Consider the following 51,625-nt stretch of genomic DNA (forward strand, 5'->3'; position numbering starts at 1 on the left):
TAATCAGCTCTCAGCTGACACTACGTGATTACGATGCACAAGTTGGCGAAGCATTGGCCAACGTGAAAGCAATAAACAAAGTCATAAGACTTGGTATGCCTGTTAGTTACCGAGTTGATTGATGGGGGCAACCCCATTGGGATCAGTGCGTTAGGTGAATGATTTGATCAACAACGCCCGCTCAAAGCGTACCAGAAGGGACTGAGCTCGATGTCCAATATTCATTGGTCAATAACCGCAGCGAATTTGTCAAACCGCTGAGCTATCTCGCGCATTACCTTGGTTACGCATGGGTAGGTGGTAATCACAGTGATTACGTCGGTGAAGATATGAACGTTTGGCGTTCTGGCGACCAATGGTTGATCCGCGGTAACAATGATGGCGGGTGTGATGGCTACCGCTGTGGCGATAAAACCACCATCAAAGTGGATAACTTTGCTTATACCTTAAATGACAGTGATTTCTGGCATGGTGATGTGGTTGAGTCCGATAAACAGTTAGTTAAAACGATTTCTGCTGTCGCCCGCAACAACCTCGACGAGCCTCAACAAGTGGTGGTTGATCTCAAAGTCGATGAGGCCACCAATTGGTCGAAAACCAACACCTATGGATTTGCGCAAAAAGTACAAACAGAAAACGAATTTAAGTGGCCACTGGTCGGTGACACTAAGCTCACTATCTCATTTGAGGCGAATCAAAGCTTTGCTAACAGCAATGGTGGCTCGAGCAGTGAGCAGGTGACGTTACAAGCACGTCCATTTGTCCCGGCGAACTCCGAGATACCTATTCGCGTTGAGCTTTATCGGTCGAGCATTTCTTATCCGTACCGCTTTGGCGCCGATATTAGTTATGACGTGACTTTTGACGGTTTCTTGCGTTGGAGCGGTAACGCGTGGCATTCGCACCCTGAAAATCGTCCTACAGTACGCCACACCTTTACGATGGGACGTAGTAGTGAGCCGTCTGCGGATATCGCATACCAATGGCATCACCGCTACATTCCTGGCGAAGTGAAATGGTGGGACTGGAGCTGGGCAGTTGAAAAATTTGGCCTACAAAGCATGCAGTGGGCAACAGGGAAGAGCTTGCGTCCATTCTATTCCTATGTGTCGGGTGATTTTTATGCGGAATCCCAGTATGCAGGGACCATTGAGCTTGGCCAAGCGAAGCCAATTGGTAAAGCTGCTTCCGCTCGCGTCAAGCGTTCTATTTCGCCAATGACCATGACTGGCGAAGCAAACGGGGTGGAACTGATTTCTAACTTTGACCCTGATGAACTTGCTAGCCTCGGTTTCGACAATGCCGAATTAACCATCAAACCGGTTAAATAACCTCAAACCCGCATCCGAAGATGCGGGTTTTTTTATTCATTCAAGTAATCCCCATGAAGAAGAGGATGATCATGAAAAGCAAATGCAATGTCTGGGAAGGGCTTCGCTCCCAAAGTCGCCGTCGTTTTTTAACCCACTCATCGGCGGCCGTGTTAACCATGGCGGCAGCTACCGTGCTGCCCAAGTCTGTCAAAGCGGCACAGTGGATTGCACCAACTACGTCGGCAGGGCTCAGTGAGCTTGATGCGATCAGTTTTTACACGGATTCATCAGAGCATCGCGGTTTAGGGTTAGACCGAGTGGATTTCGATACGCCCACTGACGAAGCCAATTACCTCGCGCATGTTATGTTTCAGAATATGATGAAACATAACTTTCGGATCCATCACAGTGGGCTAAGTTCCGACATAGGCGGTGCGGTTGAGCCAAATGACGATGTGTTAGGCATGAGTGATAACCAACAGTCAGTGAGTGATGTTTATGCGCGCTATCAAACCTACTTTAATGACTACATGGCTGAATACATCAGTCAATATCTACAGTATGGCTACAAAGGGCAAGAGAATGTGGACGTCAATGATCGCCTTGCCTACAACAGTTGGGACATGATCAAAGCGCATGCCAATATCGACTTGGCAGAGAAAGGGGAAACCTTCAAACAAATCATTGATGAGCTTTACGCCATCGCGACAAACTATTGTCAAAATAATGCACTGGGACAGTACAAGCAAAATGCGTCTTATTGGTTAGATGAGCTGGTCACATACTACCAGCAAGATAGTACGCTTGAGTCGCTGCTTAACGATTGTGCGGTAAACGACAATGCCGATAACCGCTTCAATATTGCGGTTCAAAAAGTGAATGCGACGAGCGCGAAAATACGCACTTTAAATATTGCAGCAGGACGTCCCAAAACGGAGGACGCGCTGCGTGACATCGAACGCGTACTATTCGGCACTGTGATTAACGGCGTCGCGTTTAGTTTGCGCTGGGGGAGTGAGAGCGATCAGTATTCTGTGCTCGCCAATGAGGAGAACTTCTTGGCCGTCGCCGACATTCTGCAGAACAATGACTCGTCGACCCAAAGCCAGTTCTGGCGGCAATTCTTTAGCAATAATGGTGGTGAGCATAGCGTTTGGAATACGTTTAAAGGACTTGGGTTACGCGATGAGACCTTAGGGAATGATGCCACTCAGCAAGCGTTGACGAGACAATACCCTGAATTGGCAACGCCGGTCAGCGGTCAGCGAAGTATGACTGACGTTGTTCTATCCTCGTTGACCTTGTTGCTGGGTGTGGGACATTTCACTTGGGCATCCGCAACAGACAGAGAAGACTGGGATAGTCCCGTTGAACTTATCGGGCTGGGAGCCGCATTTATCGAAACCTCGTTGCAAATTAGCTACGAGATCCTTGCGACTAAAGTGACACACTTCTTATTCGGTAATGGGACACCGATAACCGATGAGCTCGCGAAAGTCATGTCTAAATTTAGTCAGTTTCTAGGTAAACTGACTGGTCGTGTTGCCAAGTTTATGAACGTTGAACGGCGAATTGCGGAGTCATTATTTCTCGGCAAAGTATCGAGTCTAGTGAGTAAATGCTTTGTGGGGCTCGCCTTTATTGCAGTGGGTATTGCCGGCTGGAATCTCGGCCAAGCGATTGCCAGCGGTGATACCGCGGATATTGTGTGGGCTTCAGTTAACTTCCTGATATCGGGTGCTGCATTTGGGCTCGCGGTCGCGGCGCTGATGGGGAGTGTGCTGGCAGGACCGCTAGGTATTGTGGTCGCCATCGTAGGGATAGTGATCGCGATTGCACAATGGATTTTCGATGCTTTACGTCAGCCGGAGCCCGAGCCTTCGCCGATACAGCGTTATACCAATGAAGTAGTGAAACCTGCAGATCTTATTCATGCCGACATTGGACAGTACATTTGTCGTACTAGAACGTACTGGGACGCTAGTACCCTCTTTAGGCCGTTTGATGTGAAGACAATGAATACCGATTGGAGAGAACTGCCATCTATCGAGGATCATGAAACCCGCACGCATTTGGCGGCGATGGTATCTTCTCAAGTCACGGGCCGTACCTATTACTTCGGCCGTGATTTCGATTACCCTGAGTTTGGTCGTACGGACCGGTTTTTCAGCGATGGGTTTAATGATAGTTTGAGCTACGAACAATGGAACCCAGATTGGCATATAAAGCGCTGCACAATAGCAAGTGAATGTGTTAACCGCTATTCCAATAGCCAGGCACTATTCTTGTGCGAAGATAGCAGTTACAGGAAGAATCTTTACTTCACACAAGGTATCGAAGATGCCCCACAAAGTAGTGATATCATTCAGCTTCGCTCGTCACGCCCGCAGGACATTGTTGATATTGTCGCGGTACACCAGCAACAGTCATGTATCTTTATTGTGGTATGCAAAGATAAGCATGTATATCAAATCAAAGATGGACAGGTATCACTCATCACCGAAGATTTTACCGATGGCTACCCGGACGACTACTTCCCATCGTTAACGCTCGTTTGTACTGGCGATATGGTGAGTATCTTCTATACCCTTGATCTAGATGGTGTTGCAGAAGAAGATCGTCGCCTATATCAGACAATTATCGAGCGTGATGAACAACACAACTTTACTCAGGTGCGTTTACTGCAAGATATGCCGCTACCTGAGGGAGCTTATAGTGGGGGGCTTCATATTGTCGGTCATTACACGCCACCAGTAGGGGACAATGATGGTAGACACGAATTTATTCTTGTGTCGCAAAGTCGTTATAAACGTTTTGGTGCCATCGAACCCGAGCAACAGACCCAAGGCGAGGGGAAAGCACTGCGCTTATTCGGTGGGGTCGAATTTTATGTGCCGAACTCGGGCTTCCAAGGATTCTACAAAAATACCTTTATCCCTCGATAATCACTTGTCTACCGCCGTCACGAATGTGGCGGCTTTTTCCATATTCCTTCTTTGTTTAGTTATAACTGACTTCTCGCTCTGGCTATGTGCTTTCTCGATGTCCACTCTTTGACTAGGGTTAATAGCACGAAAGAGCAAAAGACGGAGTGTGAGTATGAAAAACTGGCTACTGATTATAGTGTTCTATGCTGCTTCAGTGGGTCCTTTATGGGCTGCCGATGTCCTCTTGATTGAGAGCTATCACAAAGAATACGGCTGGGATGAAAGCTATATTCGTGGGCTTGAAAGTACGCTTGGCGATGATGTGACCCTACATACCTTTGAGATGGACACTAAACGCTTGCCGAAAGCTGATTACGACAGTCAAGCCGACAAAGCCTTCGCTATGTATCAACAGGTCGCGCCCGATGTGGTGGTACTGGGTGACGATAATGCGTTGGGTTACATGCTACCTCGATTACAAAATGAAGATATCGATATTGTATTTTTAGGTATCAATTCTAACCCACGTCGATTGATGGCCAAATATAGCGGTAAGGCGAGAGTAACCGGTGTGCTTGAGCGCCCGCTATTTGCGCGCAGTATGCGAGAGATTGGACAGATGTTGGGTAAAGATAAGCTCATTGTCAAAATCATGTTTGATGCAGGGACGACCGCGACCATTGCCACTGACCATATCAGTAAACAGTATCAGAGTTTGAAGAACAAACTGGGGATTGATGCCACGATTGAAAACCATGAGACGTTTGACGCGTGGAAAGCCTCGGTCAACAGTAGCGATGGCTACGACATTATTGTTGTGGGACTCTATCAAATTATCCGTGATAACGATGGCAATGTCGTCGATCCGGATAAGGTATTAGCTTGGACCAACCAACACAGTGCGATCCCTTTGTTTGGTTTCTGGGACTTTTCAGTGGGTAAAGGCCAAACCGCAGGTGGGGTGGTGTTATTTGGTGAATCGCAAGGCGTTCAGGCGGGAGAGTACGTCAATCGGATACTGGCTGGTGAAGAGGCGTCCTCTATTTCGGTGATTCATGGCAAACAAGGACGCGCCATTTACAGTGGGGCCGAGTTTACTCGCTGGGGACTTAATGCGCCAAATGGCTGGCGCAATATTGATTAATCGTGATGATTAAGCGACTTTATCAAGCGTGCAGGCGTGCCACCGTAGAGGCTGTCAGGTGGCACGTCGTGCTTCACCACCGCATTGGCGGCAATGACGCTGCGTGCGCCGATGGTGACGCCTTGACAGATCACCACATTACCGCCAATCCATACGTCGTCTTTGACCACAATCGGTTTACACCAGGTCTCCCAAGCGCGCCGGCTTCGATAATCAAGAGAGTGGGTTGCGGTGTAAAATTGGGTATTGGGGCCAATCAGCACATGGTTGCCAATCGTGATCGGGGCCCCATCCAGCATAGTGGCATTCATGTTGATAAAGGTGTTACTACCAATCTGTATGGTTTCGCCAAACTCACAATAAAACGGCGGTTGGATCACCGAACCCTCGCCGATAGTGTGTAATAACGTGTTGAGCAGTTGCTTTCTTGTTGCCGTCTCTACGCTTTGGTTGAATGCTTGCAAGGTTCGTGTGGCGTGGTCCCGTCGGATATCAATGGAGCCATCGCTGTCATCAAACACAAGTCCTTGGCACATCTTTTCCCATTCGGTCATGGTTTCTCCTTATTATTCGTGAATAGCGATAAAGGTTGGTTCTCGCCGCATTGTCTCAATTTGTGTGGGAGAGAAAACAGCAATTATCCCTTGCGTCTTTTTCCTCTTTCTATTCTTTTCCCATTTATATGGCAACCGAACAAAAAAACGCCACTCGGCAGTGGCGCTTGGTAACATTTTTTTAGTGCTTAGTGCTTAGTGCTTAACGAAAATAAACACGCACATCGGTTTGGCTTCGGCTTCCATCACCTACAAGTAGCAAGTGCAGACGCTGCTGGTCACGTAAATCAACTTCGATGTACTGGTTGCTGCCCGGTACGTTAGAGGCTGCTTGGTTTTGTGCTTGCGTGGGCCAGTAATCCTCGGCGGCGAATACGCTCAGATCCCCCGCGTCACCATCCGCCATGACCCACACTTGCGCCTTGGTGGCTCCCGCAGGTACATCGGCATACAGATAGCGACGTTGATAAACGCTAATACTGTTTGGGCTGGCGACGTTAAGTTGCGTTGGGCGCAAGTCATCAGTGCCTGCCGGTGTTTCAGGATCTGGCTCTGGGATTGGCTCGGGTTGCACTTGGCCCTCAGCATTCACTTTGACAGTGACATCGGTAAAGTCACCGCGACCTGTGACACTTAAGGTATACCGACCCGGTTTCACATCATTAAGGGTCACGGTTTCATTACTGGTTTGGTTCCACTCGGTAGCGTCAAAATCGTAATAGTGCGCTTGACGGTCTTTCGCCACGTACAGATCCGCGTTGCCCTGTCCTTCGATACTAAATGTCAGCGCACTGGCAGATTGGGCTAGGTCAATTTGATACAGGTGCTCACTGTATGCTTGCCCACTAATGGTAACGGTTTGACCGAGAGACAGTGTCGTCACCTCTGGCTCTGGCTTGGGCTCGGGATCAGGGTCTGGACGCGGTGGTTCACCGCCATCGGTGTCTTCTAAGGTGGTCAGCCACTGCGCAAACTCTTGGTCATAACGATGGCCATAGTCTTTGACTAAATTTGCCCACTGCTCGAATTTCCCGGTGCGACCCGCATCAAGCAAAGTTTCCACAGCCTCTGGGTGCTTTTCAAACAAGAAGCGTACCGCCAAATAGCCCCAACGATAGATGCGATTAACATCATTCTGATAGCTGGTGGCAAAAACGTCACTGAGCGAGTAGCCGCCTTCTTTGCCCAAGCGTATTGCTTCGGCATAGTCATCACCATGGGCCATATACTCCGCAAAGCCTTCTAGCCACCACACAGTATGGCCGTGGCGAAGCACGTCATTGAAGTCGCCGTACATGTTAAATCGGCCATCCAGATAGTGAACGTACTCGTGCTCAAGGTTCCAAATGGAAAGCGATTGGCCATTATCATTACGGTACGCAATAAAACGGGCTTGGTTGTCTGGGTCGGCAGGGTTTCCTTCTAAGTATTGACCACCATTATCCGTCGAGTTACCAAACAAAAATGAGGAATAGGTTTTGTAGTCGGACGGGTTATCAAACACCACAACTTCAACGCTGTCGTTCAGATCGTCGGCGACCGCTTGATAACCTGAGTTAACGGTTTGGTGGAAGGCAACTTCTTTGTTGTGCAGGCTTTCACATGCCTGTTGCGATTGCGCTTGCGTCATGCTTTGTGAACGAATGATCGCCGGACCGTCACATTGGTGACGATAAGGCATTACTTTGGCTTCCAGCGTGGCTTTGGCGTCAGACAGACCTAATTCGGCCATCTTATCGGGCGCATAAGCATCCACCATTTCTACCATGCCCACCCAAACAGCGTCATTTTTTCCGCCCAGCGGGAAACGGGGTAATAGATCACGATAATGGCTAATCACACGATCTCGCACGCTGGCTTGGGGCGCCATCAATAGTCGTCCCATTTCGCGGACAGTGTTTGATACCAATAACGCCCCGTGGTCGCTGTTGGAGAGCTGAGGATGATTGACGACGAACTGGTAAAGGCGGTCAATCAAGGAAAGATCAGCAGCGAGCACATCGTAAAAGGCTTGACGAGATTGGTGGCCCGCCATGGCGCGGAAAAGGTTATTGAGTGCATCTGCGTAACGGCGTTCGTCTAAGCGGTCTTGTTTCAGATTTTCAAGCAGTTGAATTTGTAGGTCTAGGGTTTGCGGCAAGCGCTTGATGCTGTCGGCCATCAGCGTTAAACCATGTAAAGCATCGGTTTGGGCGCTGCCCTTTGCCGTGGCGTAAGGCGAGCGTAAGAAACTATTGATGGCATCCGCAAGACGATCATCTAGCGAATCAGAATAGTCAGGACTCGCCTTGTCACCATAGAAGCGAACATAGTAGGCTGCACGTACATACTCAGCTAAGTTAGCAATTTGGCGGGCTTGGTCGTCCTCACCCTGATAATTGGCAATGGTCTGCGATAAACGCTGTGCCACTTTGCTTACAAAAGTTTCTTGGTAGAGGTTGCTGTATCGAATAGACGTGGTGTCATACCAGCTGGTAAAGCAACTGCGTTCAGCACTCATAATGGCTTGGAGTGGCGTGTTGCTGGCCGCTAAATCGGCAATGTCACATTGAACATCAGCCCATGCACTGGTGCTGCTGAATGCGGCGAGGGCCATCAGTGCTGATAAAGGTTTAGGTCGGGAAGGGAATAATGTATACATTTCAGGCTCCTAGATATAATTAGGCGGAGCCGTTATAACGATTTTACCGACATGCTTGGGTTATAAAGCCCAAAAGTTAGGGCTTGGTTCCGTTTTCTTTGTCTATTCTGCTATTCATGCATCAATATTGCCCAATCGATAAAGCGCTAAGCTTCTTTTTCGCGCAGATGCAACTTCGCGATCCGTTTAGTGACGGTATAAACACGTTTGAGAGACTCGGTCCACTCCATCTCAATACTAAACAGTTGTAAGCGGTTGGCATCATCCTCCACCAGACGCTCAGCTTGATGGGCGAGAACTTTATCAAGCAGGGCGTTCAGCTCGCGCTTCGCATGCAAGACGTGCTTAGCGCGCTTATCGTCGCCTCTCCGAATCGCATTGACACAATCCAGCAACGCATGGGTCACTTTTTCTTGCATCACATCAAGGGTTGCGCGCATTTTATTGCTGATCGTGATTTCAGCGTTGAGAGATTTTTCCATTATCGGGATTAGCGTATTGGCAATCAGGTCCGCAATACTCTCCAGTTGGTCGGTCATGCTAATTAACGCCATTTGTCGTTGGCTCTGCGCGTGACTGAGTGGTTCTTTACGCAGCCTGCCTAAATAAAACAAGATGTGTCCGTGCAGGGCATCGACCTGATTTTCGATTTCATCAATTTGTTTTAGTGCGGCGATCGCCGCGTCGCGTTGTGGCTGGCTTGCCAGTTTTGAGGTAAGTGGCGGCAAGGTATTCATCATATTACAGACCCGCCGTCCAATACGGCCGATCTCAAGTTGCGCCTGATCCATCGCGATATCCGGCGTCATCAATAACTCTTTCGCCAGATATTTGGGCGTGATAATGGGCTGGTCGCTGCTGAGTGGTTTTTTCGAGCGTGGTACAATCTTTTTCGCTAACCAAACAAAACCACTAGCGAATGGCAGCATGATCAGTGTGTTTAGTACGTTAAACAATGTATTGGCGTTGGCAATTTGCCGCGGCAGTTCAGCACCTAAACGGTCAACTCCTGTCAGCTGTGAGTGACTTGGAGAGAGCGCGACGCTCCAATCACTTAATAGCGAGATCAGTGGCAGCCAAATCATGACGCCGATGATATTAAAAAGAATATGAATGCTGGCGGTTTGTTTGGCTTCTCGGGATTTTCCGATAGAGGCGAGAAGTGCTGTCACACAGGTACCAATATTGGCGCCCATTGCAAGGGCAATACCGCTTTCCAGTGAAATAAAACCTTGTCCTGCAAGGACAATCACGATCCCAGTTGTTGCTGAGGACGACTGAACCAATGCGGTAAACAGCGCCGCAAGTAAGATCGCGAGCAGAGGGTTATCCATGGTTGCCATCGCGTCGATAAAGGGCTGATAATCGCGTAGCGGTGACATGGCATCGCTCATCACATTCATACCCAGAAAAATCAAACCTAGGCCGAACAGCATATTGCCGTAGTGTTTGGTTTGGTCGGCCTTGGCGATAAATTGAGTGAGAAAGCCCGCAGCGACCATCACGTATGCCGCTTTGGTGATCTTAAAGGCAACAATTTGCGCAGTAACCGTGGTACCAATATTGGCACCCATAATGACCCCAGTCGCTTGGGCAAGTGACATCAGGCCTGCTGAGATAAAACCAATTAACAATACCGTGGTAACGGAAGATGATTGAATCGTGGCGGTAATGCCGGCACCGGTGAGCACGCCAGCCACGCGATTGGTGGTCAGTTTGGCGAGTAAAGTTTTCAATCGGCTACCGGCGGCGCTTTTAAGGGCATTAGACATTTTGTCCATGCCATAGAGAAACAGTGCTAGTCCGCCGAGTAGTCCCATGATCATACTAGGATACTGAATGTTCTCAGCATTGCCTTGCATGGCCCAAACGAGTGGGGAACACAATAAGAACAGCAGCGCCACAAGCTTGGCGCGAAATGTGTTAGAAAAAATCGTCAGATGCATTCAATCTGCCCAATTATCTGATTATCACCAATAATCATTAACATAGATGTAAAGAAGCAGTAATGCGAATGTCACTTTCAGGGAGAGGGCAGAATCTTGGCGTGATCACAGTCGTGAGGAAATGGTGTGCGAAACTCTCATAAAAGAGCGGCCAGCCGTGGCTAGCCGCAAATCAACAAAACAGCGATATTAGCCTTGGCAGCTTCCTTGATATTGCCAAACCCATTGATTCGAGAACGGATCAATGCCCCAGTTATCTTGTGCCGCTTGGAACAGATGCCCTTGGTATTGAACGCTGACGCCGGAGTAGTAATAGTTGTAGGTTCCCCAGCTAGGGACGTTGCTACAGCGGTTTTGCTCGATACTACGGTCATCAAGGCGTGCGATTACGTTTGTGGAGTAGTCTACCTTGCTGGTGACAGTGACATACAGATCCATGCCCTGAATTTCACTAAAACCGCAGTATTCCTCGTTACCTGCGTTGGTGGACGCACAGTCATGATCTTCGGCGCTCGCTGGACGGCCAACCGCCGTATATAACTCAACGTCACCCTGACCACGATAAGTTTGTAGCCATACCGTACCGCGTGGCGCATTCTTAATCACAAACTGGTGAGCCGTACCTGCGTAGCCGTGAAGTTCCACTGGCTGATCGAAAGTGAGCGGTACCACTTCAGGCGTCGGCTGCGGCTCTGGATCTGGGGTAGGCGTTTCACCGGTTCCTTGGCAGCTTTGGGTTTGGATGCCAACTTCAGCAAAGGCTTGGCTGACAGCGCCGGCCGAATAGTTTAGCGCCTTCGCGGCTTCACATACGCCATCGGCACCTTGTTGGAAGCTCGAGTTAGGTTGCCAATACAATTGGTTGGCGGTGGCAAACGCGGTAAACGCTTTTTGGATATTCCACTCTGCGCTGGTGGCAAGATGGTAAAACGCTTTGTTGAAGATACCTGAGCTAAAGTGCACGTCGATGCCAGGATAATAACGGTCGACATGACCAATGGAGCGTCCATCTTGGCTTGGATTGATGAAATAGCGCATCGCATCGCTATATTTCATCACGTCTTCACCCATTTTCCAGTTGAAGTCGCCATAAACATACTGACCAAGTGCCGCGGCGGCGATATCAGAGAAAGATTCGTTCATGCCTCCCGACATGCCGCGATATTCGAGCCCTGAATTTTGTTCAGTAAAACCGTGGCTGACCTCATGGGCAATCACATCCCAAGTGGTTAACGGATACATGCTGCCGTTGCCGTCACCAAAGGTCATTTGTTGTCCGTCCCAGAATGCATTGCCGTAGCCTTGACCATAATGGACACGCATGGTGAGCTTTTGACGGATAGGGCGTACGCCGAGCCAATCTTGATACATTTCAAAGACTTTTTGTCCAAAGTACTGCGCATCATTCATGGGTGCATAGGCCCCGTTGACTTGGCGGTAGTTGTTCTGGGGACAACTAAATTGGTGAACACTTCCACCCCATTCCTGATTGTTCATGTTGACTGTGACAACGTTGGGGCTATCCATTTGGCAGTAGCGGTTGACTTCAAAGCCGCCCAGTTGAGTATTAGGGCCGAAGGTATAGCGCCCACTTTTTTGGTTACCGCCGGGGCCGCCAGCTTCTAAGTGTGCGATCCCTTCCCAGCTGTCTAATATATCTCCCGATTTCGCATCGACGATTTTCATCGGACGCGAAGGATGACCGTTATCGCTGGCAAGGTAGTCAACTTTATAGACGAGACGCGCTGTTTGTTGTTCGTCCAACCAGATCAATAATTCCGTGTTTGCATCCGCTTGGTGAAAATGACGATTGCCTTGGCTCGTTTGACCTTGAGCAATCGCAATAGCCTGCTGCTGGTTAATCATGGGGAGAGTGCCACCAATATCTTGTTCGATATCAGTGACAACGTCACCTTTAACGCTTGGCGCAAAGCCTCGTGCGGCGGTGTTTTCAACCACAGAATAGCCGTAAACCGGAATGCCATGGTGCAGTTGCTGCTTACGAACTAGTGATTGATTGCCCACTTGCAGACGCGATTTCTCACGAAAACTGAGTACAGGCGCTGCCGCCGCGGAGCGTGCCGTATTGGCGTCTAGTGCTTGGCTAAGATCCAAATCAGAGGCATCAACGATGGTGGCGGCGTGGGCGGAAAACGCAAAGGGGAGCAAGAGTGCGAGCGGTGTTTTACGCATAAAATCCTCGAGTTAGTGAGACAAATCGCCCGTTACTATCCACATTACTGAATAACTAAAAATGTGATCGCTATCAAATTGAGGATCTGGTTCAAAAAATGTCTAGAAAAGTGGTATCCCTATTCCATGTTCAACAGATATGGTAAGAAAAAACAGACAGCACGCGATTCAACCAGTTGTTTATCAACTGGTGTGCTACGCTAAACAGGCATCGAAAGCGCGGGTTTGAGGTAGTGAACGTTGTTGTTTAAGGGTCGAGTTAGTATCGGGCTTATCGTATGGCTGGTCTCGTTCAGTACGCTTGCTGTTGAGCAACCTTGGCAGCAACCGAGTTATATTCAAGATGCGTTTTATCGCATTGCGCTGAAAAGTGAATATGTAGAAGGTGAACATGGTGTTCGTAAGTGGAGAGAATCCGTGCGCTATACCGTGTCGCATGTCGTCAGCGACAGCGAACTTCACAATAAACTCGTCCGCTACCACCTTGACCATTTGCAAAGCTTGACGGGGATAAACTTTATCCCGGCTTCGCACCCTAAAGCCGCTAATCTGACCATTGTATTTACCAACCACCAACGCTTTTTAGACGATGCGCGGCAATACTTTAAAACCAACGATGTCACCCCATTACGCAAAGCGGTCTGTGCGGCTAATTTTGCCGTTGATAAAAATGGTTGGATACGGCGTGCAGCGGTCGTGATCCCAGTTGATTTGGCGCGATCTAAAGGTAAGTTAGTCGCCTGTGTGGTTGAAGAGCTAACCCAGATCATGGGGCTGCCCAATGACGACGATAACGTGTTTCCTTCCATTTTTAATGATCGCACGCCGGAACAACTATTAACGGGTTTAGACGGCTTGTTACTGCGACTTTTGTACTTGCCAGACATACAAGCCGGACAAAATTGGCGTCAGGTGGAGCCAATCATTGCGCCGGTGATTGAGTCGTGGGCGCGCGATGGGACGATTGAGCATGCCCATCGCGCCGTGAGAACCGGTGAGTTGTATCAGTTATTAGGGTGGTGATGTGGAATGGCTCCGCGTTCATTCTACTCGTCTATGCGGCGTGTTGATCGGAAAGCACGCGCGCTGCGAACTCCCGCCATAATCGACGATAATACATGGCTGCAGCGGTTCCCTTGCCGATATCGGTGACAGGCGCACAGGTCACGCCCATTTTTTCTACATCGCTACTAAAGGGCACATGAGAATCCAACATAGCAGGGTATTGTTTCTGCATCCGATGCATGGTGTCGACGTGTAAGCGCTTTGTTTTCTGCACCATCGAGAAAAAGGGGTGAATACGCGCCACATCAAAATCATGGGCGATAAAATACTGATAAAGCTGTTCAAGCGTGCGTTCAGAAAGCGTCGTCGGGATCACGGGGGTCAGCAGTTCATCACAATGGCGGAATACGGCATCAGACAGTGCGGAAAGAGAGGGCGGACAATCGAGTATCACGATATCGTAGTCATCCTTGACGGCTTTAAATCGACGTTTGAAGAGACTTTTTGACCCGCCTTTCTGTGAAGCTAGAAAAATATCGAAGTCTTTAAAATCATGGTGCGCCGGTACCACATCAAGGTTGGGGTAGTGACTGGGTTGAATGGACTTTTTAAACTTTTTATCTCGGGTAAAGAAGCTGTCTTGTCCTAAATGCTTGGATGGTTTGAGCTTAAAGTAAAACGATGACGCGCCTTGCGGGTCAAGATCGCAAAGCAAGACGCGATAGCCGCTTTCTGCCATCAAATGTGCAATATTCACCGACGTCGCCGTTTTTCCCACACCACCTTTGTTACTGTAAACCGCAATAATTTTCATCGTTTTCTTCCCATCCCCATGCGTGAGTCGCCATCGTTTTTAATATCATCCATTTGTTTTGATACGGTATGAAATCGATGAAACCCTATCTACCTCTGTAGCCGTTTTATTTAACAATTTGTGACAAAACAAAAAGAGAAGGGCGTGCCAGCTTATCTTGTTGCAAGTGAGGCTGAGAGGCGTGTGAAGCTGGTATAAAGCAATCACGCCACATCATTGCTTTGTCCAATCACACAAATTGTTCAAAGTGATTTAGACATTTCGCTAACTTAGACAACACTTAAAGAACGGGACAACCATAGCCACGCTACGCGGCATACACATTTTGATATGACGTGGTTAGCAGGTATATGGCGTGAGTTAAGTATTGAAGAGGGGGCGACATGGAGTCGATCAAAGTCAAAGATTATATGAACAAGCGGCCGGTGACATTCTCGCCAGATATGCCACTATCCAGTGCGCTGGAAAAATTACTGCGAAGCCAACAAACTGGTGGACCCGTGATTGATGCTAACAAGCGTTTAGTGGGGTTTATTTCCGAGCAAGATATGCTGCAGCAATTGCTAAGAGACAGCTATCACTGTCAAGACTCCCACTCTGTGTCTGATTGTATGACGCCGAATGCACTCGCGGTGCAATCAGAAGACAGTATCATTAAGCTGGCCGAAATGATGATGCCCACCAAGCCTAAGCTGTATCCAGTGGTTGATGACGGTAAATTGGTAGGGATTATCACTCGGCGAGACGTTCTCCGTGCGATCAGTACTCAAATGGGAGAGTGCCTCACGCATCCTGTCTAAATGAAAGACTCAAGCGTCTTGCGCTGTTTCTTTGAGGGGAGAAGTGGCCAAGGCGTTTTTCTTTGCGCGCTTTCGAGTACGAGGAAACGATGTAACTTATCAATATCACTCACACGTGCGCTATCCCAAACTGTGCTGATCCCAAACCAGCACTGTGGTGGAGATTGGGTATGATATTTATCATCATACCCTGACACACTGCCCATTAATGCCTGCACAACTTCATTCACTGTCACGCCAGTTCTGGCGCTATACGTTACCTACCGTGGCCGCTATGTTGGTTAATGGTCTTTATCAAGTCATTGATGGCATCTTTATCGGTCATGTCATGGGGGCTGATGGCTTGGCAGGCATTAACCTGATTTGGCCATTGATCGCAGGCATGTTAGGGATTGGTCTGATGATTGGTGTTGGCGCTGGGGCGAAAATAAGTGCTGCGCGAGGAAAAGGGCATGATCCCTCCGGGCATCACACGCTCGCGGTCGCGATCGGATTAGTGCTACTTCTCAGTGTTTTTCTTAGCTTCGCACTGGTCGCGTGGGGCGAATATCTACTAGCACTTCAAGGCGCAGAGCAGGTGCCGCTGGCTTTTGCGGTGCAATACTTAGATGTACTGGTTTGGGCCAATGTGTTTACCCTCGGTTCGATGGCGGTGCCCATTTTACTGCGTAACGACGATCAACCCGGCTTGGCGACGCGATTGATGATGTTAGGCGCGCTGCTCAATATTGGTTTTGATCTGGTGTTTATCGTCTGGCTTGAGTGGACATTAACCGGCGCTGCCATTGCCACAGCGTTAGCTCAAGCGGCGGTAACGCTGGTAGGCGTCAGCTACTTTTTTTCTCGGCGCAGTCGGTTGCAAGTTATTTGGCCGTCATGGTCACAGGCTTGGTCAATCACACGGCATATCTGTGCAATCGGTGCGGCGAGTTGGATTATGTACGGTTATAGTGCTGTGATGGTGGCGGTGCACAATCACCTTTTAATGCTGCACGGCGGAAAACTGGCGGTAGGGGCGTATGCCGTGATCGGCTATGTGGTCATTGTGTACTATTTGCTCGCCGAAGGGGTAGCCAATGGGATGCAACCTTTAGTGAGCTTTTATGCGGGTGCCAGTCAGCCACACTGGATAAAGCGGTGCTTATTGATGGCGTTGTGTTGTGTCTTAGTGACGGGCGTTGCCTTTGTGGCAGTGATCAATGGCTTACCCAACACCTTGGCACGCGTATTTGTTGGTAGTGGCAATCCGGCCTTACTGGATAGCACAGTCAATGGGTTACGGTTGCACCTGATCCTTCTGTTTCTCGATGGCTTTATTGTCGTTGCCGCCGCGTACTTTCAAGCCATTCATCACGGGCGAACCGCGCTAATGATCAGTATCGGTAATATCGTACTGCAACTCCCGTTTTTATTTCTCTTTGCGTCATATTGGCAATTGGATGGGGTTTGGCTGGCCTATCCGGCCTCTAATTTGGCATTGGCAATACCTGTGGGGGCATGGTTAGCGATCGATCTGCGACGCCGCCTCCGTCATTTGTCGCCAACAGATGCGAATGTAGGCGATTTTTGCTGAAAATGTCGACAACATTACTCACTGTCTTTGAGGTAAATAACCTCGCTAATTCAATGATTAGCAGCGATATTGACGCATAAAGTTCGATACTTGGTGCCAAAATCACAGATTTCTGCTATTGTGCCGCGAATCAGACACACCGAGGCGTCAGGCAACTGTTGGCGATACTCGCAGTGTCAAACAACTAAAAACGATAAGCAGGATGCTGAGATGTCGTTGGGATGTGGAAGCCAGCATTGACTTCAACGTGAATAACATGAGGTAAAAGACAAAGGTCAAATTGGATTATCAGGGAGGATGTGATGAGAGAAACAAAGAGGTTATATGTATCAACTCAATTCTATTGGTGCACTAGAGTCATTTTTGATCGCCATTGGTGTGCTTTTTCTAGGCCATTTTGTTAATTCAAAAATTCCTGCATTACGTAAATTTAACATCCCCGAACCTATTGTCGGCGGATTAATTATTGCCTGTGTTATTGCAGTGCTGCATTCAAACGGTATAGATTTTAAATTTGACTTGCCGTTAAAAAGCACCTTTATGCTAATGTTTTTTGCCACTGTGGGTTTAGCGGCTAATTATAAACAATTGGTGAAAGGTGGGTTAAAAGTATTTTGGTTCCTCGCTATCGCTTCTTTCTACATTATTATTCAGAATGCGATTGGGGTGAGCTTTGCATCGATGCTTGGCTTGGATCCACTGATGGGCCTTGTGGCTGGCTCCATTACCTTGTCTGGTGGGCATGGCACAGGCGCGGCATGGGCACAGATATTGACCGATGAATACGGTATCCAGAGCACGCTCGAGATTGCAATGGCCTCCGCCACACTCGGTTTGGTCATTGGTGGCATTATCGGCAGCCCGGTTGCTCAACGCTTGATTAATAAGCACCAATTAGAATCAGAATATGGTCGTGGCACGACGACACATCAGAAATATCCTGAGTTGGTGACCTATAACGAAAATGAAGAAGACAAAGTAACCGCAAAGAAAGTGATCGAAGTCTTATTCATCTTATTGCTTTGTATTACGGGCGCGCGTTATTTATCGGAATGGGTTAATAGCTTTAATATTCAGTGGTTAATGATCCCAGACTTTGTATATGCCTTGTTTTTGGGTGTGATTGTTACCAATACCCTTGAGATCTTTAAATTTAGAAAGCTGGAATCAGAAACGGTTGATATGGTTGGGACAGTGTCATTGTCACTATTCCTTGCCATGGCGCTGATGACATTGAAGCTTTGGAATATTCTCGATCTGGCTGTCCCTTTCTTGATTATTCTTACCATTCAGTCGATCGTAATCGGTATCTTTAGCTATTACGTCACATTTAAGTTGATGGGAAGTAACTACACAGGGGCAGTTATTGCCGGTGGTCATTGTGGCTTTGGACTAGGTGCCACGCCGACAGCCGTGATGAATATGGGATCGATTGTTAATCGTTTTGGCCCGGCACCTCAAGCCTTTATGGTGGTGCCCATTGTCGGTGCTTTCTTCATCGATATCGTGAACCTTATCATTCTGCAGGGCTACATTTTTATTATTCAGTAAACCGAACGCGCTCAGTGCTAATCACTGAGCGCACTTTTCGCTTTCTTTCCCCGCATCACAGCGCTTTCCCTTTATCCAAGTACTTTCCCCGACCCACAACGTAAGACAAATGCGATGAATTTCGATCATCGCTTGACTCTGGAGTGGGCTCCAACCCTTATAGTAGGTATAAACGTTCGATATACCGCCAATAAGGAGCCGACTATGTGTAAACACTGTGGATCGCACCATTGTCATCAACCCCATCATCAAAACCCGACTACCTCTGCGCTTGAAACCACACAATGTACGCAAGACAGCGGCTGCTGTAGCAGTCATGCGGAGGGCGAGGGTAACGCCGGCGATGACGACCCGGATGGGCATTGCCACGCGCATGCTCAGCGACAACGTGCAGACACCTCTTCTGAGCGCGCATCAATCGATTCAGTGAATGCGCACGAGTGGGGCGTGACCGGTATGGATTGTCCGAGCTGTGCCGCGAAACTCGAAAAAGCCATTCTGGCAACGTCAGGCGTAGCGCAAGCACAGGTGATGTTTGCAACGGAGAAACTGCGTGTTACTTATACGGCCGATGCACAGGCTTCTACCGAGCGTGCTGTTGAACAAGCCGCCCAAAAAGCGGGCTTTCCTCTCGTCGCTCTCAACCAAACACAACCTGAGGTAACCGGATGGAAAAAGTGGCGGCAAGATGCGCTGTTATTCGGGCTAATTGCGGTCATGGCGGTGGCGTGGGGACTCCACTATTGGTCTGAGCCTTTATCGGGAGCGCTGTTTACTTTGGCGACCTTAGTTGGACTGGCGCCAATCGTGGGCAAAGCGATACGACTGGTCAAAAGCGGATCACCTTTTTCTATTGAAACACTGATGAGCATCGCCGCACTCGGGGCCTTGTACTTGGGTGAGACCACCGAGGCCGCGATGGTGCTGGTACTGTTCCTGATTGGTGAAAGACTGGAAGGTTATGCTGCCTCACGGGCACGAGATGGTATTCAGTCACTGATGGCCTTGGTTCCTGAGATAGTGACTCGCGTTCATGCATCTGGTGAGCGTGAAACCGTGGCGGCGAGCGCACTGCAACCAGGGGATGTGATTGAAATTAGCGCTGGCGAGCGTTTGCCTGCAGACGGCCAGTTGATGGGGACAATGGCAAGCTTTGATCAAAGCGCCCTGACGGGAGAGCCTATCCCGGTTGATATTGAGGTCGGTGATGCTGTGATGGCAGGCAGCCTTGCGACCGATAAAACGGTCCAGCTTACCGTCACATCCGCACAAGGCGAAAATGCGATTGACCGGATCTTACGTTTAATCGAACAGGCTGAGTCGAAAAAAGCACCGATTGAGCGGTTTATCGATAAATTTAGCCGTTGGTATACGCCGACCATGATTGCGCTTGCCGCATTAGTCGTTGTGGTCCCGCCGTTGTTTTTTGCCGCCAGTTGGCAAGAGTGGTTGTATCGCGGCCTTGCTCTGCTATTGATTGCGTGTCCATGTGCATTGGTGATTTCAACGCCGGCAGCGATCACATCAGGTCTGGCGACGGCAGCGCGTCGAGGCGCGCTGATTAAAGGCGGTGCAGCGTTAGAAATGCTCGCCAGTGTCAATGCGGTGACTTTTGATAAAACGGGGACGCTCACTGAGGGTAAACCGACTGTGACTGATGTGCTGACATGGCAAGGTGATGAGAAGGATTTACTTAAGTATGCCACGGCAATCGAGCGAGGCAGTCATCATCCACTGGCCAAATCCTTGGTGCTTTATACCGCCGAGCGAGGCATTGAAGTGCCAGAAGCACGTAATATCCAAGCGCAAGCGGGACAGGGTGTGAAAGGGGATGTCGATGGGTGCCGGATTCGCTTAATTGCACTCGATCGACTGACGGATGATATGTTGACACCGAATCAGCGACACCAAGCCGGAGAGATTGCACAGCGAGGTGTCACGGTGGCGGTCGTCATGGTTGAGGGCGCACCGTACGGACTGATTGGCTGGCGTGATACCTTGCGGGACGATGCCAAGCAAGCCGTCAACCAATTACGTGATTTGGGCATTCATCCGGTGATGCTAACCGGTGATAATCCGGCTGCAGCAGCAGAGATTGCAGGAGAGCTGGGTATCGACTTTCGCGCGGGCTTATTGCCGGAAGATAAAGTTCATGCTGTTGAAGCCTTAGCGAAACACTATCGTGTTGCTATGGTGGGAGACGGTATTAATGACGCACCGGCGATGAAAGCGGCGCAATTAGGCGTAGCGATGGGCAGTGGTACGGATGTTGCGCTTGAAACGGCCGATGCGGCGTTAAGTCATAACCGTTTGACTGAATTGCCCGGAATTTTACAGCTGGCGCGCGCAACGCAAGCGAACGTCCGTCAAAATATTACCATTGCGCTAGGGCTAAAAGGTATCTTTCTGGTCACGAGTGTCTTGGGGATCACCGGTCTCTGGGTGGCGGTGTTAGCGGACAGTGGCGCGACGGCGCTGGTCACGTTGAATGCATTACGGCTGTTGAGAGATAAGCGCCAATAAAGCTGACAGCGCTTGTCTGTATACACCGTCATAAAGTGATAGCGGTCTCTAAATTCTGAAATCTGTAAGGATTGACAGTGTAATAGGTCGATAAAAGTCACATAAATACCCGAAGAATTGGGTATCCTAGACGCATAACAACTTCGAGTTCAGGCCTGCTTTGGCAGGCCTTTAATCATTTGAAGATGCTGCTGACAGCATCCAGCGAGGAGACTGATTATGTCTGATACCCCTGTATTCCACCTTGGCGTTAACCATGCCGACCTACAAGGCGCCACCACTGCGATTATTCCCGGCGATCCTGCGCGAGTAGAAAAAATCGCGAACCTGATGGACAACCCAACCTTTCTTGCCTCTCAGCGCGAGTATACCTTGTATCTAGGCTGGTTAGACGGTAAGCCTGTGGTGGTTTGCTCAACCGGTATCGGTGGCCCATCAACCTCGATTGCGGTTGAAGAACTGGCGCAATTGGGTGTGCGTACCTTCTTGCGTGTCGGCACTACCGGCGCTATTCAACCTAACATTAATGTTGGCGATATGATCGTCACCACAGGGTCTGTTCGCCTTGATGGCGCGAGCACCCACTTTGCACCGATGGAATTCCCAGCCGTGGCTAACTTCGATGTGGCAACGGCCATGAAAGCGGCGGTTGATGAAGATGGCGCAACGGTTCACACCGGTGTGACTGCATCAAGCGATACCTTCTATCCGGGCCAAGAGCGCTACGATACCTTCAGTGGTCGTGTCGTGCGTCGTTTCCAAGGCTCGATGCAAGAGTGGCAAGACATGGGCGTACTGAACTTTGAAATGGAGTCCGCCACGCTACTTACCATGTGTGCTAGCTCAGGTCTGCGTGCTGGCTGTGTTGCGGGTGTGATTATTAACCGTACCCAAAAAGAGATCCCTGACCACGCAACGCTTAAAGAAACCGAAGCGCGCTCGATCAAGATTGTGGTTGAAGCTGCTCGTAAACTGCTGTAATTCAGACATTGCGGTATCAAAAAAACGCGGTGCTCATCATGAGCGCCGCGTTTTTTTATGGTGTTTTAAGTGCGCCAGTTAGCTGGTGCGAATCGCGACGGTGCCACCGGCGGCGACAAACCAATCATAAAGGTGGGTACGCAGGTTACCAAGTTGATCAGGACCAATCAGTGCTAAGCCCAGATCGGTAGCTCGAGTAATATCGTGATGGCGCAACGGACGGAAGCTCACCAACATCGCTCGCGCCTGTAACCCTCCAAGCAGATCGCGCAGCGACTCTAGCTTGTACAAGGTGTCATCGCCATCGCTCGACATGCCTTTGGTTTTACACTCAATAATATGCAGTTTGTTATTGACCACGGTAGCCACATCAAGCTCGTTACGCACTTCGCGCTCGCCAATCTGGCGATACACTTGCACGGAAAGTGAATTATCTTGAATGGTTGGCATTTCTTTTTGAATGGACGTGACGGTGTAATGCACGTAGCTTTCTAACCATTCACCATTGGCAAAGCGACGTGCTTCCTCGCAACTAAAGGTCAACACCCCATTTTGGTATGTCGCGAGCCCAGCTTCAGTCAGATCGTCAAGCAGCATACCGAGTTCACGGTAGCCTTGCTGTTTCTCGCTTAACGTCACATCAAGGCACTGTTCCTTGCGACACGTGGTGGCTAAATAGTTCAGTGTCGCCAAGCCGGGTCCTAATTCATAAGCATTACTGGCCCATTTTTCGCCCAAACGATAAATATCATCGGTTAAACAACCCACTACATCTTCATCATGACGCTCACAACGGGCGCCAAAAATCGTGAGGTATTCGGTCAAGCTAATATGGTCTTCGACTTGCTGTTGTGGCAACCCGTCTGGATACAACCAGCATAATTCATCGCTATAAGGCTCAATGACATAGCTGGGCCATTGATAGGTGCGAAAAACTTCATAAGCAGACAGCAGTTGATGACGCAGACCACAGCTCGCGTTAAAAAGGATATCTTCAGAGGTGGTGCTAAGCTGTTCGGCCAGTTGTTTCACTTGGCTTTTTAATTCACGGATATTGATATCATCGGAAATTTCAAAAAACTCGGTTTCGATGCCTTTTGGCGCAAGTACGCGGGTAAGGCGTTCAAATTCTAGGTCTTGCTCAAGGGTGCCTATTAACACCAACTTGCTCACCGGCAGTTGCTGGTGTAACACGGGGGTGACCAATCGGACGGGATCCGAGTCGATGATTCCTACATGAATAGCCATAATTGCTCCAGGCGGGCGATGCGGCTAAACGAGCCGCTAAAAATATAAGTGTATACCCTAGCTTCCAAACGAGTCATTTGGGTATAGCGTTAAGTCACTTAGGTGGCTTTGTTAATAATATCCGGTCTACGACTAGGGCTTTCAACCGTCAACAACGTAAATTGTTGTAAATTGACATCCCGCTGACTTAGCGTTGGCGTGCCAGTCGAGTATCCGCACGCAACGCGAGTATTGGTACACAGGGTGAGTCACCGAAGGCGGAACCTTGGCCCCGCCGTTAATTATGCGCGACTTTGTTTCAGGGCTTGTTGGCGCAGCGTGAGTGTCAACTGGTTAAGCTCTGGCAGCATGCGCTGAATCAGTTGTAATTGCTGCAATACCATCGTCAGCGGTGTGTTATCGACAGTCTCTCCGTAGCCGCCGTGAGTCTGATGCATGTCATCAGTAGTTTGTAACGCCAGCAGTGCATCATGGTTGGTAGGCTGGGCCAGTAGCTCGGTTAATTGGGTTAATCCTTGGTGGATATCACGGTGAAGCTGGGCCACTTTTTGATGGTTGACCTCATCATCCATCCGGCTTCGATGCGCGCCAAGGGCAGAGATATAGCTTAGCATCGCGTTGTTTAAACATAAGAAACGGAAAGTTTCTTCGATATTGGTGCGATAGCGGCCGGGCTCCGCCAACATATTACTGATCGCGGTAGTCAGCTCCGCATCCGCATTGTGCGCTTGGCGCCGCGCAATTCGATAGGTAAGGGTGTCACGTTTACCTACTCGGTACTGAGCAATCACGTGGGCCAAATAGTCCCGATTGGCTTGCAAGGCTTCTGTCATGATCCCGCGGAGACGGTGCGCTTGCCAGTCGGGCAACACATAACGGACCGCCGCAACGGCAATCAAACAGCCAATAACGGTATCGCCCAAACGCGGTAAGATCACTGCGAAACCTTCCCCGAACTGACTAAAGCACATTAATACCAATAAGGTGATAAACAAGGTGGCTAGGGTGTACTGAACGGTGCGGAACGCGAAAAATAGCACCCCAGTGACGACCATCAAGGCCAATTGACTGCTGGGATCGGGAAACAGGTATAAGGCCGGCACGCCGAGTAGCAAGCCAGCCACAGTGCCGACAATCCGCTCTTTAAGCTTACTGCGTGTGGCTGAGTAATTGGTTTGGCAAACGAACTGAATGGTCATCAAGATCCAAAAGCCATGTTCAAGTGATAGACCTTGAATCACGCCATACCCCGCGAGGAGCGATAACGACAAGCGCACCGCATGGCGAAAACGCAACGATCGAAACGTCAGTTGTTGGCGAATGCGAAAGACCATCTCACCAAGCGAACGCGCATCGGGATCAGCCAATTCATTTTCTTGGGCGCGGCTATCAACTGCGAGGTTACTCAAACTCGCCAACTGCTGCTCAACCGTCTCCAGGTTTTTGTATAAAAACTGCAACTGATTTAGCAATGCGGTGCGAGTATGGCTGTCTTGGTGTTTAGCCAAATACGCCATCGATTGCTGGATAGCCGTTAACGCTTGCTGCCCTGCATGATGATGTTGATAGCTGATCCCCAACGAGAGCGCTTGCGCTACCTCACGGCATGCGCGCGCTTGCACATTGAGCAATGCTTCGAAGCGAAACAAAATGTCCGAGTGGAAAAAGTGGGCGGCAAGATCTTGGTAACGATAATGGGATGAGCTAACCCGCTCGTGAATGTCTTGGGCGATAAAATACGTTTGCAGCAAGGTTTGATGCCGCTGGGTCAGACGGCCGCGTCGTGCTCGCGCCAGTAATGATGCTTTGGCTTGGTTGAGCGCGGCTACCACTTGCGCATTTTGGTTGGCGGCGGCGATGCGGGTAGGTTGCGGAACCAATTCGGCAACCGGATGGAACAAACTAGACTTGGTTTCCATGTAAGTGGCGGTTTGACGAAAGACCGCTGCGAGCCGATGCTGCACGGGACGGTGCGGCCAAATCACAATCCAAACCAGTGATAGTAACCCGTACCAAAATGCGCCTGAGAGCAGCATCATGGGTTGAAGCCACAGATCACTGCCTTGCTCCATCCCCAACATGGTGTATACCGCCAGTAGCAATGAGGCAAAGGCGATGGTGCCATAACGCTCCCCAATAGCCCCCAGCATGATAAAGCCAAAACTGGAAACGGTTAGCCCTAATGCAAACAGCCAAGGCCAATCGTAAAGCAATTCAACCGAGAAAGAGGCGACCGCGAAGCAGGTTAGCGTCACGCCCAAGGCTTTTATCCGCCCCCATAGGTGATCATCCACTTCCGCTAATGCTGAAGCGATGACCCCGAGCACCAGTGGCGTGACAATATCGGTTCGACCAGCGTATCCCGCGTAAAGGGCAACCCCCATTAAAGCGATTAGGACGCGGATACTGTCATTGATGCGGTGGTTCGCCCAGTATTCGCGTAGCGTCAGTGGCATCGAAGGAAAGCGTGGCAACGAAAAGGACATAAAAACACGGATTAAGCCAACAATGAGGGCAAGATAGCAGAAAGATACTGAAAAACTAAGCGTCATCCGCGCGTTTTCGTGCGCTTTTTAGAAATAGCTTGCGACAAGTCAAATCCATAGCGTGCTATAGGTGATGCGGCGGGAAGCCATATTGCTAGTGAATTGATTTATCGAGAGTTGCGCAGTAGCATGCCTGTCATCTTATCAAGGCTGGAAAGCGCGTTTTTACGCACTGACTCATGAGTATGAAACTCTCCGCAAACCGCTGGGCACAATGGCTTGTTTATGGCGACCATTACAGCTTGCAGCTCGAAGATGACGGCTTACTGCTCGAATCTCGCCACCATCGTCAATACATTCCTTTTTCGGCATGGGATGGGCAGCTCACGGTGTCGCGCGGGTTGCTGTGGGGAACGATTTCGCTCACCGGTTATACTGACGAGGGCAATCCGCTACCTTTTGAGGTCTTTGGCTTGCCTTGGCACCGTGCCCAGCAGGCAGGGCAAACCATTTATCGCAGTTATCAAGCCTATATTGCCCGTTATCAAAAACGGCTGGCGATGATCCGGCCCAGTTTGCTGGCAGAGTATGATGCACTGGTGAATGCACCCGCTTATGTTCGCTTATCGCAATTGCGCGCGACGCAACAAATCCTAGTCGACAAGCTAGAAGGCGAGGGGATCCCAGCCTCATTCTTGGCTAGCTTAGATGAAGTGATGGCAACGACACTGGCACCCGTTTTACGGGGGGATAAACAGTGGCTCAAGACGCGCAATCAGCAATGGCAAGCGATGATGCTCAATCAGTGGCAAGCTTGGTTTGATCGCATCGAATCATCGCCATTGAATGACGGGCAGCGCGCCGCCGTGCTCACCGATGAATCTCATACCTTGGTGGTGGCGGGGCCCGGTAGTGGAAAAACTAGCGTATTAGTGGCACGCGCCGCGTATTTAATTGAAAGTGGTCAAGCCAAACCAGAGCAGCTATTGCTGCTGGCCTTTGGTCGTGATGCTGCTGAAGAACTGAAAACGCGGATAAAAACCAAAACCGGCCATGAAGTGAATGTCACTACCTTTCATGGCTTTGCCCGCCAGCAACTTGTCGAGCACCAAGGGCAGGCGCCGATGATTTCTCCACTCGCCAGTGATGAGACGGCCAAAGCGGCCTGGCTGACTCAAACACTCGCCGAACAGTGGCAACAGCCCACTCCCCGTAAAGCATGGGACAAACTGCATCAGCAACAAACACTGCCGCTTGATGATAACGCTGAACTGACTGCGTGTGCCTATGATAGCCGGTTGCACACTTGGGTTTGGTCGCGCCTTTCACGAGTGATCCAAGCCAATACCACCAAGCGTGCGCTGAACGATAAGCTGGCAAGCTTTGAGGAGCAGGCCGCCTTAAAAAATGAACTGGCCGTGATTTGGCCATTGTACCAAGCCTACAAACAGGCGCTAAAAGCGGAGAACGCGGTAGACTTTGACGGCTTGATTACCCAAGCAACCAAGTTGTTTCAGCAGCGAAAATTCGTCACGCCCATCCAGTTTGTCATGGTCGATGAATACCAAGATATTTCGCCGGCACGGTTGGCGATGCTCGAGGCTCTGTGTCATGGCAAAGCGGACGGTGAAACCCAATCACCACGCGCCTCGTTATATGCGGTGGGAGATGATTGGCAAGCTATTTATCGCTTTGCTGGTGCCGATGTCAGCTTAACCACAGAGTTTGCGCAGCGTTTCGGTGACAGCGAAATTTGCTGGCTGACCACCTGTTATCGCTATCCGTCTACCTTGGGGAAGGTGGCGCAGCAGTTCATTGAGCAAAACCCCAAGCAGCTCAGCAAACAGTTGGATTATGCGCGTGACAAGGCACCAGCGAAAGCGCCTAAAGCGATCAAGGCGATCACGGACGACAAGTTAGATAAAACCTTGGCAAGCCTTGCCAAAAAGTATGCTAACGCAGAGCACGCTGTGAGTGTGATGCTGCTAGGTCGCACGCATGCTATTCGTCCTGACGCGCTAGAAAGCTGGCAGAATGCGTATCCTTCATTGGCGCTTCGCTATACCACCGCACACGCCAGCAAGGGGCAAGAAGCCCACTACGTGTTCATCCTCGGCATGGATGATGGGGTCTTCCCGGCCAAGCCTCGCTCGCTCTCACTCGATGAGGCTTTATTAGGGAAAAATGAAGAGCCAATTGAACACGCAGAAGAACGGCGATTGTTTTATGTCGCCCTGACGCGGGCACAAAAACAAGTGTGGCTGGTGCACCAAAAAGGCTATGCCTCACCGTTTGTGGAGGAACTGAAAGGGTGTCTGTGAGAAAGTCCCCGCACTGTTAGTCATAGGCGACATTAGTCATCGACGGACAGTGCGGGGTAAAAGATTACAAGCGCTCGTCTAAATAAGCTTGATAATCAGGAATTTGAAGATCCACTTCTTGGCCAAACAGTGGTGAGGTAATCAAGAACCGTGCGGTGGCGCGATTGGTGGCAACGGGAATATTCCATACGGTGCTGACACGCAGTAGCGCTTTGACATCTGGATCATGCGGGACGGCATTGAGCGGATCCCAAAAGAAAATCATCGCATCGATTTTTTGTTCAGAAATCATGGCACCCAGTTGCTGATCACCGCCCATAGGGCCACTAATCAATGGTGTGATCGTTAATCCAGTTTCGCGCGCAAGAATATGCCCCGTGGTGCCGGTCGCATAAAGCTCATGCTGACTGAGCACATCTTGGTGCTCTTTAACCCACTCACTCAAGGCGTCTTTGTAGTGATCGTGCGCCACTAATGCAACGTGTTTGCGCGCGGACATGGTGCGAGACGTTTGTTTCATGCTGCTTCCTATTTAAAACATGGCGGTTTAACGTCAAACTGCGTTTAGCAGGGTGTTATCGAAGCCTAATTCAATCCGGTAGTGAAATATAGCGTACCGCTGACAAAACCTTGGCATAGCACTGTTTAGAGTGTCACATAATAAGAAAAAACTGACGCATTCAATGAAAAACGTCAGGGTTTTCAGTCACAAGTTAACCAAGCACGCAAAAGTAGCGCGACAACCCATCGAAGTGGCAACAAAAAGGCTACAGTTAACTAACAAGGCAAAGGAAGTGCCTAGTCATGCAGGAGAGTTTATGAGCAAGGAGTACGCGTATGTGGGTGACACTGGATTTTGAAGCATCCGGTTTGTCGTTATCGTCTTATCCCATCGAAGTGGGATACGTGTTGCCAAGTGGCGACAGCAACAGTTTTTTGATTGACCCTTCCACCGCCAGTGGCCACTGGAATCACTGGGACAAAGAAGCCGAAACCCGAATACATGGGATCTCGCGTGAACGCCTTTTTAGCGAAGGTATCAGTGTGCTCGATGTATGCCAGCATCTCAACCAGACCCTCGCGCCTTTTGATCATGTTTTGTGCGACAGTCAATGGGATCTGTTTTGGATGGGACGGCTTTACAAAGCCTGCTACATGCGCCCTTCATTCACCCTAATGGAGGTGAATCAGTGGCTAAAAAAGCACAGTGATCTCGATCGGCGTGACTTTAGCCGCGAAATGGAGGCGTTGGGGCCAGCACCGCATCGTGCTGAAGAAGATGCGCGACAAATTCGTCGTGCCCTCGATAGCTTGTTAAAATAGCCCATCATGTAGCGCATTGTTGGGATGTTATGACAGCACCTTCAACCCTTAGGTTAGCACAATTCAACCTGTCTCTAGCGGGACGTCAGGCCGGCGAGATCAAAGCAAAGATGTTAGCGCCCACCCCCAGCCGGCAAATTAAAAACCTCGCCGCGACCTTACAACGTGTGCGTCCCGATGTGGTGGTGCTTTGCGAGTTTGATCATCCAGGTGATGGCGGTGATGATGGGGCGCTCGCCGCATTTTGTGAGCGGCATTTGGCTGAATCGCAACACGGTGACATGCCGATTGATTATCCGTATCGCTACTTGCCCGCCACCAACACAGGGTTAAAACTCACGGTGCCAGTCAGTGAGCATCAACACTTAACGAATGCTCAGCAGTGTCATGGCTTTGGCGACTATCATGGTCAATTTGGCTATGTGATTTTATCGCGTTACCCCATCGAAGATGATGCGATTCGCACTTGGCAGCACTTTGCGTGGCATCAATTACCTCACCATCAACTCCCTACGGACTATTACACTGAACAAGCACAGCAGGCGCTGCGCCTCGCCTCGAAAAACTTGGTTTCAGTGCCGGTTTTGGTTGGTGATGATCGAATACAGGTGGTGGCGTGTCATCCCACACCGCCCGTGTTTGATGGGCCAGAAAAGCGTAACTGGCGGCGCAACAGTGATGAAATTCACCAACTGATTGGCCTTTTGGATAACGCGGATTGGCTGGTGGACGACAAGGGTGCTCACGGCGGACTTTCTCCCAAGACACCGTTTGTGGTAATTGGCGATTTAAATGCAGACCCGAGCTACGGTGATGGGGATAAGCAAGCCATTGGCGCCTTGCTTCACCATCCGCGAGTGCATCCCGAGGTTGCTGTCGGCACGCAGGTGCCAAAAAGTGACGCGGCTCAGTCTCACGCGTTTCGCTTTATCGAAGGGAAAGGACGGGCAATTGCTACCCATAACGGAGGGTTGCGTCTCGATTATGTCCTACCTTCGCGTGAGCTCGCGGTGATAGCCTCCGGCGTATTTTGGCCTGCCCCTGATGATGCCGACTACCCACTGATTTGTGATAAAAACGGCCAAGAGCATGCTCACTCCGATCATCGTCTTGTTTGGGTCGATGTGGCGCTGAGTTAGCGAGGCTGCGTATCCAGCGCCACGCCTTCACGCTGACACGCAACTTCTGCGAGGCGCTTAGCTTGTTCGTCAGGCTTTAAAAAACAGCAGGTTGAACAATAACTGTGTTCATCCACGGTAAAGATCCGGCAGCAGCCGCCGCGCAAACGGAAGCTGTGGGTTTGTAATACGGTTTGCGTGTCGTTCGGATCGTAGACGGTGACATCGTGAAAACCACTGCGCTTGCTATAAAGGGGGGTGCCGCGTTGATGGACGATCGACAGCGCCGCGTCACGCGCGGCTTGCTCGCAATCACGATGTTTCCCCACCATCAAAAAGGCAATACAGATTGAATCGGCAACCACTTTCCAAAGTGGCCCCTCACGCATACCGCTTTGTTCCGCGACCGCATCGACGATAGGTGAAAAGTGGCGTAATAACGCGCCGTGCAAAATAGTTAGCCACTCTTCTGCCGCGGGTTGTTTCCAGCCAATCAAGGCATTGAGATAAAAATGTGGCTTGTAATACACCAGCTCCTTGCCATTCGGTTTAGTAACACGGGTAGGTTGGTATTTAACGTGCCAGTTATCTAAGTCCAGCGAGGGGAGCTGTCCAGCCTGAAGCCAGCTAGCCAGCACCGGAAGCAAAAACTCATAGGCATAGGCACCGATAAAAAGCGTGCCTTGAGCGCGGCTATCGGCATCGCCATAGGTCGAGTTTACCGCGGCAAAACATTGTGCGAGACCTTGTGGTGTGGTGAGTTGTTCCCGAAGCGACACGCCTTGCACATCATCAGGGATCACTGACAAGCCTAAAGCAGTGGGAAAAGGGGACAGTGCAACCGCGGCAGGCAGTTGTGGTGCGTCAAAGCTAGGATCGGCCGCGTTCATCAACACTCCTTATGATTGGCGCCTAAAAGGCGGAATTTAGCATGTGCAGCAATCAATTGTAAGAGTGATTCGTATTTAGATGTCGAGGCGCTATCGTAACGATTGGGGAAAAGGTGTCGCAGAGGAAGTGATTAAAAAAAGAGGCGGAAGGCCGCCTCTATCTATATTTATCTGTATTTTCCGTGTCAGTCACGCCCGCTATGCGGCTTGGGGTGGCTGAACTTGGTAGCGTCCGGGTTTATGGTTCATGGCAAGGACAAGATTGGTCGTGATTGCGGCAGCGACCGATAAGCCAATTAGCCAAGGCTCGACCACCAGCAGCGATAAGATCACAATCGAGCAATCCAGCGCCATTTGCACTTTTCCGGCACGGATGCCAAACCGTTGCTGCAAAAACAGCGCTAAGGTGTTAAATCCACCCAAACTACACTGATGGCGGAACATCACTAGCATGCCCATGCCGATTAGCCCGCCGCCAAATAACGCGGCATAAACAGGATGAATGGTGTTGATGGTGAGCACTGCGGTTAAATGATCGGCGCAAAATGAGACGATGCTGACCGCAACCAAGGTACTTAAGGTAAAGCGTTTCCCCATTTGGGTGTAGGCGAGCCAATAAAAAGGCAGGTTGATCACGAAGAAAAGCTCACCAAAACTGAAGTCAGTGACTCGCTGTAAAAACAGCGCTAATCCAGCGGTGCCGCCGGTCAATAACCCTACTTGGTTGAAAAAGAAGATGCCGAGTGACACCAAACCACTGCCGATAAGCAGCGCGAGTGCGTTTTCACGCTTGGAGTGATTTCTATCCATATTTGCGTTCTATCCCTATTAAAACGACCGCACTACCATACGCCGCTCTCGCAATAGGTCGAGTCAAACGCCCGTTTGATAACAAGTGAATAACAATCCAATGCGTACATTATCATTTACGTTGTGGTTTTGATCACGATAAAAAGGCGCCGCTACAGACCAAAGTCTAATCTACATTGTCTACAATCTTATTCTATTCTGGCTTTATTGAAGTTCTTGGGCGGTATTTATGTCTTTATTGTCGACAAATGACCAATTTCTCGCGCAGCACGCGCAATCGTTGCCAGCTGATTCACGTGAGCCCACCAAGTCAGCCAGCCTGACCGAGCAGCTTATCGAGGCGATTGTCACCGGCACCTATCCAGCGGGTACCAAGGTATCGGAAGCGGGGTTGGCTACCGCATTTGGCGTCAGCCGAGGCCCACTGCGCGAGGCCATGATGCGGGTCGAAGCCCTAGGGTTGGTCGAGCGCGTCCCTCATGTGGGCGCGAGAGTAGTGACACTCACCCATCGACAATTGGCGGAGATTTACGCGGTGCGAGAAGCGTTAGAAGGCATGGCCGCAAGATTGGCCTGCGCGCACATCACCAATGCGGAAATTGAGCAGCTCAGTGCGGTGCTCGACACCCACCATGCCTATATCGAACGGGTGGAAGGGGCGGCCTACTTTCACCAACAAGGCGATTTTGATTTTCACTATTGCATCATCAAAGCCAGCCATAACCAGAAGCTGATCAACCTATTGTGTGGTGAGTTATACCACTTGCTGCGGATGTACCGGTTTCAATCGCCGCGGGCGCATTCTCGCCCTAAGCAAGCGCTGCAAGAGCACATGCAAATTTTAGCGGCAATTCGCGAGCGCGATGCCGAGCTGGCGGAAATGCTGATGCGTCGTCATATTCAGCGCAGTCGCCAACTGATTGAACAGCAAATTACCGATTAACTAACACGCTATTGGCTACAAAATGCCGGCGGTTAAACCCGCTAAGCCATCAGTTCACAAGGAGAATGCTATGAGTGCAGGTGCACGTTTTCGCCAAGCGGTACGCAACAATATTCCGCTGCAGGTCGTCGGCACAATTAACCCTTATTGCGCCATGATGGCAGAGCGGGTGGGGCATCAAGCCATTTATCTATCCGGAGGCGGGATTGCTAACGCCTCTTACGGCTTACCGGATTTGGGGATCACGACGCTCAACGATGTGTTGGAAGATGTCCGCCGGATCACCGCAGCGACAGACGTACCCTTGCTGGTGGATATTGATACCGGCTTTGGCGGTGCACTCAATATTGCTCGCACTATTCGTGAAATGGAACGCGCTGGCGCTGGCGCGGTGCATATGGAAGATCAAGTGGCGCAGAAGCGCTGCGGTCATCGCCCTAACAAAGAAATTGTCAGCCAAGCTGAAATGGTCGACCGTATCAAAGCCGCGGTCGATGCGCGGACTGATCCTGAGTTTGTGATCATGGCGCGCACTGATGCCTTGGCGGTGGAAGGCATGGACAGTGCCGTCGCCCGCGCCAGAGCGTACGTAGAAGCGGGAGCGGACATGATTTTCCCCGAAGCCATGCAAACGCTCGAGCAGTACCAAGCCTTTGTTGAGCAAGTAAAGGTGCCGGTACTGGCGAATATCACCGAGTTTGGTCAAACCCCGCTGTTTACCAGCCAAGAGCTGGCGGGCGTCGGGGTCAGCATGGTGCTGTATCCGCTCTCTGCGTTTCGTGCCATGAACCAAGCGGCCCTCAATGTGTATCAACACCTGCTGGATGATGGCCACCAGAAAAACGTGGTCGACACCATGCAAACCCGTGATGCCCTCTATGACTTCTTGGGCTATCACACCTACGAACAGCAATTGGATCGCCTATTTGGAAAAGAGTGATCACAGACGCACACCCTCGGTGTGAAAACGTCGGTTACACCACTGGAATTATCGCCACGTTCACGGATTCATGCAGCGGTTGAATCTGATGGCATCAAAGGAAAGGAGCCAATCATGACAAATGTCGCCGTCGCACCCAAAGATAAATCACTCTCCGGCGCGGGCCTTCGCGGCCAAAGTGCCGGCACCACTGCTTTGTGTACGGTGGGGCAAACCGGCACTGGATTAACCTATCGCGGTTATGACATTACCGATTTAGCCAATCACGCCCAATTTGAGGAAGTGGCTTACCTGCTACTCAAAGGCCAACTCCCCAATCGCCAAGCGCTGGCTGACTACACAGAAACCTTGGTCGGCAAGCGGGGGTTACCTGACGCCTTAAAAGCCGTGCTGGAGCGAATTCCTGCCAATGCGCACCCCATGGATGTGATGCGTACTGGTTGCTCGATGCTGGGTAACTTGGATCAAGAAACCGACTTTAGTGAGCAAGCGGATAAAACCGATACGCTGTTGGCGATGTTGCCGGCCATTATCTGCTATTGGTATCGCTATTCGCATGATGGTGTACGAGTCGATACCTATCAGCCGGAGGTGAAAAGCATTGGCGGTTACTTCCTCAAAATGCTCACTGATGAAACCCCGTCGCCACTGCATGAATCCGTGATGCATTGCTCGCTGGTGCTGTATGCCGAGCATGAGTTCAATGCCTCGACCTTTACCGCCCGTGTGTGCGCGTCCACTTTGTCTGATTTGCACTCTTGCATTACCGCGGCCATCGGCAGCTTGCGCGGCCCATTGCATGGCGGTGCCAATGAAGCGGCGATGGCGATGCTAGAACAATGGCGCACACCTGACGAAGCCGAAGCAGGGTTAATGCAAATGCTCGCTAATAAAGACAAGGTGATGGGCTTTGGCCATGCGATTTATCGTGAGTCCGACCCCCGCAATGCGCTTATCAAACATTGGTCGAAACAGCTGGCGCAAAACGCACCAGACGCTTGGCTGTTCGACGTGTCTGAGCGGGTCGAACAAGTGATGAAGCGCGAGAAAGGCTTGTTCCCCAATGCCGATTTTTATCACGCATCGGCCTATCACTTTATGGGCATCCCGACCAAGTTGTTTACCCCGATTTTTGTGATGAGCCGAGTAACGGGCTGGGCGGCGCATGTGTTTGAGCAGCGCGCTAATAACCGCATTATTCGCCCAAGTGCCGATTACGACGGCCCTGAACACCAAGATTGGCTACCTATCGATCAGCGCGCTTAATCAGCGCGCATTCTCCCGATTGAAATCACAGAAGGAATTGACCATGAGCAACAACGTAGAACTGAACCAGCGCCCTGACCCTGATGCCTTATTGGTGCAAATTGCTGACTATGTCGATAGCACGCCGATTACCTCGGCAGAGGCCTACAACACCGCACGCAACTGTTTGATGGATACCCTTGGCTGTGGCTTGCTGGCGCTACGTTTCCCTGAATGTACCAAACACCTGGGGCCACTGGTGCCGGGCACCACAGTACGGCATGGGGCGCGGGTGCCGGGCACCTCTCACGAGCTTGATCCGGTCACCGCCGCATTTAACATCGGTTGTATTATTCGCTGGCTCGATTTTAACGATACTTGGCTCGCCGCCGAGTGGGGCCATCCGTCTGATAACTTGGGCGGAATTTTGGCCACCGCCGATTATTTAAGCCGCGTGGCCGTGGCCGAAGGGAAACCACCACTCACCATGCGCGATGTGTTGACCGCGATGATCAAAGCGCATGAGATCCAAGGTGTGCTGGCCCTTGAGAATAGCTTTAACCGTGTCGGGCTCGATCACGTTTTATTGGTGCGCGTGGCATCAACAGCTGTGGTCACCAAAATGCTGGGCGGTAATCGCGATCAGATCATTGATGCCGTTTCACAAGCTTGGGTGGATGGCTGTGCGCTGCGCACCTACCGCCATGCACCAAACGCCGGTTCACGCAAATCGTGGGCGGCGGGCGATGCCACCTCTCGCGCGGTGCGGTTGGCGATGATCACCATGAAAGGTGAGATGGGCTTGCCGTCGGTGCTCAGCGCACCTAAGTGGGGCTATTACGATGTGCTGTTTAACGGCAACGCTTTTAGTGTCAAACAAGACTTTGCCAGCTACGTAATGGAAAACGTGCTGTTTAAGATTTCTTTCCCTGCTGAGTTTCATGCTCAAACCGCGGTGGAAGCGGCGGTGACCTTGCATTCACAGGTGAAAGACCGCGTGGATGAGATTGAACGTATTGAAATCACCACCCATGAATCGGCCATTCGCATCATTTCTAAAGAAGGGGAGTTGGCTAATCCGGCTGACCGTGACCACTGCCTGCAATATATGGTGGCAGTACCGCTGCTATACGGCAATCTAGTGGCCGAGCACTATGAAGACGCCTTCCATCACGCCGACCCGCGTATTGACGCACTACGGCAAAAAATGGTGATCAAAGAAGACCCACGCTATAGCGCGGAATACCTGGAAGCCGACAAGCGCTCGATTGCCAATGCGATCCAAATCTTCTTTACCGATGGCAGCAGCACCGAACAAGTTGCCGTGGAATACCCGATTGGTCACCGCCGCCGTCGCGAAGAAGGGATCCCTGTACTGGAGCAAAAATTCCGCACCAACTTGGCGACCCGTTTCCCGCGCGCACAGAGTGAAAAAATCGTTGCCTTGTGTAGCGATCAGGCCGCGCTGGAGAAAACCCCGGTGCACGAATTTATGTCGCTGTTTGTGATTAACTAAGCACGCGGAATGAATCCATTGCCTGCAAACGTATCGCCTGCCAAGGGTGGGCGATAAGGAGCCGCTTATGCAAGAAGCAAGTTACCAACACCATGCGGATTGGGCCAGTCGTGACCCCGAGGAATTTTGGCAGGCACAGGCCAAGCAGCTCGATTGGTTTACCTTTCCACAAACCATTCTTAGCAAAGACGATAATGGCATTGAGCGCTGGTTTGCTGATGGCACCATGAATACCGCTTATATGGCACTCGATGCGCATGTTGAACAAGGTCGGGGCGAACAAACCGCGCTTATTTACGACTCGCCGGTTACCGACAAAAAAACCACCTACACTTATGCCGCGTTGCGTGACTACGTGGCGAAAGTTGCTGGCATGCTGGCAGAGTTAGGGGTTGAAAAGGGGGATCGCGTGGTGATTTATATGCCCATGATCCCAGAAGCCACCGTGGCGATGCTCGCGTGTGCACGGCTTGGTGCGATCCATTCGGTGGTGTTTGGTGGCTTTGCCCCGAACGAGCTGGCCGTACGGATTGAAGATGCAGAACCTAAAGTGGTGCTTACCGCCTCATGCGGCATCGAGGGCGCGAAAACCTTGGCCTATAAGCCGATGGTTGATCAGGCCATCATGGACAGTCGCTACAAACCCGACCATGTGGTGGTCTATCAGCGTACGATGTGTCGTGCCAATTTAGACAATCCGCGTGATGCTGATTGGGCGTCGTTATTAGCTGAAGCCACCCCTGCAGCGCCGGTGCCCGTCAATGCCACCGATCCTCTATATATCCTCTATACCTCCGGCACCACGGGCAAACCCAAAGGCGTAGTGCGTGACAATGGCGGCCACGCGGTGGCGATGAAGTACAGCATGAGCGCGATCTACAACGTCAAACCCGGTGAAGTGTTTTGGGCCGCATCGGATGTCGGCTGGGTAGTGGGGCACTCGTATATTGTGTATGCCCCTTTGCTACACGGCTGCACCACGGTGATGTTTGAAGGCAAGCCAGTCGGTACACCGGATGCGGGAGCGTTTTGGCGTGTATGTGATGAGCATAACGTCAGCATCTTATTCTCGGCGCCTACCGCCTTTCGGGCGATTAAAAAGCAAGACCCAAATGGTGAGCACCTTGCGCGCTATCCGATGACATCTTTACGTACGGTGTTTATGGCCGGCGAGCGGCTTGATCCACCGACATTGGAGTGGGTGGAAGAAAAGACCCAGCGACCCGTGGTTGATCACTGGTGGCAAACCGAAACTGGCTGGGCGATTGCGGGCAATCCATTGGGGTTAACCTGCTTTGCGACCAAGCCCGGCTCGGCAACCATGCCAAGTCCTGGCTATCAGGTGTGTATTCTCGATGAAATGGGCGAGATTGCCGCACCAAACCAGCAAGGATACATTGCCGTGAAGCGGCCTCTGCCGCCTAGCTGCCTGCCGACGGTGTGGCGCAACCACGATCGTTTTGAAGCTGGCTATCTTAGCCAATTCCCCGGCTACTATGTTTCGGGTGATGGCGGCTACATGGATGAAGATGGCTATGTGTTTGTGATGGGACGGATTGATGATGTGATTAACGTTGCGGGCCACCGCTTATCGACCGGCGAAATGGAAGAGGTGTTAGGCAGCCATGAAGCGGTTGCCGAATGTGCGGTGGTGGGCATGCACGATGAGCTCAAAGGCCAATTGCCGCTTGGCTTGGTGGTACTGAAAGATGGTTTTGTCTCCGTGAGTGGCGAGATAGAACGGGAGTTGGTGCAGCGAGTGCGGGATCAAATTGGCGCGATCGCTTGCTTTAAACATGCGGTTATCGTTGAGAAGTTACCTAAAACACGCTCAGGTAAAATCTTGCGTCGTATTATTCGTCAGATGGCGGATGGCGAATCTTACCAAGTCCCCTCGACGATTGACGATCCGAGCAGTTTGGAGACCATTGCAGCGGCGCTGTCTTCTTCCTAATAGGAATAGGCAGGCATTCGCACGGGTATTAACGCAAAGCGGGGTAGGACACCCCGCTTTTTAGCTTACACCTTGGCATTTTTTTGCTGGTACATCTTGGTGTCAGCTTCATCCAGTAGATCATCCAAGCTGCGCGGCGTCGACATGGAACTGGTCGCCACGCCATAACTGAATGAGATAGGGTAGGTGTGGCGATTGATTTGATTAAACCGCTCCACCACACCGGCAAAACGGTCGAGTGCTTGCTCGGCGGCTTCACGCCCAGCACCGGAGAGAAACACCACAAACTCATCGCCACCAAACCGCGCAAACACATCGGATTCGCGCATGTTGGCGCGCAGCAGATTAGCCATATGACGAAGGACGATATCCCCTTCAGAATGACCATAAGTATCATTGATGATTTTAAAATCATTCAAATCGATGAATGCGAGTGAATACGGCGAATTCATGCGCTGACAGTGCTGTACGGCGCGACTGGCTAGCTGCATAAAGCCGCGTCGATTAGATATTCCCGTGAGATCATCGGTATATGCGGTTTGCGCTGAGGAGAGCTCACTCTCGGCGAGTAGGGCCAAATCCTTCAAAAAGCGCAGATCTTCATCGCTAAAACGGCGCGGCTTATCATCAATCACACACAAGGTGCCCATGTTGCTCCCGTCGCCGAGCGAGAGCGGGTATCCAGCATAAAAGCGAATATGTGGCTCGCCCGCAACGAGGGGATTATCAGCGAAGCGTGGATCGAGGCTGGCGTCTCTCACCACAAAGGGTTGATCGCCCAAAATAGCATGACCACAAAAAGAGATATCGCGTGGCGTTTGGCGCACGTTAAGGCCAAAGCAGGATTTAAACCACTGGCGATCATCGTCAATGAGGCTGACGAGGGCGATGGGGACATCGAAAAGGCGTTTGGCTAAGCGAGTGATGCGATCAAAGCGCTCTTCGTCTTCGGTATCAAGCACGCCAGTGTCTTGTAATTTTTTGAGGCGTTGAGCTTCGTCGTTGGGCTTAATGGGGCTTAGCATCTGAACACTCCTGTCGGGTCGCTACTTACTTAAACGTAGATTCATCAGACAATTGTGTCCAGAAGTGCGGACGCGCTTTGCGCCCGTCCGCACACCAGTTAAAGACCGTGTGTTATTGCACCAAACACGCAAAGCCTTTGAGGTAAAAACCTTCCGGATATGCACTGTGAGTGGGATGGTCCGCCGCTTGTGCAAAGCGCTCAATAAACTGCACATTTTTACCGGCATCTAATGCCGCGTCTGCCAGTATCTTTTGGAACAGGCCCGCATCCATTAAGCCCGAGCACGAATAGCTGAGCAGCACACCGCCCGGATTAAGAAGCTGCATAGCGAGCATATTAATATCTTTGTAGCCGCGACATGCGCCGGTCAGTTGGGATTTGGACTCTGCAAATTTGGGCGGATCCATCACAATCACATCAAAGCGCTCGCCTTGTTCGCGATAAGTGCGCAGCAGCTTGAACACATCGGCATTCACAAACTCAGCACGGGTGAGATCAAAGCCGTTTCGCGCCGCATTGGCTTTCGCTTTGTCGAGCGCGGGCTGTGACACATCCACATTAGTGACCTGCTTAGCATTGCCTTTTTGCGCATACAAGCCAAAACCGCCGGTGTAACAAAAGCAGTTTAAGACCCGTTTGTCATCCATGTATTTCACCGCTTGTTCGCGGCTATCCCGTTGGTCGAGATAAAAACCGGTTTTGTGGCCATTGGCAATATCGACTTCAATCGCCACGCCGTTTTCTTCGATGATGACGGACGCAGGCGGTTCCTCACCGTGTAAAACGCCGGTGCGCGGTTTAAGGCCTTCTTTTTTGCGAATCGCCACATCGGAACGCTCGTAGATATGGCACTCTGGAAACTCGGTACGCAGGGCATTAACGAGGTTATCACGCTGAGCATCCGCGCCGGCGCTAAGCAATTGACACACCAAGTAGTTATCGTACTTGTCGACGGTGATACCGGGGACGCCGTCAGACTCAGCGGCTAATAGGCGATAACCAGTGAGCCCATCACGCTGAGCGAGCATGGTGCGCAGCGGCTTTGCCGCACGAATACGGGCAAGGAAAAAGTCACTGTCGATGGGGGTTTTTTCAAAACACCACATGCGAACTCGAATTTGCGATTGCGGTGAATAGGCGCCTAGCCCTAAAAATTCACCTTGATGATCACAAACAGTGACCGTGTCACCCAAAGCAGGTTTTCCTTCGATGCGGGCAATGCCGCGCGAGAAAATCCAAGGATGGCGGCGTTTGATGGATTTATCGCGGCCTTTGGCGAGATACACAGTGGCAGTCATGGGCGTTCCTAACAATTTGATGGTGCAAAACACGTCAAAATGCTGAGTAAGGCACCTGCATCATGACGTGACTTGCGGATAAAGCAAAAAAGGGCGGGTATTGTCGAGCAAGGCTGGTGTCATTGCAATAAAAACGCGCCCAGAGGTGGGCGCGTGATAGGAAGCATACGGACGGTACACCAAGGGAGTTAGGTACGAAGTCCTGCCACCAAGGTTTTCAATTGCTGGGCTTGCGTGCCAAGCTCGCTGACTTCGGTCGCAGAATCTCGCAGCATTTGTGCGACTTGCGTGGACTGGCTGCGCACCTGTTCGACATCTTGTGAAATCGTACTCGCCACGTTGCCTTGTTGCTCGGCGGCGGCTGCAATTTCGGTACTGCGATCAGAAATCGTGCTGCTACGAGCGGCGATTTGGCTGATCTCGGCATCAATCTCTTGCACCGCAGCTTCGCTGGCAGACGCATTTTCGACGGTACCCTCCATAACGCGACGCAACTCAGTGGTATGCGTTTGCAGCGACTCAATCATGGTTTGAATATCGACCGTGGACTCTTGAGTGCGGCTTGCCAAGGTGCGCACCTCATCGGCGACTACCGCAAAGCCACGCCCTTGCTCGCCCGCACGGGCAGCCTCGATCGCCGCATTCAGGGCCAATAAGTTGGTCTGCTCGCTGATGGCGTTGATGGTGGTCACCACGCTGCCAATTTGCTCAGCATTTTGATTCAGTTCGGTCACCTTATCAGCGGCTTGAGCAATCTCACTGGCCAGCGCGTTAATCGCCGTCATGGTTTGCTGAACTTGTTGGCGCCCTTGCTGAGCCGCTTCGGTAGCCTCTTGGGTCTGAGTAGACGTATCGGTGGCGTGGCTCGCCACTTCACGAATCGATCCCGCCATTTCCTCGGTGGCACTGGCGAGTGAATCAAGATACTGACGTTGGCTTTCACCCAGTGATTCACTTTCGTCGCTGCGCTGCTGCAGGCTCGATGACAAGCTATCCATCATCTCTGCGCTTTGCTGAATGGCTTTTACCATGTTTTGCTCACGCTCAAGCACTTTGTCGATGGTAATCGCGATCTGGCTGAACTCATCCCTTACTGGGAAGAAGTTCATTCGGTAGCTGAGTTCCCCATCTGCTAGCTTTAAGAGAGCTTGGTTCATGGTGTACATCGCGCCGCCGATAAAGGTCATGATGTAATAGGTCAACAGCGCAATCACCACTACCATGCCAAGCAGCAAGCTCCAATCGAGTGTGCCAAGGTAGGTGAACAAGGTGCCATCTGGTTGATAGTCAAGCTGTCCCGACGGCGTGAGCGTAAACCCGCTTTGCTGGTTTTGTAGTACCGTGCGTACTTCTTGCGCTGGCAAATCGTATTTCGCCACTAGGGCCTGAATGGCTTGGCCTTCCGCCTGCATGTTGGTTGCCACTCGCGTATCTGATGCTGCATCGAGTGTCAGCGCTATCACTATCATTGCGAGGAGGGGAAGGAAAAAGATAAGGTAAAATTTTTCTTGGAGCCGAAGGTGGATGAGGTATTTATCAATCCATCGAAACGCTACTTCTTTCATGACGTAATCCTGTCAAACGACTGTCTCATGTAGCGTTATACAGATGTCATTATGCAATGGAAATACAGTGGAGGTGACCGATGTCTCAAAAATGCGTCAAGGCCTATGTCACAGGTCACGTTCAGGGCGTTGGCTTTCGTTATCACACCGCGCACGAGGCATTAAAACTGTCTTTGACTGGGTACGCGAAGAACTTGCCAGATGGACGTGTTGAGGTGTTGGCATGTGGCCGCGAAGAGTCGGTTGATGCCCTTATTGCATGGTTAGATCAAGGGCCGCCCACCGCGAGCGTGAATCAGGTTAAACACGAAGATACTGAATGGCGTTCCGTGGATGGGTTTGCCATTCAGTAGGTCATAGGACAGTCTTTAATGGGGCCTAGTTACAAACATTTGGCAGGTTTGGGGAGGCCTGCCAATTTGGTCGCTTGTTTGGCCGGGCCTTTCGGAAAGAGCTTAAACAGGTATTTGCTGTTACCTTTCTCCGGACCGTATTCTTTTTCCATCGATTTTACCAATAAACGCACCGCCGGTGAGGTGTTGTATTCTTGGTAAAAATGGCGGACAAAGTGGATCACTTCCCAGTGGGCCTCGGTCAGTGCAATGCCTTCTTGCTCAGCCAACAAGGGAACCAGCGCTTCGTGCCAATCGTCTACGTTTTTTAAATACCCTTGCGCATCCGTTGCAACGGTTTCACCTTCATACACCAACATAGTCTTGCCTTTGTTCGTCATCCCAGCGGATGTTCTCGCCGTTGATAAGGCTGCAAAGCATAGCGAGCGACTGGAATGAGTGCAACTGACGTTTATTGCGGACAGGTTTCTTCATCACGCTTGTGCGTGCTGCTATAAAAAAAGCCGGCAATAGCCGGCTTTGGTGGTGCATACACAATTTTTGTGTGGCACTTAGTCGTCGTTCATGATGCCAAGAATGCTCAGCAGGTGAACGAAGATGTTGAAGATATTCAAATACAGCGACACGGTGGCGCGGATGTAGTTGGTCTCGCCGCCGTTAATGATGTTGCTGGTGTCATACAGAATAAAGGCTGAGAAAATCAGTACCGCAATGGTGCTGATCGCTAAGCTCAGCGCTGGGATCTGTAGGAAGATGTTCGCAACCATGGCGACCAATAGCGCGATCACACCGGCGACCAAGAAACCGCCCATGAAAGAGAAGTCTTTCTTCGATGTGATGGCGTAAGCCGACAGGCCAAGGAATACCATACCTGTGGTAGCAAGCGCCTGCATCACAATCCCTGGGCCACTCGACAGGCTCAGGTAATAGGTCAGTGTTGGGCCTAACGAGGCGCCCAGAAGGCCGGTAAACACGAAGGTCCACACGATACCCGCGGAGGAGTTCATGGTGCGAGGTAGCACAAAAAACACGATCGCCAACGCACCTAGGGTCATACCTAGCGACATCATTGGGCCGATGCCGACAGCGATAGCGATAAAGGCCGCGATAGCACTGGTGATCAGTGTCATCGATAGCAGTGCATACGTGTTACGTAGCACTTTGTTAGTAGATAACGCACTCTGCTGTGACTGGCTGTGCGAAACGATACGATCGTTCATAACGTTCTCCCGGTTGGGTTAACAATCCATTTCTTAATACGACAGTTATGTGGGCAGTCGTTCACTTTTTCAAGCTACCCACGTCCTTAACCTAAACCATGACTGGCTTTTATAAAGCAAATAATACCTTATCCGTGCTCAACGCCGATGGTGAAGTTGTAAAAGGATGTTAACCCAGCCCTTCAAGCGTGAACAAGGTAAACTTTGTTACATCAACCACTTCCACCAGATAAATACCGCTAAAAAGCCGAATAAATACATCAGACCCACGATCGCCAGTGCGCGCATCGACTTACTCATGGTCACTTCAGGCGGTAACCGGTGTTTGGTCACCAAAATATAGTTGAGTAATGCAAAGAACGGCGTGGTCACGAATGCAGCAATCATGGCGAAATCGAGCATGGTTAGCAATGCACCGGTCCAAAACGCGACAATACCGAGCGCTAACACGGCCGTGATTAACATCCAGCCTTGAGTCACCTGTGGCGAGGCTTGTGGCTGGCGACGCAATAAGCGCTGCGATTCAGACACGACCCGCGCATACCCGTCAATTACGGTAATGGTGCTGCCGAAGATACAGAAAAAGGCGACCACCGCAATCAAATAGCGGGACCATTCACCAATCGTGGCGGCATACAGGCCAACCAATTGATGCGAAAAGCCAATACCAGATTGCTTTAATTCAACGCCACTGCCATGCAACAGCAGGGCACCGAGTGATAGAAACACAATCGCCAATGCAGCGGTACCGATATAGCCGACGTTAAAATCAAACAGCGCCGCTTTAGCATTAATGGGCTCAGATTGCGCTTTACGCTTTAGCCACACCGAGGTGATGCTAGAAATTTCAATCGGGGCGGGCATCCAACCCATGGTGACCACGATAAAGCCAATCGCCGTGACTGACCAAATGGACGGAGCCTGAAAATTAGGTTCAACCGCGACAGGGTTGCCGATTGCTACAGTCACCGCGACCAAGGTGGCACAGGTAAGCGTCGCCATGATCACTTTAGATAGCCAATCCAACGCCTTGTAATGGCCAGCAATTAGAATGACCAAACAAGTCATTACGATAATGATAGAAAGGGCGGTCAGGGAAAGATCAAACGGCACAAAATAGCTCAGCAGACTGGCGCTAAATAAAGTCAGTGCGGCTGTATTGATCACGCCGGATACCGCGCTGAGCACGATAAAAAGCCACAGATACCCGCGGCCGAGGCGGGCATAGCCCTCTACTAAGGTTTCGCCGGTTCCTGCTGTGTATTGCACGCCTGCGCGGAAAAAAGGGTATTTAAAGAGATTTACCAGCAGGATTAATGCGGCCAATTGCCAACCATAAATGGCACCGGCTTTGGTTGAGGCAACCAGATGAGAGCCACCCACGGCAGCAGCGGCCATCATAATGCCCGGCCCCAAGGCGCGAACACGTTGGATCACAGAGAGACGCGACCCGGCCTCATGAGGAGAGACGGTTTGCATGATTGTTTCCTTTATAATAATTGCGTTGTTGTGTTTGTTTTTATCGCTATTTGATTAATTTTATTGTCAATAGCAGGTTATCAATAACATATGAGCGATCTGTGTCAATCAATCTTGCCAAAAACCCGTCTCGCAGCCTATCCGACCATCGTCGTAGCGCTCAGTGAGCGGCTGAGAATAAAATGTGATCAAAAGCCAAATTTAGCTGGAAATGCGATTCAAATCACAATAGAATGCCCGCCCAACATGCGCTCTTCGCCAGCCCAAAGGCAAAGAGTGGCTGTGTCGCGATTCGCGGCTGAAGAAAAAGTGTCCAAGGTTGGGCCCACCTTCACCGAACCCGCGGTACGATGAAACGCATGATGGAACCTCTTGCCGCCTTGGCAGCGTGTCGTACTCATCTGTACCGCAAGTGCAACACAACACGGCAAGGTATTCTATTTATGCAACTTCTCTATAGTGCGGCCGGCATCGTCGCTCTGTTTTTGTGCGCCTATGCGTTCTCCTCTAACCGTAAAGCGATCAACTGGCGTACAGTGCTTGGGGCATTTGGCCTACAAGCGGGTTTTGCCGCACTGGTGCTTTACATTCCAGTAGGACAAGCCATGCTGGGCTCTATGAGCAATGGCGCGGCGAAGCTGCTTTCATTTGCCAACGAAGGCATTGAGTTTGTGTTTGGCCCTCTCGCCAACGATGGGTTTATTTTCGCTGTTAAAGTTCTGCCGCTAATCATTTTTATCAGTGCGCTGATATCCCTCCTTTATCATCTCGGCATTATGCAGTGGGTTATTAAACTTCTCGGCGGTGGCATACAGCGATTACTCGGCACCAGCCGAGCAGAGTCTCTGGTGGCAACCAGCAACATCTTTCTTTCTCAGGGCGAATCTCCTTTGGTAGTTCGCCCTTTTCTTAGCCAAATGACACGCTCTGAACTCTTCGCTGTGATGGTGGGAGGCATGGCCTCGGTCGCCGGTAGTGTGTTAGGCGGATATGCGGCGATGGGTGTCGATTTGAAATACCTGATTGCCGCGAGCTTTATGGCTGCCCCCGGCGGACTTTTGATGGCAAAAATCATTGTGCCGGAAACACAGACGCCCGCAGAACAAAACCATGTAGAGATCAGTGACAGCGACCAAGCCAATGCGATTGACGCCCTCGCCAGCGGCGCGATGAACGGCATGAAAGTCGCGGTGGCTGTGGGCACCATGCTGGTGGCCTTTATCAGCGTGATTGCGATGCTAAACGCTGGGCTGAGTAGTTTAGGTGAGTTGGTCGACATTGACGGTCTAAGCCTAGAAATGCTGTTTGGCTACCTGTTCTCACCGCTGGCACTACTCACCGGTGTACCGGTGCACGAGATCTTCACCGTGGGTAACTTACTTGGCCAGAAAATTGCGCTTAACGAGTTTGTTGCCTTCTTATCGTTTGCTGATATCAAAGCGAACTTGTCGGTGCAAAGCCAAGTCATTGTGACCTTTGCCTTGTGTGGCTTTGCGAATATCGGCTCGATTGCCATTCAGCTCGGCTCTATCGGTGCGATGGTGCCGGAGCGTCGCAAAGATGTGGCAAGCTTAGGCGTGCGCGCAGTGATTGCCGCCACCTTTGCCAACCTAATGAGTGCGGCTCTGGCGGGTATTTTTATCGCTCTATAAGTACTGCGCGGTAACGAGACTCGGTTAAAGTGTCTCAGTAAAGTAGGGCGATTGGCGGCAAGCTAATCGCCTTTTGCTAGCAATATCGCCAACCTGATCACGGCTTGAGCGAACAGACCAAAAGCGGAAAATAAAGGGTTTACAAGCCACAGCGAACCCAATAATATACGCCGCGTTCCGGAGAGATGGCTGAGTGGTTGAAAGCACCGGTCTTGAAAACCGGCAAGGGTTAATAGCCCTTCTAGGGTTCAAATCCCTATCTCTCCGCCACATACCGAAAAGCCGCTGATTTTTCAGCGGCTTTTTTGCGTTTATCCCCCTACAATCCCCCAAACCCTGACCACGTCAACATTTTAGACGCCTTTGTCTAAACACATTACCCAGCGTTTGATAATCTAAGCCCCCTAAAATTCTCGCCCATACATGGCCTTTTGGACGCCGCCAACCAGTGGGCGGTAGCGTGGGAGCAGAAGCGCACTCCAATAAACTGCCAAGCTGTATATTTACACAGCTTATCGGCGAGGGAAGCCAGATCGTGTGCACGATTATTCGAAACACATTCACATTATCACCGAGTAAAGAGACACAAATTCAATTAAATCAATGGGCTGTATTTTTCTGCTTGGGGATAATGTGAACGCCTCAACCGTGACAGGCGGCATGCACACTTTCTCGGAAAAGAGACAGATCCTACAGGCTCAAAATGTTATTCATAACAGTGGGTTAGATAAGAAAAGCCGCGTATAACGATTTTGGGAAATCGCGCATGCGCACTAATACAATGTTAAGGTTCTCCGGAGAGTGATGTGGATGTTCGACGTTTTGTTGAAACTGACAGAGAAGCACTAAGGAATATCTACTTCGAGTCCAGGCGTAATGCTTTCGGGTGGCTGGACCCCAACTCAGTCCGATTGTCAGACTTTGACAGGGACACAGAAGATGAGGCGATCTGGGTTGCAGAGCGGGAAGGCTCGCTTATTGGATTCGTTTCGATCTATGAGCCAGAAAATTTTATTCATAATTTGTTCGTGCGCCCCAGCTGGATTGGTTGGGGGTGCGGATCGGAGCTTTTGACGACTTGTTTAAAGCAGTTGGGAAGACCAGCTCGCCTCAAGTGTATTGCAGAAAACACAAAAGCCTTAGCATTTTATGAGGCTAGGGGTTGGAATACAGTCGGTGAAGGTGTGAATGAAGAGGGCAGATATTTGGTTCTCGAAACGGTCAAACCTTAACAATCGCAAGCAGCGGAGCAATTCTCCGCTAGCGCTACAAATTACCCGCTGTTGCGGGCGTTATATTTCGAGGGAATATGAATTCGACGATATACAACTCTGAACTTAACGACTTTTCAAGAAAGTTTTTAGTTAAGAGTCCAGCGGTCCCGGCCCCTTCTCCATATGAATTTATTGCTCAAAGACGAGTTATAGATGCGTCTCTATTCGAGAGCTTCCTGCTCTTTGATACTCTGTCTTTCAAAGTTCATGGAGAGAACATCCCACTAGTTATTTTACTAAATCATTTTGGTGTAAAAGGTGTTGAGGCTCTTCTAGATCAAAATGCACTTAAGTTTATTCTATGGGATCAGATGCTTGGCCATATGGTAGATGATATTGATGGAATAGACCCTTTAACTCATGGCCATTATAACAGTCCTGCTCATTCAGACCCAGAAGAGTCTATTAGACTTGGATTCAATTGGATGAGTAAACCGCCTAGAACCTCTGACAAAAAGAACTTGATTAGAAAGATTATAGATGTCTATTCAATGCCAGAGAAGAACCTTTCTAGCAAGGCTGTAGCTTTATCAAAGTCTGCTTATGATAGTGGCAAACTTGAGGTTTATGGCCTATCTCCTGAAAAATCTACATATAGAGAACTAGATTTAGACGGAAGAAAAATGCTGTGTGAGTGTGCAGAAGAAATACTGCAATATACCCACCTGATTGATAGCAACATGTCCTCCTACTCAAACTTTGAGTTTTACCAAATATTTAATGACTCAAATAGAAAGATACACGAAGCTGCCAACCTCCAAGAAAACTTCAATGAGCTTTCAAAACTGGAGAATATACCTGATCTTAATCAAATGTTTCCAGACGATTCAAAACCGTTTGATAAGGTATTGAAGCTCAGAAATAAAAGCTCATCAAAGAAATTCCGGTCATGGCTTGCAGAATGTACCAATAGTGAAGATAGCCTTGAAATAACTAAGGAGTATGTTGATGCAATTGCTAACTCCAAGGGCTTTTTTCAAACGAAAATGGGAAGATTTACAAAGAATGTGGCCATGTCTGCCGTTGGGGTAGGTGTTGGCCTGCTTGTAGCAGGACCCGCAGGCGCAGTTGGTGGTGCGGGAGCTGCGAAACTATTAGAACCTGCGGCTGATTTTGGTCTTGATATGCTGGATGAGTTTGTATTGTCAGGGTTGACGAAAGGGTGGACACCAAAAATATTCTTCGACGATCTTACTAAACTGGAAAAATTTAACGAGTCAAAGCACTCGGGCGCAGAAAACTGCGCCGGTGTTTGAGGCGTTAAGGCGCAAAGTGTACAAAGGAACATATATGTACTTTTATGTAGATGAAAGTGGTCAAACGGGCTTGGAGCTATTTGATGAGAATCAACCGTTTTTGTATTACGGAGTATTGAGTTCAAAACTGAATGTAGATGTATTGGCTTTGGATGTTGTCAAAAAGCTAAGAGCAAAGCTTAATGTGGAGCGTTTACATGCAGCTGAATTAGGTAATGGGCGTTTAGTTGAGATAGTAAAAGATCTTGAGAAAATACAGAAAAAATATGACACCAAGTTTGATTTTTATCGTGTAGCAAAAGCAGATCATGCAATTATTGCTTTTTTTGATCAGGTGTTTGATCAAGGTGTAAATCCTGCTATAACTTGGACCGGTTATTGGACACCAATGCGGTATGTATTGTTATTGAATATCGCATATTTATTTGACGAAGAAATGGCAAAAGAAGCTTGGACAGCGCGAATTACCATCAAAGATGAGTTGGCAAATGAACATCTGATTAATGTGTGTAATAGAGTGCTAGATAAGGTTCATTGGTTGCCGGATGAACGGTCAAAAACGCTTATTTCCGATGCGTTGAAATGGGTTATTAAGAACCCAAGTAAAATTTCTTATAATGCAGCATCTAAAAAAGATCGATTACAAATATCACCTAACTTAATCGGGTTTCAATCTGTATTACACGGAATTGCTCGGCGGCTCGAAAAATCGAAATCCAAATCTAAGAAAGTAATTGTTGATAGACAATCACAATTTAACAAAGCCCAAGAGATAATTACAGAGCACTATCAAAATGCATCTAAGTTCGATGAACCAATGGCATTGGGGCCCGGACTTCCCGTTGTAGATTACAGGAACATGCCAACAGTTCCTATCGAATGCACTCCGGGTACGGAAAGCGTAGGTTTGGAGCTAGTTGATATATACATATGGATATTTAAGCGTCATATAGAGGGTAAAGAGCTTGCTCCTCAATTGTATCCACTGATTAAAAAACAATTGCACAAAGGAATGTTTGACGAGGTATCTATTAATGCTATCTCAAAACGTTGGGAAAAATGGTTTTCAGAACTGCCAGAACCATCAGAAGAACAGTTGGCTAAGGGAAAAGAAATACTTGAGATAGATGAGAATCGCAGGCAACAGCACGTGATTCGAGATTAGCGCCTTAACAAAGCGAAGCAATTGACAAAATATATGTCACGAATTTTGGTTCCCAAAATGTAGTGCCAAATACTTTGCAACTGTTCTTAGCGTTATATGTACAAGGAGAGTTATGAGAACTATTTGGTATATTGTATTAATAATCGCATCCCCTTTAGCGTCCATTGCGTTTTATATGTATTTTCACATTCAAAAATTTTCTGAAAATCAAGTTGATTGGGGAGCCTTTGGTAGCTTTGTTGGCGGCGTATCAGCGCCAGTAGTTGCAGGAATTACGCTAATATTTTTAATCCAATCTGGAAAGTATCAAGCACGACAAACGGCTCAAAAAATTGCCTTAGATCTTATTGATTCTCACGTAGCAACGGCAGATCTTTTCGAACACCCAGGAAGTTCGCCAGGAGAGATGTCGTTTTTAGCTCTGTGGAACAATTTATTGGCGAAAGGTTCTGCTGACTCTTTAGAATTCAAAGAAGAACTAAAAACGGCGTTGTTTCCTAAATCATTGAACTTATCACTCTAGCGGCGATCTCATAAACACATAAAACGCTCAAAACCGGTCTCAGAAGGAGCCAAT

At 50.0% G+C, this 51,625-nt stretch carries 38 protein-coding genes, 1 tRNA gene and 2 pseudogenes; 25 read left to right on the top strand and 16 right to left on the bottom strand.

What is annotated here, in order from left to right; all coding sequences use genetic code 11:
• From BGK46_RS17430 to BGK46_RS08010, 4 genes and pseudogenes are all read left to right on the top strand, one after another.
• A pseudogene (locus tag BGK46_RS17430) lies at positions 1–122 on the top strand (IS5/IS1182 family transposase); the annotation flags it as partial.
• 57 nt (positions 123–179) lie between these two features.
• Positions 180–1,331: pseudogene (locus tag BGK46_RS08000) on the top strand (aerolysin family beta-barrel pore-forming toxin); the annotation flags it as partial.
• Positions 1,332–1,402: 71 nt separating this feature from the next.
• Positions 1,403–4,258 carry a twin-arginine translocation signal domain-containing protein gene (locus BGK46_RS08005; RefSeq protein WP_069588368.1) on the top strand — a complete coding sequence of 952 codons (2,856 nt, stop codon included), beginning with the start codon at positions 1,403–1,405 and terminating at the stop codon, positions 4,256–4,258.
• A gap of 154 nt (positions 4,259–4,412) precedes the next feature.
• Positions 4,413–5,384: an ABC transporter substrate-binding protein gene (locus BGK46_RS08010; protein ID WP_069588304.1), complete on the top strand. Its 972-nt coding sequence runs from the start codon at positions 4,413–4,415 to the stop codon at positions 5,382–5,384.
• Here BGK46_RS08010 and BGK46_RS08015 read toward each other — a convergent pair.
• The 4 genes from BGK46_RS08015 to BGK46_RS08030 form a co-directional block, all read right to left on the bottom strand.
• Positions 5,381–5,938, bottom strand: coding sequence for a sugar O-acetyltransferase (locus tag BGK46_RS08015; RefSeq protein ID WP_069588305.1), 558 nt, complete (start codon positions 5,936–5,938; stop codon positions 5,381–5,383). The genes BGK46_RS08010 and BGK46_RS08015 overlap by 4 nt on opposite strands.
• Before the next feature lie 202 nt (positions 5,939–6,140).
• Positions 6,141–8,579 carry a M9 family metallopeptidase gene (locus tag BGK46_RS08020; RefSeq protein ID WP_069588307.1) on the bottom strand — a complete coding sequence of 813 codons (2,439 nt, stop codon included), beginning with the start codon at positions 8,577–8,579 and terminating at the stop codon, positions 6,141–6,143.
• Between the two features lie 146 nt (positions 8,580–8,725).
• A complete protein-coding gene (locus BGK46_RS08025) occupies positions 8,726–10,525 on the bottom strand; it encodes a Na/Pi cotransporter family protein (protein WP_254659672.1) in 1,800 nt (599 codons plus the stop codon).
• A gap of 189 nt (positions 10,526–10,714) precedes the next feature.
• Entirely contained in the window at positions 10,715–12,718 is a 2,004-nt protein-coding gene (locus BGK46_RS08030; RefSeq protein WP_069588309.1) for a M4 family metallopeptidase, read from the bottom strand.
• 243 nt (positions 12,719–12,961) lie between these two features.
• On the opposite strand from BGK46_RS08030, the gene BGK46_RS08035 reads away from it, so the two are divergent.
• Complete coding sequence (locus BGK46_RS08035; RefSeq protein WP_069588311.1) at positions 12,962–13,741, top strand: DUF2927 domain-containing protein; 780 nt, start codon at positions 12,962–12,964, stop codon at positions 13,739–13,741.
• A gap of 31 nt (positions 13,742–13,772) precedes the next feature.
• Here BGK46_RS08035 and BGK46_RS08040 read toward each other — a convergent pair whose 3' ends face one another.
• Positions 13,773–14,537 (bottom strand): ParA family protein, encoded by a 765-nt coding sequence (locus BGK46_RS08040; RefSeq protein WP_069588313.1) that lies wholly within the window; start codon positions 14,535–14,537, stop codon positions 13,773–13,775.
• Positions 14,538–14,920: 383 nt separating this feature from the next.
• On the opposite strand from BGK46_RS08040, the gene BGK46_RS08045 reads away from it, so the two are divergent.
• The 5 genes from BGK46_RS08045 to udp all read left to right on the top strand — a co-directional run bounded on the left by BGK46_RS08045 (position 14,921) and on the right by udp (position 21,965).
• The gene (locus tag BGK46_RS08045) at positions 14,921–15,337 is read left to right on the top strand and encodes a CBS domain-containing protein (protein WP_069588315.1); all 417 of its coding nucleotides are present in this window, start codon (positions 14,921–14,923) and stop codon (positions 15,335–15,337) included.
• A gap of 157 nt (positions 15,338–15,494) precedes the next feature.
• Positions 15,495–16,910, top strand: a complete 1,416-nt coding sequence (locus BGK46_RS08055) for an MATE family efflux transporter (RefSeq protein ID WP_254659673.1) — start codon at positions 15,495–15,497, stop codon at positions 16,908–16,910.
• A 324-nt stretch (positions 16,911–17,234) separates the two neighbouring features.
• The gene (gene gltS / locus BGK46_RS08060; protein WP_069588321.1) at positions 17,235–18,461 is read left to right on the top strand and encodes a sodium/glutamate symporter; all 1,227 of its coding nucleotides are present in this window, start codon (positions 17,235–17,237) and stop codon (positions 18,459–18,461) included.
• A gap of 204 nt (positions 18,462–18,665) precedes the next feature.
• On the top strand, positions 18,666–20,984 hold the full coding sequence (locus BGK46_RS08065; RefSeq protein ID WP_084781353.1) for a zinc/cadmium/mercury/lead-transporting ATPase: 2,319 nt from the start codon (positions 18,666–18,668) through the stop codon (positions 20,982–20,984).
• 219 nt (positions 20,985–21,203) lie between these two features.
• Positions 21,204–21,965 (top strand): uridine phosphorylase, encoded by a 762-nt coding sequence (gene udp / locus BGK46_RS08070; RefSeq protein ID WP_069588323.1) that lies wholly within the window; start codon positions 21,204–21,206, stop codon positions 21,963–21,965.
• 78 nt (positions 21,966–22,043) lie between these two features.
• Here udp and BGK46_RS08075 read toward each other — a convergent pair whose 3' ends face one another.
• Together BGK46_RS08075 and yccS are read right to left on the bottom strand one after the other, a co-directional pair.
• Complete coding sequence (locus BGK46_RS08075) at positions 22,044–23,213, bottom strand: Card1-like endonuclease domain-containing protein (RefSeq protein ID WP_069588325.1); 1,170 nt, start codon at positions 23,211–23,213, stop codon at positions 22,044–22,046.
• Between the two features lie 281 nt (positions 23,214–23,494).
• Positions 23,495–25,699: a YccS family putative transporter gene (gene yccS, locus BGK46_RS08080; RefSeq protein ID WP_254659674.1), complete on the bottom strand. Its 2,205-nt coding sequence runs from the start codon at positions 25,697–25,699 to the stop codon at positions 23,495–23,497.
• Between the two features lie 239 nt (positions 25,700–25,938).
• On the opposite strand from yccS, the gene helD reads away from it, so the two are divergent.
• On the top strand, positions 25,939–28,020 hold the full coding sequence (gene helD / locus BGK46_RS08085; protein ID WP_084781356.1) for a DNA helicase IV: 2,082 nt from the start codon (positions 25,939–25,941) through the stop codon (positions 28,018–28,020).
• A 64-nt stretch (positions 28,021–28,084) separates the two neighbouring features.
• Here the strand turns inward: helD and BGK46_RS08090 are convergent, their stop codons facing one another.
• The gene (locus BGK46_RS08090; protein WP_069588328.1) at positions 28,085–28,540 is read right to left on the bottom strand and encodes a methylglyoxal synthase; all 456 of its coding nucleotides are present in this window, start codon (positions 28,538–28,540) and stop codon (positions 28,085–28,087) included.
• A gap of 317 nt (positions 28,541–28,857) precedes the next feature.
• Here BGK46_RS08090 and BGK46_RS08095 point away from each other — a divergent pair, with 317 nt between their 5' ends.
• Together BGK46_RS08095 and BGK46_RS08100 are read left to right on the top strand one after the other, a co-directional pair.
• Positions 28,858–29,343 carry a hypothetical protein gene (locus BGK46_RS08095; RefSeq protein ID WP_069588330.1) on the top strand — a complete coding sequence of 162 codons (486 nt, stop codon included), beginning with the start codon at positions 28,858–28,860 and terminating at the stop codon, positions 29,341–29,343.
• A gap of 29 nt (positions 29,344–29,372) precedes the next feature.
• On the top strand, positions 29,373–30,482 hold the full coding sequence (locus BGK46_RS08100; protein ID WP_069588332.1) for an endonuclease/exonuclease/phosphatase family protein: 1,110 nt from the start codon (positions 29,373–29,375) through the stop codon (positions 30,480–30,482).
• Here BGK46_RS08100 and BGK46_RS08105 read toward each other — a convergent pair.
• Together BGK46_RS08105 and BGK46_RS08110 are read right to left on the bottom strand one after the other, a co-directional pair.
• A complete protein-coding gene (locus tag BGK46_RS08105) occupies positions 30,479–31,351 on the bottom strand; it encodes a ferric iron reductase (RefSeq protein ID WP_069588334.1) in 873 nt (290 codons plus the stop codon). The two genes, BGK46_RS08100 and BGK46_RS08105, sit on opposite strands and share 4 nt — an antisense overlap.
• 198 nt (positions 31,352–31,549) lie before the next feature.
• On the bottom strand, positions 31,550–32,161 hold the full coding sequence (locus tag BGK46_RS08110; RefSeq protein WP_069588336.1) for a YitT family protein: 612 nt from the start codon (positions 32,159–32,161) through the stop codon (positions 31,550–31,552).
• A 229-nt stretch (positions 32,162–32,390) separates the two neighbouring features.
• On the opposite strand from BGK46_RS08110, the gene BGK46_RS08115 reads away from it, so the two are divergent.
• The 5 genes from BGK46_RS08115 (at position 32,391) to BGK46_RS08135 (ending at position 38,759) form a co-directional block, all read left to right on the top strand.
• Positions 32,391–33,104 (top strand): GntR family transcriptional regulator, encoded by a 714-nt coding sequence (locus tag BGK46_RS08115; protein WP_069588338.1) that lies wholly within the window; start codon positions 32,391–32,393, stop codon positions 33,102–33,104.
• A gap of 70 nt (positions 33,105–33,174) precedes the next feature.
• Positions 33,175–34,044: a methylisocitrate lyase gene (gene prpB / locus BGK46_RS08120; RefSeq protein ID WP_069588340.1), complete on the top strand. Its 870-nt coding sequence runs from the start codon at positions 33,175–33,177 to the stop codon at positions 34,042–34,044.
• Positions 34,045–34,158: 114 nt separating this feature from the next.
• Positions 34,159–35,310, top strand: coding sequence for a bifunctional 2-methylcitrate synthase/citrate synthase (prpC, locus tag BGK46_RS08125; protein WP_069588342.1), 1,152 nt, complete (start codon positions 34,159–34,161; stop codon positions 35,308–35,310).
• A 43-nt stretch (positions 35,311–35,353) separates the two neighbouring features.
• Positions 35,354–36,805 (top strand): bifunctional 2-methylcitrate dehydratase/aconitate hydratase, encoded by a 1,452-nt coding sequence (locus BGK46_RS08130; RefSeq protein ID WP_069588344.1) that lies wholly within the window; start codon positions 35,354–35,356, stop codon positions 36,803–36,805.
• Between the two features lie 46 nt (positions 36,806–36,851).
• Positions 36,852–38,759, top strand: coding sequence for a propionyl-CoA synthetase (locus tag BGK46_RS08135; protein ID WP_256388321.1), 1,908 nt, complete (start codon positions 36,852–36,854; stop codon positions 38,757–38,759).
• Between the two features lie 65 nt (positions 38,760–38,824).
• Here the strand turns inward: BGK46_RS08135 and BGK46_RS08140 are convergent, their stop codons facing one another.
• The 3 genes from BGK46_RS08140 to BGK46_RS08150 all read right to left on the bottom strand — a co-directional run bounded on the left by BGK46_RS08140 (position 38,825) and on the right by BGK46_RS08150 (position 42,649).
• Positions 38,825–39,784 carry a sensor domain-containing diguanylate cyclase gene (locus BGK46_RS08140; protein ID WP_069588347.1) on the bottom strand — a complete coding sequence of 320 codons (960 nt, stop codon included), beginning with the start codon at positions 39,782–39,784 and terminating at the stop codon, positions 38,825–38,827.
• Between the two features lie 112 nt (positions 39,785–39,896).
• The gene (locus tag BGK46_RS08145) at positions 39,897–41,084 is read right to left on the bottom strand and encodes a class I SAM-dependent methyltransferase (RefSeq protein WP_069588349.1); all 1,188 of its coding nucleotides are present in this window, start codon (positions 41,082–41,084) and stop codon (positions 39,897–39,899) included.
• Between the two features lie 188 nt (positions 41,085–41,272).
• Entirely contained in the window at positions 41,273–42,649 is a 1,377-nt protein-coding gene (locus BGK46_RS08150; RefSeq protein WP_069588350.1) for a methyl-accepting chemotaxis protein, read from the bottom strand.
• An 80-nt stretch (positions 42,650–42,729) separates the two neighbouring features.
• Between BGK46_RS08150 and yccX the strand changes: the two genes are divergently transcribed.
• Entirely contained in the window at positions 42,730–43,002 is a 273-nt protein-coding gene (gene yccX, locus BGK46_RS08155; RefSeq protein ID WP_069588352.1) for an acylphosphatase, read from the top strand.
• 29 nt (positions 43,003–43,031) lie between these two features.
• Here yccX and BGK46_RS08160 read toward each other — a convergent pair whose 3' ends face one another.
• From BGK46_RS08160 to BGK46_RS08170, 3 genes are all read right to left on the bottom strand, one after another.
• A complete protein-coding gene (locus BGK46_RS08160; protein WP_069588353.1) occupies positions 43,032–43,361 on the bottom strand; it encodes a TusE/DsrC/DsvC family sulfur relay protein in 330 nt (109 codons plus the stop codon).
• A 192-nt stretch (positions 43,362–43,553) separates the two neighbouring features.
• The gene (locus BGK46_RS08165; protein WP_069588355.1) at positions 43,554–44,222 is read right to left on the bottom strand and encodes a Bax inhibitor-1/YccA family protein; all 669 of its coding nucleotides are present in this window, start codon (positions 44,220–44,222) and stop codon (positions 43,554–43,556) included.
• Positions 44,223–44,429: 207 nt separating this feature from the next.
• A complete protein-coding gene (locus BGK46_RS08170) occupies positions 44,430–45,701 on the bottom strand; it encodes an NRAMP family divalent metal transporter (RefSeq protein ID WP_069588357.1) in 1,272 nt (423 codons plus the stop codon).
• Between the two features lie 443 nt (positions 45,702–46,144).
• On the opposite strand from BGK46_RS08170, the gene BGK46_RS08175 reads away from it, so the two are divergent.
• The 6 genes from BGK46_RS08175 (at position 46,145) to BGK46_RS08200 (ending at position 51,571) form a co-directional block, all read left to right on the top strand.
• Positions 46,145–47,353, top strand: coding sequence for a NupC/NupG family nucleoside CNT transporter (locus BGK46_RS08175; protein ID WP_069588359.1), 1,209 nt, complete (start codon positions 46,145–46,147; stop codon positions 47,351–47,353).
• Between the two features lie 179 nt (positions 47,354–47,532).
• Positions 47,533–47,623: transfer RNA gene (locus BGK46_RS08180), tRNA-Ser, on the top strand.
• 536 nt (positions 47,624–48,159) lie between these two features.
• Positions 48,160–48,585: a GNAT family N-acetyltransferase gene (locus BGK46_RS08185; protein ID WP_069588360.1), complete on the top strand. Its 426-nt coding sequence runs from the start codon at positions 48,160–48,162 to the stop codon at positions 48,583–48,585.
• Positions 48,586–48,662: 77 nt separating this feature from the next.
• Positions 48,663–49,883, top strand: a complete 1,221-nt coding sequence (locus BGK46_RS08190) for a hypothetical protein (RefSeq protein WP_069588362.1) — start codon at positions 48,663–48,665, stop codon at positions 49,881–49,883.
• A gap of 34 nt (positions 49,884–49,917) precedes the next feature.
• Complete coding sequence (locus BGK46_RS08195) at positions 49,918–51,048, top strand: DUF3800 domain-containing protein (RefSeq protein WP_069588364.1); 1,131 nt, start codon at positions 49,918–49,920, stop codon at positions 51,046–51,048.
• A 112-nt stretch (positions 51,049–51,160) separates the two neighbouring features.
• Entirely contained in the window at positions 51,161–51,571 is a 411-nt protein-coding gene (locus tag BGK46_RS08200; protein ID WP_069588366.1) for a hypothetical protein, read from the top strand.
• The last annotated feature ends 54 nt before the right edge of the window (positions 51,572–51,625 follow it).

Source organism: Salinivibrio sp. SS2, assembly GCF_001722075.1.
Taxonomy (GTDB): Bacteria; Pseudomonadota; Gammaproteobacteria; order Enterobacterales; family Vibrionaceae; genus Salinivibrio; species Salinivibrio proteolyticus.

Bases quoted from the DNA above. Each gene is read 5' to 3' on its own strand.
- BGK46_RS08005 (WP_069588368.1), top strand. From the start codon at position 1,403: ATGAAAAGCAAATGCAATGTCTGGGAAGGGCTTCGCTCCCAAAGTCGC.
- BGK46_RS08010 (WP_069588304.1), top strand. From the start codon at position 4,413: ATGAAAAACTGGCTACTGATTATAGTGTTCTATGCTGCTTCAGTGGGT.
- BGK46_RS08015 (WP_069588305.1), bottom strand. From the start codon at position 5,938: ATGACCGAATGGGAAAAGATGTGCCAAGGACTTGTGTTTGATGACAGC.
- BGK46_RS08020 (WP_069588307.1), bottom strand. From the start codon at position 8,579: ATGTATACATTATTCCCTTCCCGACCTAAACCTTTATCAGCACTGATG.
- BGK46_RS08025 (WP_254659672.1), bottom strand. From the start codon at position 10,525: ATGCATCTGACGATTTTTTCTAACACATTTCGCGCCAAGCTTGTGGCG.
- BGK46_RS08030 (WP_069588309.1), bottom strand. From the start codon at position 12,718: ATGCGTAAAACACCGCTCGCACTCTTGCTCCCCTTTGCGTTTTCCGCC.
- BGK46_RS08040 (WP_069588313.1), bottom strand. From the start codon at position 14,537: ATGAAAATTATTGCGGTTTACAGTAACAAAGGTGGTGTGGGAAAAACG.
- BGK46_RS08045 (WP_069588315.1), top strand. From the start codon at position 14,921: ATGGAGTCGATCAAAGTCAAAGATTATATGAACAAGCGGCCGGTGACA.
- gltS (WP_069588321.1), top strand. From the start codon at position 17,235: ATGTATCAACTCAATTCTATTGGTGCACTAGAGTCATTTTTGATCGCC.
- BGK46_RS08065 (WP_084781353.1), top strand. From the start codon at position 18,666: ATGTGTAAACACTGTGGATCGCACCATTGTCATCAACCCCATCATCAA.
- udp (WP_069588323.1), top strand. From the start codon at position 21,204: ATGTCTGATACCCCTGTATTCCACCTTGGCGTTAACCATGCCGACCTA.
- BGK46_RS08075 (WP_069588325.1), bottom strand. From the start codon at position 23,213: ATGGCTATTCATGTAGGAATCATCGACTCGGATCCCGTCCGATTGGTC.
- yccS (WP_254659674.1), bottom strand. From the start codon at position 25,699: ATGTCCTTTTCGTTGCCACGCTTTCCTTCGATGCCACTGACGCTACGC.
- helD (WP_084781356.1), top strand. From the start codon at position 25,939: ATGAGTATGAAACTCTCCGCAAACCGCTGGGCACAATGGCTTGTTTAT.
- BGK46_RS08090 (WP_069588328.1), bottom strand. From the start codon at position 28,540: ATGAAACAAACGTCTCGCACCATGTCCGCGCGCAAACACGTTGCATTA.
- BGK46_RS08095 (WP_069588330.1), top strand. From the start codon at position 28,858: ATGTGGGTGACACTGGATTTTGAAGCATCCGGTTTGTCGTTATCGTCT.
- BGK46_RS08100 (WP_069588332.1), top strand. From the start codon at position 29,373: ATGACAGCACCTTCAACCCTTAGGTTAGCACAATTCAACCTGTCTCTA.
- BGK46_RS08105 (WP_069588334.1), bottom strand. From the start codon at position 31,351: ATGAACGCGGCCGATCCTAGCTTTGACGCACCACAACTGCCTGCCGCG.
- BGK46_RS08110 (WP_069588336.1), bottom strand. From the start codon at position 32,161: ATGGATAGAAATCACTCCAAGCGTGAAAACGCACTCGCGCTGCTTATC.
- BGK46_RS08115 (WP_069588338.1), top strand. From the start codon at position 32,391: ATGTCTTTATTGTCGACAAATGACCAATTTCTCGCGCAGCACGCGCAA.
- prpB (WP_069588340.1), top strand. From the start codon at position 33,175: ATGAGTGCAGGTGCACGTTTTCGCCAAGCGGTACGCAACAATATTCCG.
- prpC (WP_069588342.1), top strand. From the start codon at position 34,159: ATGACAAATGTCGCCGTCGCACCCAAAGATAAATCACTCTCCGGCGCG.
- BGK46_RS08130 (WP_069588344.1), top strand. From the start codon at position 35,354: ATGAGCAACAACGTAGAACTGAACCAGCGCCCTGACCCTGATGCCTTA.
- BGK46_RS08140 (WP_069588347.1), bottom strand. From the start codon at position 39,784: ATGCTAAGCCCCATTAAGCCCAACGACGAAGCTCAACGCCTCAAAAAA.
- BGK46_RS08145 (WP_069588349.1), bottom strand. From the start codon at position 41,084: ATGACTGCCACTGTGTATCTCGCCAAAGGCCGCGATAAATCCATCAAA.
- BGK46_RS08150 (WP_069588350.1), bottom strand. From the start codon at position 42,649: ATGAAAGAAGTAGCGTTTCGATGGATTGATAAATACCTCATCCACCTT.
- yccX (WP_069588352.1), top strand. From the start codon at position 42,730: ATGTCTCAAAAATGCGTCAAGGCCTATGTCACAGGTCACGTTCAGGGC.
- BGK46_RS08160 (WP_069588353.1), bottom strand. From the start codon at position 43,361: ATGTTGGTGTATGAAGGTGAAACCGTTGCAACGGATGCGCAAGGGTAT.
- BGK46_RS08165 (WP_069588355.1), bottom strand. From the start codon at position 44,222: ATGAACGATCGTATCGTTTCGCACAGCCAGTCACAGCAGAGTGCGTTA.
- BGK46_RS08170 (WP_069588357.1), bottom strand. From the start codon at position 45,701: ATGCAAACCGTCTCTCCTCATGAGGCCGGGTCGCGTCTCTCTGTGATC.
- BGK46_RS08175 (WP_069588359.1), top strand. From the start codon at position 46,145: ATGCAACTTCTCTATAGTGCGGCCGGCATCGTCGCTCTGTTTTTGTGC.
- BGK46_RS08190 (WP_069588362.1), top strand. From the start codon at position 48,663: ATGAATTCGACGATATACAACTCTGAACTTAACGACTTTTCAAGAAAG.
- BGK46_RS08195 (WP_069588364.1), top strand. From the start codon at position 49,918: ATGTACTTTTATGTAGATGAAAGTGGTCAAACGGGCTTGGAGCTATTT.
- BGK46_RS08200 (WP_069588366.1), top strand. From the start codon at position 51,161: ATGAGAACTATTTGGTATATTGTATTAATAATCGCATCCCCTTTAGCG.